We start from the raw sequence: 57,671 nt of genomic DNA on the forward strand, positions 1-57,671 counted from the left end.
CATAATTATGATATTTAAATAATTTAATATTAGAAATCCCATTCTAATAGGCTCTGTAAGTTTTGCGAATATTTATATAATGAAATAATAAATTGCTTTGATAACATACTATTTTTATGTTCAAAAACCATTGACTTTACAGTTTTTTCATCATAATATAGGAAAGTTGTTAAAACTAGTGATGTTTATGAAATAATATTATTCGAAACGAGGCTCCATTAATCGCTTCACCCCAACTGAAAAAGATGATGATCTTATTGATTACTTTATTTATTACAATAACAAGTTTCGGAATTACAGGACCGGTCATTCCTGCTTATCTGGAATCGATTAACCAAGGCCGCATGGCTTCTGGAATGATTATAGCCATCTTTGCCAGTGCACAGCTCTTATTCGCTCCCCTTGGCGGAAAATGGACCGATCAATTCGGCCGCCGAAAAATGATCATCATCGGGTTGATGCTCATTACTGCCGGCGGTTTTTTTATTTTATCTAACCGATACATTAGGGGTTCTCTACGTTTCACGGGTCATTAGCGGCATCGGCAATGTCATCGGTCCGATTTCTGCCGGTATGCTTTACGATATCAATTTAGTCGTCCCTTTCATCCTCGGACTGGTAATGCTTGGCATCACGATTTCCATTACGGCCATTTGGCATCTGTCCCGTCTTAAGAAAACGATTGAGCTTGAAGCTAATCTTCCTGTTTCAGCCCTGGCCGATAAATAAAAGAATTCATTTTATAGAAAAGAGGATTTACCTGTAATGTCACCTGAACAAAGAAAGAAAATCACCATCTTGATGGTGAATATGTTTATCGCAATTGCAAGCTTCGGAATTATTGTCCCTATCCTGCCGGCCTACCTGGTTTCTATCAATCAAGGAGGAACGGCGGCGGGATTAATGATCGCCATTTTCGCCGGCGCTCAATTATTGTTCTCACCGCTCGGCGGAAAATGGGCGGATGTCTACGGACCGCGTAAAGTCATCATCATCGGTTTATCGCTACTGACCATTTCTATGCTGATGTTCTATGCCACAGATTCCATCTGGATATTGTACGCTTCCCGCATCGTCGGCGGAATCGGCGACGCGTTCCTCGTCCCCGGAATCTTCACATATGTAGCAGGCATCACTACGCCCGCCCAGCGCGCTAAAGGAACCGGGCTTGTCACAGCTTCCATGTCGCTCGGCTTGGTCATCGGACCTGGAATCGGCGGATTTTTGGCTGAATTCGATTTGAAGCTGCCGTTTCTGGTTTCAGCATTCGTCACATTGACAGCCGTGCTGTTCTCATTTGTCATGCTGAAAGAAATTGCACCGACTGCAGACAGCCAAAAGCAGGCAGAGGAATTTGCAAAAGATGAATCCATGCTTGAGCAGATTGGGCGTTCGGTCAAAATGCCGTATTTCATCCCGCTCATCATCACCTTCGTCATGAGTTTTGGCTTGGTGGCCTATGAGTCGGTCATCGGTATGTACTTAACTACGGAATATGGCTCCACTTCAAAAGATATTGCCCTGATGATTACGGCAACCGGAACCGTTAGTGTCATTGTCCAAATGTTCATTGTTGACCGCCTGGTTCGCCGTTTCGGAGAAGTGCCCGTATTGATCGCATTTCTGGCTCTCGCGACAGTCGGCTTTATGCTGTCCATGGTTGCCGGAAGCTACGCCACGTTTTTCGGCGTTTCGCTCGTCATTTTCCTGGCGATGGCGATCCTGCGCCCCGTGCTCAATATCCTGATTTCGAAGATGGCGCAAGGCGAAGTCGGATTTGCGATGGGCATGAACACTTCGTATATGAGCCTTGGCAATGTCCTTGGACCGTTGTCTGCCGGTTTGCTATTCGATTTCAATATCAATCTTCCCTTTATCCTGGGGCTTGGGCTTTTGATTGTCACTTTATCAATCGCTGTGGCGTGGCGCAGTTCACGCGCTGCTAAGGCCTTGGCACTCATGCATAATGAAGAATTGAAAGCTGAACCTCTTGCTTAGAGGCTCAGCTTTTTCATTGTAAAAATTTCGGTAAAAAAATAATTTAACGCATGAGTTCATTCCGTTGACACGGCCTATGTACTCAAATAATATAGGGAAGCTGAGAAAAAATATTCACAACATTATATAGAAGAAATGAGGGTGTTTCGATGTCGCCAGACCAACGAAAAAAGATTTTTATTTTAATGATTAATATGTTTATTGCCATTGCGAGTTTCGGAATTGTCATTCCGATTCTGCCTTCGTATTTAGAATCGATCAATCAGGGCGGTATGGCTGCCGGTTTGATGATCGCCATTTTTGCTGCCGCGCAATTCCTGTTTTCTCCGATTGCCGGCAAATGGGCGGATCAGTACGGCCGCCGGAAAATGATTATCTACGGCTTGCTTGGTCTGACAATTTCTATGTTTGTCTTTTACGCGTCAGACCTTATTTGGGTTCTTTACATCTCCCGTGTAATCGGCGGCATCGGAGCTGCGATGTTAGTTCCAGCTATCTTCGCCTATATCGCTGATATCACAACTTTTGATCAGCGCGCAAAAGGCACCAGCCTTGTTTCGGCTGCTATGTCGCTTGGGATTGTAGTGGGACCGGGAATTGGCGGATTTTTAGCTGATTACAGCTTGAAGCTGCCATTCCTGATTTCGGCACTTGTTTCATTGGTTGCGGTGCTGTTTTCTGTGGCGCTTTTGAAAGACAGCGACGCTGTGGAAGAAAACCCAGTAGTGGCTGCAGCTGCCCCAGACGATGAATCCATGTTCAAGAAAATCGGCCGTTCAGTAAAAATGCCGTATTTCATTCCCCTCATCATTACATTGGTCATGAGTTTCGGATTGCTTGCTTACGAATCGGTGGTCGGCCTGTATTTAGACAACCAATTCAACTCGACGGCTAAAGACATCGCCTTCATGATTACCGCTACAGGCGTCGTCAGCGTTATCGTTCAATTATTTATCGTGGACCGCATTGTCCGGCGCTTCGGAGAAGTAGCGATATTAGTTTTCTTCCTTGGAGTTACAGCCGTCGGTTTCCTCTTTTCATTATTTGCCGGAAGCTACGCCATGTTCTTCGGCGTATCGCTCGTGATTTTCATGGCGACTTCCATTTTGCGCCCTGTTTTGAACACTTTGATTTCAAAAATGGCTGAAGGCGAAGTTGGATTCGCGATGGGCATGAACAACGCTTATATGAGCATCGGCAATGTCATCGGACCGCTTCTTGCCGGTGTCCTTTACGACGTCAACATCATCTATCCGTTCATTCTGGGCCTTGCGATGCTGTTAGTGACGATGTTCATCACAGTCATGTGGCAACGTTCAAGAACTGCTAAATCCACGGCAACTGTTTAATAAAGTCCAAAATGGAGGGCTCCTTTTATAGGAGCCTTCTTTTTATTGCTTTTTGCTTATACAATTTCGGCTAAACTTTGCGGTATTCCTTATATAGTTGTATAATTATTATACAAACAATCTAAAGAAATGTAGGTAATGCTATGTACAATATTAAAGCAGCTGCCAAAATTTTAGATATGCCGAAAGTGACGATCCGTTCGTGGGAAACCCGTTATAACGCCATTACACCTGCGCGTACGGAATCCGGACACCGGCTTTACTCGGATCAGAACCTCGAAGATTTAAAATGGCTTAAAATTCAAGTGCAAGATCGAGGCATCAAAATCAGTGAAGCCGTGAAGCAATTGCATGCTTCCAAAAGAAATCCTGTCGAAAAAGAGAAAACGCCTGAACCGATAAGTTCAGAGCCTTACCATAAACAAGTCCAGGAACTGTATTTGGCAGCTTCCGAAATGGACACCGAACGTTTCAACTATTTATTGGACCTCCATTTTTCTCTGTTCCATTACCGCACTGTATTCTTTTCCATCATTGTGCCGTTAATGGTGCGGATTGGCGAAGAGTGGGAAAACGGTTCGTTGACGGTAGCGCATGAACATTTGATCACCAATATTGTCCAGCAGCGCTTTAACCAATTTTTCCGCGTATTTCCGATTTCGCCCGAGCTGCCGAAAGTCATGGCACTGTGCCCAAGCGGTGAGCATCACCAATTAGGCTTATTGCTATTCAGTTTGTTCATGCGCGAAAATGGCTACCAAGTGATGTACTTTGGCGAAAATACGCCGCTTGACGGCATTGCCCAGCTGACAATCGAACACGATATTGAAATTACTTGTATGGCGGTTTCTTCCCGCGCATGCTGCCTGTGGTCAATCAATACATCGACAGCATCGCCGCAGAAAAGCCTGAAATGCAATTCTTGATAGGCGGTGCTGGCATCAGCGAACAGAAAGCCGAAAAAAACAGATGGTTCCTTGGCAATTCTTACGAATCATGGCAAGAATGGCTGGATCAACAAGCGAAAAACCCCTTAAGCAGAGCTTAAGGGGTTTTTTTGTATTTATTAGGAGGCTTGCTCTATTTTAAAATTGGGTTTAAGAATAATGGATAGAATATAAGAAATACAAAACAATGCCGCTCACCAAGAAATTCATCGTCCCCATCATCTTGTTTTTTTGGCGAAATTCAGTGATGCCTGAAGTGATAAGCATGAAGGCTAAAAATAATGGCAAATAAGAGATTATGGTCTTAGTTGATTCTTTTGCGGCCAAAACATAGACAGATAAAGCCAAAACTATGGCAGCTAAAAGAAAAGTAAGTTTTTTCAATGGCGGCGCCTCCAAAAATTTCATCAAAATAGCCTGATCAAAATGGCCATCCAGCTGATGGCCATTTTTGATTAGGTTTTTTATTTATTAAAGCAAATCCAGGTCTTGATAATCTTTTTGGTAAGGTCCGTTATCCGTCACTTCCGAATGATACAAGGCTTTCAACGCAAAGTTTTTTTCCAGTTCCATATCTTTCATCAAAACTTTCAAGCGCTTTTTCAGCTCCGGATGATCGTTCACGAGCTGCTCCATCTTTGATTTCGTGTATTTCATGTTTCGTGCCAACTCCTTTCAGATCTCTTGCCCCCATTATACCACCTAGCCGCGGCAAGCTTCAAAATAACGAAAAACGCACCTGCTGCTGCAGATGCGTTTTTCGTTTTATTGCGTTTAGCTGATGACGTGGAAGACGAAATTCATCAGGAACAAACCTGCAATGACGTAAAGCGTCAATGACACTTCCCGCCATTTTCCGATTGCGATTTTCAGCACGGGATACAAGATAAAGCCGATGGCAATACCGTCCGCGATGCTGTACGTAAACGGAATCAATGCAATGATAAATAGCGCCGGGAAACTTTCGCTCATGTCTTTCATGTCCAAGTTGCGGATATTCTGGAGCATCAGTCCGCCAACGATGATCAGGATTGGCGCAATTGCGCTATCCGGAATCAGTTTGATGACAGGGATGAAGAATACCGAAACGAGAAACAGCAATCCGGTTGTGACAGCCGTCAAACCTGTACGGCCCCCAGCAGCCATCGCCGACGCACTTTCAGCACTTGCCACAGTCGGGCTCGTCCCGAAAATGCCGGAAGCCATCGCTGATACGGAAGTTGCCTGGAACGCACGGCCGAATTTTTGCGGACGTTCGATGAAGGACACTTGCCCTTGCACAGTGCCGATGTTTTCAAAGACAATGACCATCGTCAATGAGAAAACAGCAATCCAGAATGTCATCGACAAGATGCCGTCAAAAGTCATCGCACCAAAAACAGCGAACGCTTCCGACAATTCGACGCCGGATCCGCTCATTCCACTCGGATCAATCAATCCGAAAAACGAAGCAATCACTGTACCCAGCACAATCGTAATCAGGAAATTCCCCGGCACATTGCGGATGAATAAGACAATCGCCACGACAAAAGTCAAAACGGTCGCCAATACATGCGCTTCGCCAAGAGAACCCAGCGCCAGAATTGAATTGGAGCCATTCACCACGATGCCGCCTTTTTCAAGACCGATCAGCATGAGGAACAAACCAAGTCCAACCGTAATCGCTTCTTTCAGCGAATATGGCACTGCAGCACTCAGCATTTTTGCCAAACGCGTAAACGCGATAATGACGAAAATGATGCCGGATACAAAAACCACAGTCAATGCTTCTGGCCAAGACAAGCCCATCGATTGCACCATTGTATAAGAGAATAACGCATTGATTCCCATGCCAGGTACAAGCAAAATCGGTGCATTGCCCCAGAAGCCCATGACGAGGCAGCCAAATACGGACGCTGCAATCGTCGCGATAATCGCGGCTTCAAGCGGCATTCCCGATTCGGACAAGATCAATGAGTTGACGGCGATGATGTACACCACTGTGAAAAAGCCGATAACACCTGCCGACATCTCCCGTTTAACTGTCGTTTCGTTCATTTGAAGACCAAAAAACCGGTCCATCCAATTACTCATTTATACGACCTTCTATTAAATTAGCCCTCTCCCAACCCGCTCTTCCCAATAAATAAAATAGGTGAGCCAATATAGGAGTTTAATCGAAAAAGCCAGGTGTGTCAAGGTATGGAGCTTGATACTAATGGGACAGAATTTGCGAACGCGCGCATTTCTGTTTGAACGCACGCATTTCTCTCTGAACGCACGCATCTTGTTTTGAACGAGCGTATTTTTTCCTGAGCGCGCGCAAATTCAAATAAACGCGCACATCGGCTCATCCGTCCTTTTTTCTTTCACTTTTCACAAGCGAAAAGTAAGCACTCAGTTCTTTTGTAAAAATTGCTGCCTCAATTTATTAAGAGAATGCTATACTTCATTTAATTCAATCGAAAGAGGTGTTTTATGGAAAAGAGACCAATCGGAATGATGCCCCGTGCTGAGGGATTAAAGCGGTTAATTAATCGGCTGCCAGCTGAGCATCAAAGTCAAAGTTATCTTCAGAAAGAGCTACACCGCACTACTTCCGGTGCAAGAGGTGAACAGCGAATCGAAACGCGGTTCAACGAGTTTTATTTAGATGAGGATTTTCGTGTGATGTGGAATGTCCAATTACAATTAGGGAATTGGCCGGTCCAAATAGATGGATTGCTTTTGACAAAACGCTGCGCAATCATCATCGAATCCAAAAATATTAGCGGCCAAATCCATTTCGACGAACAGACCGGTGAGTTTTACCGAATTGATGATGATGGCTTAAAGACTGTTATGGAAGATCCCCAGATTCAGCTTCGCAAAAATATCCGATTTTTGTCCGTCTGGTTCAAGAAACATAAGATCTTATTGCCAATTCAAGGCCTTATCGTATTCACAGCGAAAAAATGCGAGTTTATCACGAAACCCACCCGAACGCCTATTTGCAAAACTTATCAAATGCCTGAAATGCTTTTGAAAATTTACGAAGCCCTCCCCCCAACGGCTGCGAACCTTTCACTTCTCAAAATAAAAAATGTACTTCTATCAAGTCAAACCCCTTTTATAGAAATTCCATTGTGTCAACGATATTTTATTCATCCTGGTGAATTGAAGACAGGCGTATATTGCCGAAATTGTCAATTGCCAACAATGTTCCGGACGAAACGGAGCTGGCATTGTCAAACCTGTCATCATCATGACCTGCTGGCTCACGAATTTGCGCTGCAGGAATACTTTTCTTTAATCGATACAACCATCACGAATGAAAGATTCCGCGAGTTTTGCGGGCTCGATTCTCGCCATGTCGCTGGGCGGCTATTAAGCCATTTTGATTTGCAAACGATCGGCGAATCGAAAGCGCGGCGGTATCGGTTGAAAAATTAGAAGTGCACGTATTTTTTGTTGAACGCGCGCATTTCTCTCCAAACGAGCGCATTCCCATTTGAACGCGCGCAAACAAAATCACCTCGCTGAAAAATCAACCTATATGCCAAAACCAGGAGCGTTTCGCCCGCGAAACACCCCGACAAAACAAAAAAACCCCTCATCCGCAGGAAATTCTCTGCAGATAAGGGGTGGATTGAATCTTATTACATGAACATACCGGCGATCGCAGCACTTAGAAGTGAAGCGAGCATACCTGCCGCAACAGCACGAATACCTAGACGCGCGATATCGGGGCGGCGGGACGGTGCCATTGCACCAAGTCCGCCAAGAAGGATTGCAAGTGAACTCAAGTTAGCGAAACCACAGAGGGCAAAGCTGACTACGATTACTGTTTTTGGTGACAAGTCGGCAATTTCAGGGGCAAATGCAGTATAAGCAACGAATTCGTTGAGTACTAATTTTTGTCCGATGAAGCTACCTGCTTGGACGGCTTCCGCCCAAGGAACACCAATAGCCCAAGCAAGTGGTGCGAAGATGACGCCGAGGATGCTTTGGATAGTCAGGTTATCAGCGCCGAACCAGCCGCCGATTCCGCCAAGCACACCATTTAGCAAAGCGATCAATGCGATGAAGGCCAAAAGCATAGCACCGACATTTAATGCCAACTGCAAACCGTCAGATGCACCGCGTGCTGCAGCATCCACAACGTTTACAGATGTTTTGTCTTTTTCCATCACAATGTCTTCTCTTTCTGAAACATCTTCTGTTTCAGGAATCATCATTTTAGCCATGATCAAACCGGCTGGAGCTGCCATGAAACTTGCAGCTAATAAGTATTCAAGCGGTACGCCAAGAAGTGCGTATCCCGCAAGCGTTGAACCGGCTACGGACGCAAGGCCACCTGTCATGACGGCAAACAATTCGGATTTTGTCATGCCTGCGATAAACGGACGGACAACTAGCGGTGCTTCCGTTTGGCCGACGAAAATATTCGCTGCCGCTGAAATCGATTCCGCTTTACTTGTTCCAAGCAGCTTTGATAACGCGCCTCCAAGAAGTTTGATGATGACTTGCATAATGCCAAGATAGTAGAGAACAGAAATTAGAGAAGAGAAGAAGATGATGATTGTCAGTACCTGGAAAGCGAAAACAAAACCGAAATTTGTTGTATCAGCCGCTGGTCCAAATACGAAAGAAATCCCTTCTCCTGCGTAGTTAATTACGTTTTGTACAAGATTAGAAAGGCCGAGCAGGGCTTTTCTTCCTAGATCCCATTCAAGTACCATAAATGCAAAAAGGATTTGGATGGCCAAACCGCCAATAATTGTCCGTGGCTTGATCGATTTTTTACCGCTTGATAAGAGAAAGGCGATTCCCAGTACTACGAAAATCCCAAACATGCCCCATAATAAATTCACAACTTCACCTCATTATTTATTCCATCGTGAAACGCTTACATTTCATGATGGTCGTCTAGCAGATTAGTCCTCTGTCGTCAGACATCTTACCAAATTCTAAAAGAGATGTAAATGGCTATCGTGTGACAAAATGGCTGGCCATAAAAAGTTCCAATGCAATGAAAATTCACTCTTTCTTGATTTCTTTTCTATTTTTTTGCGATGTTTTTTTCCTTAAGAAGAACGCCAGGAAAATCCCGATGCCGCTAAGGACGCCTACAACAATAAAGGAGATATTGACACCGCGCACGAGACCTTCTGCTCCATACTGTTCCGGATCTAAAGCAGTACCGGTCATAATCGTCACCAGCAGCGCTGTGCCGATGGACCCCGATACTTGGCGCATGGTGTTGCTCATTGCCGTGCCGTGCGGAACAAGGCGTTCAGGCAGCTGATTTAAACCTGCAGTCGTGACCGGCATCATCACCATAGAAACGCCGAACATGCGAATGGCATGCATGACTGTTAGATAAGTGAACGAAGTAGCCGTCGTCAATACCGTAAATTGAAAAGTCGAGACGGTGACAATCGACAAACCGACGATGGCCAGCCACTTCCCCGCCAACCGCATCGAAAATCTTCCCCGTGATGGGATTCATGAATCCCATCACCAAAGCACCCGGCAGCAGCATCAAACCCGATTCAAGCGCGCTGAACCCATGCATATTCTGCATATAGATCGGCAATATCGTAGCGCTGCCGATCATCGAGATGAAGACGATGACACTTAAGATAGTAGATAAGGTAAAGATGCCATAAGAAAAAACCTTAAACTCCAAAAGCGGTTCTTTCAAAATCGATTGCCGGTGAATGAAGATGAGTAAAGAAACGATTCCGACCGCGATAGAAATCAGGACCGGCGCACTGCCCCAGCCCATATTGCCGGCACTGGAAAAGCCGTATAGAATTCCGCCGAACCCTAGCGTCGACAGCACCACCGATAAGATATCGAGAGCAGGAAACGTCTGTTTTGTCACATTGCGCAACACAAAATAAGCGAGAACCAAATCGATGATGGCAATCGGGATGACGATGTAAAACAGCGCCGCCATGGATATTGGCCTACTACCCAGCCGGACAAAGTCGGACCGAGGGCTGGCGCAAACGAAATGACAAGGCCGAACAGTCCCATTGCCTGCCGCGCTTTTCCACTGGGAAAACCAAAAAGAGAATTGTCTGGGTCAGCGGCATCATGATGCCGGCGCCAGAAGCTTGAATGATGCGGCCAAGCATCAATAAGTTAAATCCAGGCGCGACTGCACAAATAATCGTACCTAAAGCAAATAAACCAATTGCCGTAAGAAACAATTGCCGGGTTGAAAATTTTCCGATTAAAAATGCAGTTATTGGAATCATGACCCCATTGACTAGCATGAATACGGTTGTCAGCCACTGGGCAGTGTTCGCATTTATCTCCAAATCCTCCATAATATGCGGCAATGCCGTCGCGAGTAAAGTTTGGTTCAAAATCGCAACGAAAACGCCGCCATCAATACAGCTAAAAATGGGCCTCGCCGGAAGTCATTTTCTTTTACGGAAATACTCGCATTCTCCAATAGCTTCACCTGCCTTGTCCTGCTAAAAACAGCAGTTATCCTTAATACCCTGATTACCCTTTGCCAAAAGAAAAAAACGCATAGCTTTTCAGCTATGCGCAACATGTTTTAAGCCGCTTTCTTTTTGCGGTGGTTAATTCGGTAAAAGACAAGATATAACGATGGAATCATGACCAATGTGAACAAGCTCGAGAATGCCAAGCCTGCGATAATGGTAATGGCCAGCGCTTCAAACAGCGGATCTCCTGTCAACGCTACTGGAATCAGCGCCACAATCGAAGTGACCGACGTTAAGATGATCGGTTTAATGCGGGCATATCCAGATTCCATGATGGCTTCTTTGATTTCAAAGTCACCGGACAAGCGACGTGTTTCCACGAAATCGATCAAGACGACTGCGTTTCGCACAACAATCCCGGTCAGTGACACAATTCCCATGACACCTAGGAAACTAAGCGGCGTCTGTGTGATGAACAGGCCAAGAATCGCTCCTGAAATCCCAAGGTAAACGGCCAGCAAGACCAGGAATGGCAAGCTGAACGATTTGAATTGGAAAGCGATGACTAAATACACAAGGAGGATAACCACCAGGAATAAAACCCCGATTTCGGTAAAGAAGGCTTGCTGGTCCGAGTTCTCTCCGCCAGTTGAAATTTCGTAGCCTTCTGGCAATTCCTCTTTTTCTGCATCAACGGTTTCGAGCATCTTATCTTCAAAGCCTTCGATTTCGCCAAATGCTTTTAAGGTAATCGCCCGTTCTGCATTTTGGTGAGGAACTTGCGCAATAGAAGTGGTCTCTTCAGCCGTCAACAATTCATCCAGTCCGACGAATTGCGGCGGTCCTGGCGGTGCCCCTTCTTCAGCTGCTGCAGGCAATTGGAATTGGGCCAAATCAATCGGCTCTCCCGCTTCGATTCCTGCTTGTTTTAAGACGACATCATACGGTGTCTGCCCTTCGTAAATACTCGCTAAAGGAACACCTTGCGTCAGCAATTGCAGCTGTCCAGTTACCGTGCTTAACGGAATCTGGTTTTCTTCCAATGCTTCTGAATTCGGTACATATTCGATCGCTGGAACTTCGTCGCCCAAATCATCTGTTACGACATCTGCTCCATTTTCAAGCATCTTTTCTTTTAAGCTGTCGCGAATAGCTGTCAGCTCTTCCAGGTCCACTCCACTGATTGTTGCCGTTACCGGCGCACCTGTCGGCGGCCCCTGGACAATCGTGCTCAAGAAAATTTCTGCATCCGGGTAGCGTTCACGCAATTCCGGCTGCCATTTTTCAATGAAATCCGCAGCGGTAGTCTGCTCCCGGTCGATGCGGAAGGCGACTTGTCCCGTATTCGCTCCCGTATTGTCCATTGACGAAGCAAATAGATTCGGCAATCCTTCTCCGCTGAAAACAGAGATTTCATCGATATGTTCATCTTCATTTCTTAATTGCTCCGTTAATTCAGTCAAGAATTCATCTGTTTCTTCAATGCTTGTGCCTTCCGCCAAGCGGACGTCCATCGTCACTTCTTTGCGGTCAGCAGCCGGGAAGAACTCAAACGGCGTAAAGAAAGCAAGCGACAATAGTCCAGTAGCAACTAACAAGCCGCTAAGGCCGACCAAAAGCGGCCGTTTTAAAACACCGCGCAAGATTTTATCCGAATAGACTTTCGCAAGCCATTCAAGCGGTTTCCCTAAAAAACCGGGAGTATCGGAGATTTTCTTCACCTTACGCTTCGTTTTCAAATACTGCATCATCGGCACTAATGTAATGGAAAGAACCGTAGATGCAATAATGGTTGTAATCAAAATGCTTGGCAACGCCTTGATAAACGCCCCATTCCCTCCAGATAGGAGTAATAATGGAGAAAACGTCACAACGATCGCTAGACTGGAAGAAATAATGGAAGGATAAACTTCCCTGACGCCCGTAATCGCACCATTTAGCGGTGAATCGCCAAGCTTATAGCGCCGTTGAATATTGTCATTGACTACAATACTGTCGTCGACCAGTATCCCGATGGCAATAATCAACCCAATGACTGAAATTTGATTTAAGTCAACGCCGAGCAGCGGGATCGGAATTAGTCCGATTAATACAGAAGCCAGAACCGTCAAGGCTACTGTAAATGCGCCATAAATCGTCAAGCCGGCTGTCGTAACGACCAAAACAGCAAGTACGGCGATCAATAAAGAAACATATAATCCTTCAAAAATCGTATTGACGTTTTCCGCTTGCGACTCATAACGTTCTGCCTCTACCCCTGCAGGCAATTCGTCCGTAAATGCTTCAATAATTTCTGAAACATTTTTATCAACAGAAGGAACATCTTGGGCCGTCTTCAAGAATACGGTATAAGAAATGGCAGACTCGCCTTCGAAAGTCACAATATCTTCCGTTTCCTGGTCGACAAGTTCAATCGTTGCAACTTCTTCCAATGGAACAGCCGCAGATCCGACTTGCAAAGCTTTCAACTTCTCGATGCCGTTTTCTTGCTGCACCGTCAATACGAGCTGTTCGTTGCCATTGTCATGGGTTCCAAGAGAAATCGGCTGATTTGCCTGCTGCAAAGATTCAATGACTTCAAACGGCTGGAGCTGATTGGCCGCCAACTGTTCCGTGTCCAGTTCAATCAATACTTGCTGGCTGTTCAAGCCTTTAACCGTCGTACCGGCAACTCCGTCCACGGATTCCACTTCATCGGATAACTCAGCAAGCGCTTCTTCCATATTCGCTAGCTCTGCCTCGTCTCCGTAAAACATATAAGAAACCAATGGGAATGTCAGATCCAGCTTTTCAACGGTTGGTGTTTGAGCCTGATCCGGGAATTGGCCTGTTGCCCGCTGCACTTGCTGCTGAATTTCATTTACCCGCTCATCGGGATCGAAGCCATCTTCAATTTCCAGCGTAATGATGGAAGCTGAATTCGAAGAAATGGATTGCACAGAAGCCACACCATCTGCTTTCTGAATTTCTCTTTCAATCGGATTGGTGATGGAATTCTCGATTTCTTCCGGGCCGGCCCCTGGCAAAATGGTCGAAATCAACACCAGGCTAGGCGGAGTTTCTGGAATTTCGCGCTGCGGCAATGTAGTGAATACATATACACCAATCAACATTAATATGAATATCAGGAATAAAAAAAGTTTTCCCCGCTCTAATATGTATTTCATTTTCAAACCCCTTTCATGTTTTGTATAAGTATTGTATAACTAACTACTGACTATTTCCACAATTCAGCTCTAAATCCCCGTAAAAAGATGAATTGAGGAGAATTCCCTCAATTCATCTTTAAAGAGGCTGTATCGTTTTTTGCTTGAGATAATATGCAATTGCAAAAATAGCAAGCGGCGGAACGATACATAAACGGAACCAGATCCCTTGGCCGCCAAGAAAAATCGAGAGCATGGGGACCAAAAGTGCTGCTCCACTCCAAACCAAAGTTTTCCATGAATGTTTCCATAGACCGTAAATGAACAAAGCAATTGAGACAATGACCAGCGCCCATAAGAGAATACCAACAAGGAAGAATCCCATTTTTTGCTCCTCCCGACCTGCTAACGGATGATTTTCTACCCTATACCCTTTTCCTTACTTTTTTATACAACGAAATGTAAGAAAGCCGAACAGCAAGGATCTCCGTTCGGCTTTCGCATGCTATAGATTTTTGATGAACAGGCGGATGACATCAGCGCCGCCAATGATATTCCCTGCTGCTGTCCCTAAATTGGTAAGGACCACAACCAGCAGAACGCGCGTGACTTTATTGTCCCAGAAGCCTTTAATCGTAAATACGTCTTTTGAAAGAGTTTCAAAATCTCCGACATTCGGCCGGCGCACATACGCTTGGGCAAGGCCCGAGAACCAGCCTGCGGCCAGCAAAGGATGCAGCGCACCAATCGGTCCTCCGACAAATGCGGTCAAGATGGCAAATGGGTGGCCAAATGCGACCGCTGCCCCGATGGCACCGAGCGATGCGGTCCACAGCACCCAGCTGATCGTTTGGTCGATTCCGGCTGCCGGATTGTTGTAAAACGTAATCGCAATTAATGCGACCAATACGAGCGGAATCATCCAGCCAATAATTTTCGGCCACTTCGACTTCTCCGGCACTTTTGACAGTTTCGCTAAATCATGTTCGTTATGGATTTCTTTAGTGATTCCCGGTACATGGGCCGCCCCAAGAACCGCCACGATTTTTTCGCCGGGAGCCTCTTTGATCTTCTGGGCCAAATACTGGTCCCGCTCATCAATAAGCGGCGTTTTCAACTTAGGAAAAGATTGTGTGAAATCGTCCAGCACAGCATTTAACGTATCTTGCGATTTCATCTTTTCTAGGTCTTCTTCTGAAATGGTTTCTTTGCTGAAGATGCTGAAAAACACCGAAGTCAGAAGCTGCGCTTTGCCCATAACGCCAAGATTTCCCCAAATCCGTGAGAAAGTCACTTGAATGTTCCGGTCAGCCAGCACCAGTTCAGCGCCTGTCGCTTTTGCCGATTCAATGCCTTGAATCATTTCCTGCCCCGGTTTGATGTCGAACTGATCAGCCAACCGGTTCTGGAAAGAAGAAATGGCCAAGTTCATCAATAACAGACTGGCTTTCTTTTCTTTTAGGACTTTGAAGATGTCCGTTTCTTTCCATTTGCTATTTTCAGTAACGGACTGGTAACGCTGTGCATCCAATTCGATGCACACCGAATCCGGGCGTTCCTGTTCAATGACGGTTTTTACTTGTTCCGCACTTTGCCGGGAAACGTGGGCCGTACCGATTAAAACAATCTCGCGGCCGTCCAGCTGAATGCGTGTAATATTTTCTTCCTGCATGAATTTACTTCCTTTATAGAACCTAATTTCCCCTCGCGCACTGCGTGAAAAGACTGTCTATTTCAATAATGAATCACATTGCCAAAAATATCAATGCCCGACTCTTCAGTTCTTCAACTTTCAAGGGTTCCCCGTCACAAATCATTTGCGTTGAAGGTATCCCCGGCTTGAAGGTTACCGGCTTCAAAGCCTTTGTAGAACCAGTTCTTACGCTGTTCAGAAGTGCCGTGCGTGAAACTTTCAGGCACGACGTAGCCGCGCGAGCGCTGCTGGATCGTATCATCTCCGACTGCACTTGCAGCAGTCAGCGCTTCATCCAAATCCCCTTCTTCGAGAAGGTCCATCCCTTGTGCATGGTGGGCCCAGACGCCGGCATAATAATCCGCTTGAAGCTCGAGCTTCACTTGCAGCTTATTGTATTCCTCTTCACTCAATTGATTTCTGAGCGGCTGGACTTCTTTCATGACCCCGAGCAAGTTCTGCACGTGGTGCCCGACCTCATGGGCGATTACGTAAGCCATCGCGAAATCACCGGGTGCTTGGAACTGATTCTGAAGCTCTTCATAAAAACTGAGGTCGATGTATAATTTCTGGTCTCCCGGACAATAAAACGGTCCGACTGCAGCCCCTGCTGTTCCGCAAGCAGAATTTACACTGCCATCGAAAAGCACTAAGGTCGGCTCCACGTACTCCAGGCCTTCCTCTTCAAAAACCTGCGCCCATACCGTTTCCGTATCCGCCAAGACAACTGCCACAAAATCGGATAGCTCTGCTTCCTGCTCGGTTTCCACGTAAGGTTCGTTTGTCTGCGTTCCGCCTGAATCTAAGCCATTCAATATCGCTCCTGGATCTCCGCCAAGAAATGCAACAAGCAGAACAATCAGCAATCCGCCAATTCCGCCGCCGGCAACTAGCTTACCGCCGCCTCCCGACCCACGCCTGTCTTCTACATTTCCACTCGCTTTTCTGCCTCGCCACTTCATCAAACCACTCCTTCAACAACCTCTTTCTCCCGTTATACCCCTATTTACAAGTTTTCAAATCAATACACGGAAAGCCGATATATCAAGAACCGTTCCCGAAGATTCTTTCCGGAAGAAGGCAATTCAATTTCTTCAGCCACTTCGAACGGAGTCCGCTGCGCCAAATAACCGATAAAGTCATCAGAAGGAAAAAATAAGATCAAGTCTATTTCCCTTGCTCTTTGTTCATATGATTTCATGATGTTATTGACAACCGCGATGAAAATCTGAACAGAAAAGGGATTGAAGAAATAGAATTTATTATCTGTTTCTTCCACCTTGTATTCTTCAGCCAAACACTAGATAAATCGGATGCTTCCTCCTGTCTTCCGTTTCTTTTCATAAGCCTGTAAATTTTCTTGCGCCTGCTGATGAAAATCAGGATCCATTTCTATTCCGGCAGTTTGGGCTCCAAAGCGGTGATGAACGTAAAAGTTCAACCGCCCTTTCCGCTGCCAAAATCGACGAGCCGATCCGAAGAAGATAAGGAGTACCGGTCGAACAATTTATCAAGAAGCGAATAAGGCGTCGGTTCATAGCGATTGTGATGAACCGATTCGGGAAACCCTTGCTGGATTTCCGACGTTTGGATAGTTAATTCCTTGTCTCTCCGCTGTTCTTCCATAACACAGCTCCTTTCTTTTTAACTAAATCAAGTCAGCATGGCTTGCAATATTCCATTATTTTTGATATGGTCTAGCTAATTCAATATTTTCTTGCCCGGATATTCCGGGTGAGGATAGAGGTGCAAAGACCATCAGTACGCTTACCGAGGAGTATGGGATCCGTTGACGTTTGCTGAAAGGGGAATTTGCCGAAGCGATGAAAGGCTCATACTGGCTATCGCTGGTTCTGCATTGAATAAATGCTGAACTGTCATATAGGAAACTATATGGAGGGCTATCTGACACAAAGAAACAAGCGCATGACATTGTTTCTATGGCAGCAACGAGACCCTCGTTGCTGCTTTTTGTTTGTTAAAGACCGACCCGTTTACCTCTAAAAGCAAACCAAAAAAATGAGAAAAGGGTGGTACGATGAATTTCGGACAAGTAGTGACAGCAATGGTGACGCCATTCGACGCACAAGGTGATATAGATTTTCAGGCAACCAAAAAACTAGTGGAGCATTTGATCGCGAACGGCACGGACGCGCTAGTCGTAGCCGGTACAACCGGTGAATCTCCTACGCTGTCAACGGATGAAAAAATTGAGCTATTTAAGTTTGTGGTTAAAATAACCGACGGACGCATCCCGGTCATTGCAGGCACAGGCTCTAACGATACGCGTTCTTCGCTTTCGCTCACGCGCGCAGCAGAAGAAATCGGCGTGGACGGCGTCATGCTCGTGACCCCATATTACAATAAACCTTCCCAGGAAGGCATGTTCCAGCATTTCCAAGCAATCGCCGCTTCAACGTTCCTGCCTGTGATGCTTTATAATATTCCAGGGCGCAGTGTCGTGAACCTGTCTCCTGAAACCACCATTCGCCTGTCTGCCATCAAAAACATCGTGGCGATAAAAGAAGCCAGCGGCGATCTGGATGCAGCAGCGGCAATTATTGAAAATACACCAGCTGACTTTGCGGTTTACAGCGGAGATGACGGCTTGACCTTGCCAATGCTTTCAATCGGCGGACAAGGCATCGTTTCGGTTGCAGCCCATATTATCGGGAACGATATGCAAGAAATGATTACCCTGTTCAAAGGCGGCAATGTCCAAGAAGCGGCAGCTCTTCACCGTAAACTCTTGCCGGTGATGCATGCGTTATTTGCGGCGCCAAACCCGGTGCCTGTAAAAACAGCCTTGAACTTAAGCGGCATAGAAGTTGGCGGTGTGCGTTTGCCAATGATCCCATTGAATGAGCAGGAACAGCAAGCTCTTCAGCACGTGCTTTCGGAAAGTCCAGCTAATCTTTCTAAACTTTAAATCCATTTCATTCAACGAAAAAACTGCTGAAGCAGCTTGATGCTTCAGCAGTTTTTTATGGATTGGCAGTAAGTTTTTTAAACGTTTGTTTCAAGCTGCCGCCAAGCGAAAGCTGGCTGACATCGATTCCCAGGCTGATCATCGTCTGTGCCATTTCCGGACGGATGCCGGTCAGCATGCTGTGCACGCCAACCAGCCTTAATGACTGGGTCACTCGGATAATCTGCTCCGCTACTACCGCATCGACTTTAATGACCCCGGACAAATCAATAATCAAGGTTGAGATTTTTAAACGGCTGGCTTCCAGTAAGGTCTTTTCCAATATGTACTGAGCCCGATCGATATCAATTTCTCCAATCAATGGCAAAATAGCGATTTGATCGTTGACAGGCACCACCGGGGCAGACAATTTCATGAATTCATCCCGCGCATCGCTCAAGCTCTTCTGGTATGAATTGATATAGGCAAAGCTATAGGAATACGCCGCGTGATCCAAAAGTGTATGGAAATACTCCATAATTTCAAAAAGGTGCTCGAGCTTGATTTGATTGCGCAGCGCTTCGGTCTTAATGATCTTGCCGATATGCTTTCGGTAAAGAGATGTTTCTGCCAAAGCAGCATCAAGCGCCATATTTTGATCGAGAAAATAATTCCCGGTTTTTTCTCCCCAAACAGAAATTTCATCGTAAGCTGTTTGCGGATCCAAAAAATGTTCAAATGACTGGGCAAGCAAACCGATAAAGCCTGCGCGGAATTCAGTGACTGCATCGATAAAACCAGCGTATTCTTTCGCTTCTTCAAAACTGATGTCTTTAGAAACTTCTTCCTGTATCAATTCAGCGATGACATAGCGTTCTTCTTCCACCCGTTTGCCTAGCATTTTAATTTCTTTATCCATCCTGATCCCCCATGGTTTGAATTCAGTAGTGTTTTGAATCCATTATAACCGCCTTTCAGGTTCACGGCATACTTTTATTTAAAAGAAATTAAACCGTCTGCAAGCAAGCTTGACCAGCCACCCACACCTTCTATTTTTAAAATGCCGTCACCCGATTGCGGCCGCCCTTTTTCGAAGCATACAAGGCTTTATCTGCCCGGCTGTATAATGTGATGCCGTTATCTTTTTCCGAAAAAGATGCAAGGCCGATACTGACAGTGATTGCTGCATGGGCCCATTCATCCTGCTCCACACGCATTCGGATCTCTTCCGCTAAGCTTTTTGCCTGCAAGTGGTCAAACCCGGGCAATACGATGATAAACTCTTCTCCGCCAAGTCTTGCTACAATGCCAAAGGCTTCTGCTTCGCTCCGCAATTTATCAGCCAGTTCACGGAGCACCAAATCCCCTATATGATGGCCATATGTATCATTGACGTTCTTGAAAAAATCGATATCGATCACCAATGCAGCGAGCGGCAATCCTTCTCGTGCCCGCCCAATTAAATTATCCATTTCCTTTTCCAAATAGCGCCGATTTTTCAAGCCGGTTAAAGGATCCGTGTTTGCGAGATGCTTCAAGCCGCTATTAAGCTTTTCGAGTTCCAGCTGCTTCATTTCCACTTCCGAAAGAAGAGTCTGAAGCTTTGCATAAGCTTCCGCCGATTCCTGATTGATTCTTTCGGCCTTTTGCTTTGCCAAAAGCAGCTCCTTCTCGTATTCACCCCGGATGCTCATTTCGATCAACGCACATTCAAAAAAGCCATTCCGCTCAACGCTATTCATCAAAACCGGGATAGGCCCTTTCTGGCTTTTGATGGTGAGGGACATTTCAGTGACTTTTTTATGTAAAGTGATGGCCGGCAAAAAATAAGTTTGGAAATAAACCATCGAAGCAACCGTCAATAGTTGATGTACATGCTCCGGAACTGCATCTTTTCCGATTATCTTTTTCATCTCTTCGTTCACTTCGATAATCCGGCATTCGTGGTCCATTACCAGGTAACCGAAGGGTGCCTGATTTAACCGTTCCTCCATCTCGCTCGCCTCTATTCCTTCAAATACGCCTGGATGTGAGCGATGGTCTCTTCTGCATCACTTAAATGCGGATTATGTCCCTTGGCTTCCATGAGAACCAGTCGGCTGTTTTCAATTTTAGCATTTACGTAGCGCCCGACTTCAACCGGTGCAATCGCATCAAATTGAGTCTGCAGGATCAAGGTCGGAACTTTCACTTTCCCCAGCTCTTCCCGCATATCGGACTTGAATGTAACTTCTGCAAATTGGCGCGCAATGACAGGATCATTCGAGCAAAGAATACTTTCGAAATCGTCTGTTAAAGTGGGCCGGTCGCTATTTTGCATGATGACAGGCGCCAAATACTTCGCCCATTCCTTATAATTCACTTCCATCATATCAAGCAATTCATCGATATCAGTTGGTTCAAACCCGCCTCGATAACCTTCCTCGTTCATATAATAAGGCGAAGGCGCAATCATTATCAGTTTCGTGATCAATTCCGGACGTTCGTTCGATGCCAGCATGCCGATCATGCTGCTGACGGAATGGCCGACAAAGACTACATTCCGAAGATCCAAGGCGTCGCATAAATCGAATAGGTCCTGTTTATAGCCGTGCAGCGTACTGTAGCGTTCCGTCGAGTATTTCGATTTATCGCTTTTTCCCGATCCTACATAATCGAAAAGCACCACTCGGTATCGGCCTTCAAATGCTGGCGCAATACGATTCCATACATATTGATCACATCCAAATCCATGGGCAAATACCAGTGTCTGCTTTCCTTCCCCTATAATCCGTACATTATTTCTTTTGATAATCGCTTCTTTCACCCATTACCACTCCCATTGCGTCATTGCCGATTACGTAAAAATAACCGCTACCGTTCATACTACCATCTCTCGCTAAAAGTAACAGCCGTTCAATCTGGCTGTTCGAATGTATAGCCAATTCCCGCCATTAGTCCGTTAAATAACTAGTTGCCTCCTGGATGACTGAGTCTAAATGCTAAGGATTCCCAACTGCCATTAAGGCCTTTATAACCAGCCATTATTTTTTCATCCCAAATAAAAAACGAACCCGTTCGGCTCGTTTTTTATTTGGTCAATCTTCCAGCTTCATGCGTTTTCGGATTCCCCCGAGACTTCAGTGCCGATTTCAAGCGGTTCGTGCAGACTGCCGGATGTCGGCGGCGCTGGCGGCGCATCTTCTATCACTTTCTTTACTTGCACCGAATTCATCTTTTCGGTCAGTTTCGGCATGAGGCTCCGCGACAACGCGGTTCCTTTCACTTTCGTTCCTACTCCAATGGATTCCTGCGGGTCATCGATCAGGCTGATGATCGCCTCAATGACCGGTTCCGGTTCGTCCATCGGCTTCATTTCCGCTTCGTGCCCTGTGTAGTTGGCCGTATGCAGAAACCACGGCGTGTCGGTCGCCCATGGATGGACCATGCAGACATGAATATTCTGATGGCCTTCCAATTCGATTTCCTGATAAAGGGAAGCCGTTAACCCGATCACTGCAAATTTCGTCGTACTATAGGGAGTATAGTACGGGAAAGGCACTTTTCCTGCGACCGAACCGATATTGATCAAGGTGCCATGTCCTTGCTGCTTAAACTGGCGCAGTGCATAATGGCTGCCAATCAGCGTACCGATGACATTGATTTCAACTGCGCGTGCCATGTCCTTCCCTGGCACTTCCGTATAAGGGCCGATCGCCCCCACCGCTGCGTTATTAATCCAGACATCGATTTTCCCGAAAGTGGATAGCGCCGTCTCAAAAAGATGCTTCATATCTTTTTCCTTGCTGACGTCTGTGGTAACGGCAATGGCATTCGAACCCAGTTCATTGGCCAATTCCTCTAACAATGCAGTTCGGCGGGCAGCGAGAACCACATTCGCTCCGTCAGCCGCCAATTGCCTCGCTGCCCCTTTTCCAAAACCGCTTGAAGCACCGGTAATAACAACCGTCAAACCCTGCCTTTTTTCATTTTCAGCCATGCGATTTCCTCCTTGCCGCTTATTTATTGCGGAAACGTTCACGCATCTTGCCAGAGACTTCGGTTCCTTCCATACGCGGTTCGAACAAACTGCCGGATGTCGGTTCAGCAGGCGGTGAACTTTTCAGCATCCGGTCCAGAAAATGGCCATCCAATTTCTCGACAGTGTCCGGCATCAATTTGTGTATGATCGCTGTGCCTTTTACTTTAAAGCCGATTTCCAGACTTTCTTGCGGATTATCGATCAGCCCGAGAATCTCTTCGATGACTTCTTCCGGGTCGTCAGCTGGACCAATTTCAATGGCATGTCCGCTGTAATTTCCGGCATGTTCGGTCCAAGGCGTATCCGTCACCCACGGATGAACCACGCAAACTTGGATGTCCTTCCAGTCATCCAGCCGCATTTCCTGATACAAGCCTTTGCTGAGCCCCGAAATTCCGTATTTGGTCGCCGTATAGGCGGCTCCGAATGGAAGCGGAACACTTGTGACAAAAGAAGAGAGATTGATCAATGTTCCGTAGCTTTGCTGCTTAAATTGCTTTAAAGCAAAGCGGCTGCCGTACATCGTTCCCATGAGATTCACCTGGACGAGCCGCATCTGATCCGCTAGTGGAATTTCCGTGAATGAACCGATAATTCCGAGCCCTGCATTATTAATCCAGACATCCACTTTTCCAAAATCCGCAAGCGCTGTATCCATCAGCCGTTCCATATCGCCTTCGATACTGATATCCGTCGTAACAGCAACTGCATTCTGCCCCAACTCTTCCGCCAGCTGCTCGATCAGCTCCGTCCGCCGGGCCGCCAAGACGACATTCGCGCCTTCTGCTGCAAGCCGCTTCGCCATCCCTTTGCCAAAGCCGCTTGAAGCACCGGTGATGACAACGGTGAGGCCTTGCCTGGATTTTTTGTCTGCCATTTAAACTCCTCCTCAGGTAGAGAATGTTTTGTTGCTTTTGCCATACCCCTTTCTCTGCAATGAAAACGCAAGCGTCTTGTAGATCTGCCAAGGAATTAAATCCAAAAAACGGACACCCCATGAATGGAGTGTCCGTTTCTTCCTTCTATTCTTAAATCTCGGAGCTCAAGACGATTTCTCCCTGCGGCGAGGCATTGCCAGCCTGAGGTTCGAGCGTAATTGCGATCGTATCCCAGTCTTCGGTATTGTCTTCCAGACTGTAATACGCATTCCCTTCTCCATTGGCACTCGGAGTAAAGGCTCCTGCCGGAATCGGTTTGCCTTCTTTCAAGAGCCAAATCTGATAGACTTGTTCACCTTCAAGGGCTTCCAATTGTTCGGCTTGCACGACCAATTCAAGCGACTCCTCTTCCCGGATGATTGCGGCTTTCGCCGTTCCGCCAAATACTTCATTCGGCTGAAGATCGATGGATTGGAAGGCCATCTCCCCGCCGGTTTCCGGCTGTTCCGACAGCTTCAGCAAGGCATAGCCATTGCCGAGCAGCGATACGAACAAGGCAGCCGCAATCAGCACCGGCCATCTATTCTTCTTTTTCACCGCTTTTTGTGTGATAAGCGGAGCGGGTTCCCCGCTTCACTTCTTCGGATTTCTTCTGCTCTTCTTCGAAGACAGTAGACAAGATTCTGGCTTTCATCCCGGCAGGTGGATCGACAGGATCTGCAAGGTAAGGGAGATCGCCCGTCATTTCAATGATTTCCTGACAATCCGTACAGGTTTTCAAATGCTGTTCAAATTCAAGCTGTTCTTCTTTACTGAGCGTTCCGTTCAAATAATCGATGACGTGGTCACAATTCAGTTTCGCCATGGTGAGTCCCCCCTTTCCTGCATATCATGCAAAGTCCCTTTCAGTTTTTTCAAAGCGAGCCGTATCCTGCTTTTGACGGTCCCAAGCGGAACCTCGCATAGCTCAGAGATTTTTTCATGTGTGTATCCTTTAAAATAAAACAACTGGACCATTTTTTGCTGCTCGGCAGATAAATCTTTTACAGCCAATTGAATCTGTTCTTTCTTTTCCTGCCATTCTGCCGTTTCTTCCACACTCGATGCTGGACTAACCAATTCTCCAGCCTCTTCAAGCGCCACTGACGGCTTTTTCTTCTTGCGGATCAAATCGATGGCGGCATTCCGTGACATCGTGAATAGCCAGGAAGTGAATTTCCCTTTGCTTTCATCGTACTCTCCAACACCCCGCCAGACTTTCATAAAAACTTCCTGCAGCGCTTCTTCTGCCAAATCCCGGTCTTCGGTCATTTTCACAAGAAACGAGAAAAGAATTTTTTCATAGCGGTCGTATAATTGTTCAAGCGCTTCTTTGTCTTTGTTCCGTACACGTTCATATAGAACAAAGTCTGAACTTTTCTCCATAACTGGTCCCCTTTATTCAGATTTCATTCCTCAAGCTTACTATAACTCAGCGTTAGCCAACACAATAAAGTTAAGGAATCGAGAATTCGAAGATAAGAAGAGTGAAAATGAACGATGCATTTTCATTCTTTTATTCGCAGCTACTTCTTTTTGCTTTCTTACTCCTCTAACGGATCGATTCGTTTTTTAGTTCACTTTTAAAAGTTTTTTTAAAAAGAGTGATCTATTTTCCAACAGGTTCCGTTAGGTAAGCAAGAAATGAAAAAAGAGGAGTGTTGACGATGAAATGGAGAAAAATTTTAGCGCCGGTATTAGGGGCAGCGCTGCTGCTGCCAGGAATGGGAGCAACGGCATTTGCACACGATGGCCCGCACGTGGATACAACAGGAGATGAATTGCGGGCGACGCTTGATGGTTTGCTGTCTGAGCACTACGCTCTGGCTGTCGACTCGATGATGAAAATCTACGACGGCGATAAAGCAGCCGAAGCGGCCATGGCTGCATTGGATGAAAACGCAGCCGATATGGAGCCGGTCATCGCATCCGTTTATGGTGAAGAAGGCGGAGCGGCATTCGAAGAAATTTTCGCAAAGCATAATGTTGGAACAGATGACTATGCAATGGCCGTAAAAGACGGAAACGAAGAAATGAAGCAAGAATCCCTTGATCAGATCCAGTCATTTGTTGACGAGATGGGCACGTTCCTCGCAACAGCAACGGAAGGCAACCTTCCAGAAGAAGGAGCCAAACAGGCGTTGCGCCAGCATGAAGATTTCGTACAAGATACATTCGACTTATATGTAGCTGGTGAATACGAAGCGGCTTATACTTCTTATCTTGAAGGCTTTAAGCAGATTTTCGGAGCTGGCAGTGCCATCAGCGGTGCAATTGCCACTCAATTCCCTGACCAGTTCACGGACCCGAATACACCGGCCGGCGATTTCCGTTCAACAGTGAACCGAATTGCGGCAGAACATTTTGCACTCGCACAATTGAGCATGGCAAAAGGCTATAACGGTTCAGCAGACTTTGACTTTGCTGATTGGGCACAAGACCAGAATACAGAAGAGTTCCGCGGCGCTTTAGCTTCTGTCTATGGGGAAGAAGCAAGCAACCAATTCACCGCTCTTTGGAACAACGAACACATTTCAATCCAAGGCAATTTAGCCGCTGCTTCCGCTTCTGAAGATCAGGAAGCTGTAGACGGTGCCGTCATGACATTAACAGATACATTTGCAAACGAATTAGGTACTTTCCTAAACACAGCGACTGAAGACCGCATGCCGCTTGAAGAAACGATTGCTGCTGTTGCGGCACACGAGAAATCAGTAGTAGATACATTCCAGCAATATGTTTCTGGTGATTATGCAGCTTCCTACGAGACTTACCGCACTGGCTATGCCATCATGTTCGATATCGGCAAAGGCTTAAGTGGTGCAGTTGTAGATCAATTCCCTGAGAACTTTGTCAATGCAGCCCCTGAAAAAATGCCCGCTACCGGATTTGGCGGCAGTGAAAGCCAATCCAGCACGATGATGCTTTGGGTAGCTTTAAGCGCATTGATCTTAGTTGGCGCAGGAACTATCACGTATCGTCAAAGTAAACAACAATCATAAATGACAGGAAATAAGAGAGGGCTTTTTAGCCCTCTCTATTCCTACTTTAATGGGAGGGATGGAAAATGAAGCAGATTGTGACAATGGGCATCGCCGTTTTTTTGGTCGCTGCCTTATTTTTCATTTTAAAGCCGTTGGCGAATGGCCCGGCGGATAAAGAAGAAAGCGTACAACTTGAAGAAAACAGTGAAAAAGAAGTGACGGCGGGAAATGTTGTCGACAAAATCGCCGAATTCCCCATCTTTCCTGAACAGCGCGAAAAACTGGAAATGGTCCAAAAACAACGGCAAGAAAGCATTAAAGGCATGGAGCCGACGCGCATCGAAATCGAGTCCATCGGAGTTGAGGCAGCAATCGAACCGACCGGGATCCTTGAAAATGGCGAAATGGGCGTCCCAGAAGATGTCGATCAAGTAGGCTGGTTTGAACCCGGTTTCAAAGCTGGCGCTAAAGGACATGCTGTCCTTGCTGGCCATGTCGACAGCTTGACCGGCCCAGCCGTATTCTACGAGCTGAAAGACGTTAAGCCTGGTGATCAAGTGAAACTATTTGATGCAACAGGCCGGGAAATGGTATTTGAAGTTCAAAAACTGGCAAGCTATGAAACCGATGCAGCACCGATTGAAGAAATCTTCGGAAATGCAGACGGACGGTTCATCAACCTCATTACTTGTACTGGCGACTTTAACCGTGATATCGGTTCGCACGAAGAACGATTGGTGGTAACAGCTGAACTCATCTCCGACTCGGCAGTTGAAATTGCAGCTCCCAAAGCACCGGAGAACGTCACTGCAACTGATTTCAATGTTTCGTGGCATGCTGTACGGGACGATGCCATTATCGGCTACCGCGTCTATGAAGAAGACATTGCATCCGGTGAGATGAAGAAAATTGAAACCGTCTCCCTGTTCGACCGCAAGAATATTACGATCGAGCCAAGCGAAGGCAAGCGCTACTACGTTTCCTCCGTAGATGTGGATCTGAAAGAATCACAGAAAACAGAAGCGTTAAAATAAAAACTGTGGAAGCATATCTAAAGGGCTTCCACAGTTTTTATTTGCTTTTAAAAGTTTTTCTGGTTATCAGGTTTCTCTTGGACTTTAGCCAAGAAAGTGGATTATGGTTTTACTGATTCTTTTTGTTAATGCCTGACGCACTTCGTTTTTATAACTTGAAGATAAGTTAAAAGATTTTCAGGCGGTATTTTTCTTCGAGTCTATGCGGTGAAAAAAGTGTGGAATATTTTCTATACGACGGATGCTGAAGCAGCCTCTCGGGCGTCCACCCTTGCAATGATGCGGGTTCGTTACATTCGCTCTTTCTTAAACGATTCGATGCAGGGATTGTCGCAGGGCTCCCCTTTGCGACTCATGCTGATTTTTACTTTCTTCGCTTTTAATAAAGTTATGTCCTCATTCGAACAGTAATGAGAGCCTCGACTGAAGCAGCGAATCGACTTCTTCGAGCGGAAACTCTTTTCTAAGACTATTTTCACTCTCGGTTTTATCCGGGCTTATTTTTGCCTTAACTGGGCGTATTCTTTCGACTACTGGGCGTATTTCTTCCTTAACTGAGCGTATTTTAAATTCGCAGGAACAACCGCTTCTTTAATTTTACGGTCAATAACAAGCAAGAAAAAAAGCAAATCCGGTAAATCCGGATTTGCTTTTAAGATTTTCTGCTCTTTATTGCTTGCGGTAACGGACCGCCACTGTTGTAGCAAGAGCCGCTAACATTAAGCCGGCCATGATCCATAGGAACGGCGTTGTGGATGAAGCGGCTGTTCCGCCCATACCTGTTGCCGGCATTTCAGATGGCATTTCCGCAGCCCCGAACTGATCCGGGAACTGGTCAACGATGGCTGCCGATAATCCGGCTGCTGGCATTGACATATGCGCATATGCTTCACGAATCGAGTTATAAGCGGCATCGAAGTCTCCTGCAACGTAAGAGTCAAAAGCTGCTAACAATTGGCCCGTGTGTGCTTTCAAGCCTTCTTCTAACGCATCTGCCGGTACACGGCCTTCAGTGGCTGCATCAAGAAGTGCCGCTTGTTCGATGATGTATTGATCCAAATCAGCTTTCGCTTTTTCCTGGCCTTCCATATTGCCTTCGCCTGTCGCTACTACGTAATCAACAAAGTAGCCAATATGTGATTTCCAGATTTCTTCAAACTGAGCTCCAGCTTCATCGCCGTAGACCGACGCAACAGCTGCAGTTAAATCGTCAGCGTTCGCAAGCAGCGCGGCAGATGCCTGGTCGAAACTTTCAGCTCCGTCTGCTCCGTCCTGCATCGCCATTGCCGCTAAGCCGGCATGCTCTGTAAAGGTCATGTTCAATTGAGCACGTAAGTCAACAGCCGGTGTATCCGGATTCGTATTATCGAATTTCTCCGGGAACTGGTCTGCGATCGCTACAGACAAAGTTTCTGCGAACATGCTCATGTGATGGATCGATTCGCGTTCAAGTGCGTACGCTGTTTCAAAATCACCAGCTACATAAGCATCAAAAGCTTCTACTAATTGATCCACGTGCATATCCAATCCTTCTTGAACAGCTGCTGCCGGTAAACGACCTTCAGTCGCTGCGTCGAAAAAGTCCGATTGTGTTTTCTTGTATTCTTCCAAATCTGCCAAGGCTTTGTCTTTTCCAGCCTGGTCCTCTTTCGCAGTCGCTGTTACATAATCAACAAAATAGCCGATATGCGATTTCCAGATTTCATCGAATTGCGCTGCACCTTCGTCACCGTAAACAGAAGCGACTGCCGCTTTTAAATCATCGGCGTTTGCAAGAAGCGCTCCAGAAGCCTGATCAAAATCTTCAGCGCCATCTACGCCTTTTCTCATCGCCTCAACTGCCAGGAAAGCATGCTCCGTCAATACCGTATCCAATGCGATCCGAAGTTCTGCCGCTGGTGTTGCCGTACCCGCTTCCATTGCTGAAGCTGAAGCCGGTGCTGAATGTGATTCATGTCCGTCTGCCAATGCCGCTGTCGGCACCAATAATGAAAGGGTTAATGGAAGAGCTACTAATAGTTTGTTCATTTTCATCTAAAACATCTCCTTTTTTCCTGTTTAATTTTTTGTACTGCCAACAAAACGCAGGAAGAAATGGTTTAGATCACTTTTTTTAAAAATAAAATATTTTTTTGGGGAATTCCGTATGTTAATGAGGAATACGACCTTCAAAAAAAAGGGATTGGCCATGGTTTTCAAGAAAGCTAGTAACATCGAAATTATTTTATTTCCATATAAGTGAGGAGCAATGAAATGGCAAACGATAAAATCACACGAAAAAATCCAGCCGGCGTCTCTGAGCCTGTCGGCAACTACACACATATTACGAAAATCCCTAGAAACGCTGAACTGTACGTGACTTCCGGGCAAATCGGTGTGGATCAAAACGGAAAGCTGCCAGAAAGCCTGGAAACGCAAATCACTAATACATTCCACAATATTCGAGCTGTCTTGGAATCAGAGGAACTTTCAGCAGATAACATCATCAAAGTGAATATTTGGGCAACTGAAAAAATCGATTGGGATTTCATGTACGGCGAATGGTCTGCACTATTCGGAAATAATTACCCTGCGATGACTGTCGGCTACATTACGGAACTGGGATGGCCGGAAATAAAAATAGAAATCGAAATCTGGGCAGCGAAAGTGTGAAATTCTGCTGCCCGGAGTTTTTTCTTAGCTTTGCAAAAAAATGTCGAAACAATGTCGGCTTGTAAAGAAAAAGGAATCATTTTTTCGATAAACCGGAACGTGTCACTGTATGGTTTTTAGGCTCTCGTGCTAAACTATTTTTAATTTCAAAAAAAGGAGGCGTTTGCATTGGGAAGGGATTAATGAAGATTGGCGAAATTGCACAATTAAGCGGAGTATCGACCAGAACAATCGATTATTATACGAATCGCGGGTTATTGTCAGTTGAGCGCTCGGAAAAGAATTACCGGCTTTATCCCGATTCAGCCCTTCAAACGCTCGAACGGATTCACCAGTTGAAAAAACAGCGGCTGTCGATTGCCGAGATTAAAGAACTGCTCGATTCGAGCAGGCTGCCGGAAACTGAAGTGCTCGCTGAAGACGTATATGAAGAATTCGATTGTCTGCAGAAAAAAATCATCCGCTTAGAGGAACAAATGAAAGATGCACCGGCTCATGTCAAAGTGCAAATCAGCAAAGCACTTGAGAGCAAATTGGTGGCCATTGCCTCCCTGCTCGCTCTGCTGTAACTAATTTCGGAGGTGAATCCCTTTTAAAAGGGAACATAAGTGGACATAATTACGATACTGAATTTAGGGTTATTGGTACTATTACTTGCGCTGACGGCATTTTTTGTCGGCTCGGAATTTGCGGTTGTTAAGATTCGCATCTCACGCCTGGATCAGCTAATTGCAGAAGGCAATAAAAAAGCGATTACTGCAAAGAAAGTCGCCAGCGACTTGGATTACTACCTTTCAGCTTGCCAGCTCGGAATCACCGTGACGGCACTTGGACTCGGTGCCCTTGGTAAGCCGACAGTTGAACGTTTGATGTATCCAATATTTGAATTTCTTTCCGTTTCAGATGCGGTTGCATCTGCCTCTTCCTACGCGATTGCGTTTTTGCTTGTCACATACTTGCACGTGGTGCTTGGTGAAATGGCACCGAAAACATTAGCGATCGAATATGCAGAGAAAATGTCGTTATTGCTTGCCCCTCCTCTTTTCTGGTTTGGTAAAGCATTGAAGCCTTTTATCTGGCTATTAAACGGTGCTGCCCGGATTCTTTTAAGAGCATTCGGCGTTCAGCCTGCCGGACACGACCAAGCCTACTCGGAAGATGAGTTAAAGATTGTCATGGCGCAGAGCTATGAAGGAGGCGAATTGAACGAAACTGAGTTGTCTTATATGGAAAACGTCTTCACATTCGATGAACGTGCTGCGAAAGACATTATGGTCCCTCGTACTGAACTTATTACGTTGGATAAAGATATGCCGCTTGAAGAAATTGTCCAAATACTGGATGAAAACAATTACACACGCTACCCAGTGACCGAAGACGGAGACAAAGACAGCATCATCGGTTTCGTCAGCGCAAAGAAAATGCTTCCGCATATCGTAGCGGGCCGCCCGTGGCAATTGCAGGATTTTGTCCTTGAAGTTCCGACCATTTTTGAAATGACCGGATTGCAGAACGCATTGCTGCGAATGCAGCACGCGCGTGTCCACATCGCCATTGTCGCAGATGAATACGGCGGAACTGCCGGAATGCTGACATTGGAAGATATTCTGGAAGAAATCGTCGGGGAAATCCGCGATGAATTCGATGAAGATGAACAGCCTGAAATTGACCAGATCGGTGAACATCAGTATTTGATTAACGGACGGGTTCTACTGAGAGATCTTGAAGAGCGTTTCGGCCTGACTTTTGAGGAAAGCGCAGATATTGATACGATTGGCGGCTGGGTCCATTACAAGAGTGTCGGGGAAGTTCAAACCGGCGATACGCTGAGGAAAGAAAACTCATTGTGGACCGTCACCGAAATGGACAATCAACAAATTAAACAAGTTATGTTCCATCGAGAACCTGAATAAATCTGAATGCCTATCCTGCTTTTGACTATTTAATGGAGGTGAATCCCCTGTTACAGGGGAGCCATATTGGAAGGACAAATAATCATTAATCTGCTGCTCGTCGCGCTGATGATTCTCGCGACTGCATTTTTCGTCGGTGCTGAATTCGCTATTTTAAAAGTGCGGATGTCAAGAATCGACCAACTTATTTCAGAAGGCCATAAAAAGGCCATACGCGCAAAAGAAGTAGCCAACAATCTCGATTACTACCTGTCGGCTTGCCAACTCGGAATCACCGTGACCGCTTTGATTCTTGGGGCATTGGGGGAACCGACAGTTGAAAAAATGCTGCATCCGGCATTCGACTATTTTGACGTACCGGAAGCTTTAGCGACAGCTCTTTCGTATGCAATTGCGCTTGGAATTGTCACGTTTTTGCACGTTGTCATCGGCGAACTCGCGCCCAAAACCTTAGCGATTCAATTTGCGGAAAGAATGACCTTGCTTCTTGCACCGCCTCTTTACTGGTTCGGGAAGATCATGAATCCATTTATTTGGCTCATGAACGGCTCAGCGCGCCTTTTCCTTAAACTCTTCAAAGTAGAGCCTGCCGGACACGAAGAAGCGCATTCTGAAGAAGAACTTAAATTGATTATGGCTGAAAGCTATAAAAGCGGTGAAATTAACCAAACCGAATTAACGTATCTAAAGAATATTTTCGAATTTGATGAGCGCATTGTGAAGCACATCATGATTCCCCGCGAGAACATCGTCACGGTCGATCGAGGACTATCACGCGAAGAGTTTTTCAGCGTACTGGATCAGCACGAATACACCCGCTATCCGGTGACTGAATCTGACGACAAAGATCAAATGCTTGGATTTATCAATACGAAAGAATTGTTGACCGGAATGGCCGCTGGACGCGTTCAAGAACCGGATGAACTGCTGCACAAAATGCCAAGCTTTCCGGAAAACACGCCAATTCAAAAAGTGTTGAACAAAATGCAGCAAAGCCGCACCCATATGGCGATCGTTACAGCAACAAACGGGCAGACGGCAGGCATTGTAACGATGGAAGATATTCTAGAGGAAATTGTTGGAGAGATCAGCGAAGAATCTCTCGAGATCAATCCCATTTAGCAAATGAACCGACTATCCTAAAAACAAATTTCCACATTTAAAAGTTCGGCATTCTGCTGGACTTTTTTATTTTCCCCCTCCCTTTTACTAGATATTTTGATTTGAGTGGGTATTCTATATTACAATAAGCCTCAAAGCCATTTTTTCAGAATGCAATTCAACTGCATCCTGTAAGAGTGCAGAGAAATGAAGCGAAAAGAAATGACGGAGGCGGAATAAGAAATGATGAGAGACGAAAAACTGCACGAGTTCCTGTGCAGCAAAACGGATTTCCTGACAGAACAATGGTATGAATCTCTAGATAAATCAAAAGACGGTGTTTACGGGGCAACAGATCCGGAAACCATTAAACGTGTAAAAGCACAAAATCATGCATTTCATGTAAAGTTTTGCGGCATGTTTGAAAAAGAAGACACGGAATGCATAGAGGATTTCCAGGACTGGATTAAAACCATCGCCAAAGATGAAGCCCACTTAACGACTCCGCTTGAAGAAATCATCGAGGAGTTTTTCAGAACCCAGCAGCAATACCTGGATGTAATTGAGGAATACACCGAGGCGAATTTAGATGTGCTTTCGATCAGACAAGTCGCGGCATGGAATCGCGGGGTTGTTGAAACGATCAACCGGATTATTCTGGAGTTTACTCTCCAGCATTCACTTGCGACGAAAACTCGGTTAAATGCGCAACGGGAAATGATCGTCGAGATGAGTGCCCCTGTCATTTCACTGGCACATGACATCGGGTTTCTTCCGCTAGTCGGTGAAATCGATACGTATCGCGCGTATATCATTTTTGAAAAGGCACTGGCGCAATGTGCTGAACAACGCTTAAACAAGCTCTTCATTGATTTATCCGGCGTTCCGATCATCGACACGATGGTTGCTCACCAGATTTTCCAGTTGATTGACGGACTGAATTTGATTGGCGTACGGACCGCTTTATCAGGAATCAGCCCGGATATTGCTCAAACAGCCGTTCAATTAGGCCTCAAGTTTACCAACATCGAAATTCATAACACGTTAGCCCAGGCTATGCGCTTGAATAAATTGAACTTCGCCTAACCTTATTGCCGTTATAAAACTACACATAGAAAGGGCCGCTGAATCCCCAGCGGCCCTTTCTTTAAATCGATTTATTTAGTAGCTCAACGCTTTTTCATACATCCATCGCTTCAATGTTCCCATGGAGTTGAAAGACACAGCTTCACCGGTAGCCTTGTGCTCTGCTTTAATAATGACATCGAATTCATCCACTATGAATGACCAGCCTTCCTCAACCAGGCTGCGTGCCGTTTTGACAATCATGCTTGACCCTCGAACTGTTCCCAATTTCATCACCTTCAACTCCCTTAACTAAAATGATGGCTGAACCGTTGCAGCCTCTTAATCATAATTGTACTTTTCCATTCCTTATTTTTCTAGTATTCAAACCTGAAAAACACATAAGTCACAAAAAATACATAAGCTTACTCCCCCAAGGGCTCAGCTGCCATTTAAACCTCCCGTAAATTGGGCTGATTCCCTATTCCTTAGCCCCTATTTACACCCTGAAATGTTTAGGGTTTGAAAGAACGGGGGTACACTAGCAGTACCTTACTTTACAGGAATCCAATTTTGCACAGGAGGAATTTAATAATGGCTAAACGTGAAAATACATTTATCGGAACTTTTGATGTACAGGCAGAAGTATTAAGCAAAATCACAGAACTGAAATCTCAAGGTTATCGAGAAGAAGATATGTACGTGATTGCTCAAGATGAAGATCAGCTATCCATGATTAAAGGGCAAACAGATGTGAAACTGGATACGCAGGAAGATCAAGGCTTCATGGGAAGATTCATTTCCACATTAGCAGGGGAATCTTCATCATATGAAGCGTTCGATACGATGGGAATTGATTCGGATGAGTCCGATGTTTATAAACGCGAAGTTGAAAATGGAAAAATTCTGCTATATGTAGACAGCGAATATGGGCCGTCTTATGACCGCTACAGCGAATCACGCGCAAATACCGGCGGCGCGAGCTCTACTTTCACAAATGGAACAGATGCTTCAACAACAGACGAAGAGCGCCTTCGCTTGCATGAAGAGCATTTGAAAGTGGATAAAGAACGCGTTCAAACCGGTGAAGTCAATGTCGGAAAGCATGTCGTTGAAGACACGCAAACGATTGAAGTACCAGTAGAACGCGAAGAAGTATACATTGAACGCCGCCCTGTAAATGAAGCGACAGATTCAACCACTACTGGCGGATTGACAGGGAAAGACGCTTACCAGGACGGAGACAACATCCACATTCCAGTTTCTGAAGAGCGTGTGGAAGTTTCGAAAACGGATGTCGTTTCTGAAGAAATCGTCGTTGGGAAGCGCAAAGTCCAAGATACGGAACAAGTCACAGAAACGACTCGCCGTGAAGTAGCGGATATTGATGAGGATAATGATTCAACTACAAACGGGCGCAAGCCTTTATAATTACCGAAAGCAGCATGGGTGGCGAGAGCCGTTCCATGCTGCTTTTTTTAGGATTTCCCCTCGTTATACTGCGCCTTCACTTAGCCTTGCAACAATCGCATAATATTCTCCAGGCTCTGTCGAGTAATGCACCGGTTCAAATGTTGCGATAAATCCTGCCTCTTTTAAAAGGCTTTTCCATTCCGGCATGGAAAATAAACCGGATTGCGAGCTATCCGATTCAGTAAAAACCTTTCCGTCCTCATTTCTCATCATATAAAGGTAATGCGTTTCCGTCCTATGATCGTCGGGATCGCTGTCATAGGTCCATTCCAAATATCGCATACCGCGGCCATCCTTATCGATTCCTCCATGATGGGTGCCGCCTGAAAAAGTTTCCGTGAACTGGTCGGTCGTGATGAGCAACAGACCATCCGGATTCAAATGTCGTCCTGCATTCCGAAAAACGGCCAGCAAATCATCCGGTTCCTTAAAATACGTGATGGCGTCATGGACGAAAACCAAATCATAATCTGCTCCTGCATCCAAAGTGCGCATATCGCCTTGCAGATGTTCGCATTCCGGGTTCAACTGCTGGCTGACAGCGAGCATATTGGGCGAAAGATCCGCCAAGACGATTGGAAAATGCTGTTTCAGATAAAATGCGTTGCTGCCCCCGCCTGATCCAAACTCCACAGCTTTTTTCACACCCGGGTGATGGCGTTGAATGATCTCCGCATAAATTGCAGCTTCTTCTTCATATTCCGTATGCGGCGACATGAGTGGCCACCATTCCGCCAATTCCTTGTACAATTTCATGATTTTCTGCACCGCCCTTCTTATTTTCCTTCATTATAATCAGCTGACAATTGGAGAAATAGTTTTACGGCTTGAAGAACCCGCAAAAAAACGGCCACGGAAATTTTCCGGAGCCGTTTCGCTTTTTCATTGTTCTTTTACGAACGTATTCGCATAAGCATCGTGAGGGAATTTCTCGCCTTGGGAATCTGCGTATTTTTGGCGGTCGCGCAAATAAGCAAGCGGACCGATCGTATCTCGGTGCACAACACGTTTCAAAATCTGGGCATCTGTCAAGTCGCCACCGTCTTCGCTTTCCACTTTAATGCCGAATGCTTTTTGGCCAAGCGTCTGCCCTTTCAGGCGAAGCTGCGCATATTCAAGCCCCCAGAAAACGGCTGTGGGCAGCACCACTTGAAGGAACGTCTCATTCTTGATCTTTTTACGCAAAACCGGTTCCAAAGCTGCCGTCACCACTGTCGAAACGACCGAATCAACCATAACTGCTTTCGTGCGTTTTTTCGTCAATTCGTACATTAAATCCCCCCACTTTCCAATAGATTACTTCCATGATAGAAGACTCACAGATAGAAGGCAAAGATTCCGTAAAAATGATACAAAAAAACTCCGCCCTTTTTCAAGGCGCGGAGTTTTCATCACTCAGGGTTTGGAAATGCATTCAGTGGATCTCTTTCTTTTTCAGTTTCAATATATACTGGAGCAGCTGCAGCTTTTGCCTGCTCTGCTTTTTCTTTCACATCTGCAATAGAAGTTTGGATTTCAGCCATTTTCTTACTGTCCAAGTGGTAGAACTTCATTGCAACCAACGAAGCGATCCAGCCAAGGACTGGAATTCCGAACGCCAGGAAAATGGTCATTCCGAATAAAGAAGTTGTCAATTCATCTTCGATTGTAGGAAATTCATCTTTAAAGCCGATTATCGCTACCGCTACTCCAACCAGTGCAGGAGCCAGCGAAGAAATTAATTTATCAACGAAGGAAAACAAGGTACCAATCATTCCCGGGACATAACGGCCGGACTTAAACGTTTCATAGTCGGATACATCGGCAATCATCGGATTGACGAGTGCAGTCGGCAAGCTTCCGAAGGCCATACCGAGTGTATATAAAATGATAAAACCGATAGTGGCAAGTCCCATATTGCTAAGTGAAATCGCAGTCGTATCAATGGTGAAGAGGAAAACCACCAGTGCAGCAAACGAGATAAGGCCGATCCAAGTTGAAATGACAAACGCTTTTTTCAAATCCGTCTTCCGGGCATACGCTACACCTACGAATGTAATAATCAGCGTTGGTATGATAATGATCATGGAAATCGTACCACTTAATTCATAATCTCCAAGGAGAATTCCGAATAGCATGACGACGACTACTGCGTGGCGCAGAACGCTCAATGTCAATTTATCGCTGGATGCGGCAATGATCAGCATCTGCAGCGGCCGATTCCCTTTTAAAATAGGCCAGTAATCGCGAAACTTGGTCTGTACTGTTAAATCTGCGAGACCATAGAATTCTTTCTGGTCTTTACCTGCGATCCCTAGGACAGCTAATGCTGTGAATACGAAGCCGAAGATGATGGCATAGGTATTCAATTCAGTGAAGAGAGACATGGTGAAACCGCCGTGCTTAGCTACCAGGTAGGAAGCGACAAATATTTGCCCACCGGTCAATAATAAGGTGTTATTGACACCGTCAAATACTGCAAAAAGCGGGCGCTGTTTCGGATCATTTGTCAAAACCGTCTGCGCTGCTTTTGTACATGCAGTCTGCATCGTATAACCAACGATGTAAATCGCGTAGATTAAAATGAAGAATAACATTTGCAGCGATTCTGGCAGCAGGTGGGTGAAATTGTACATGATCAGGATGGAACCGGCTAAAATGATATTCCCAATAATCATCATCGGACGGAACTTGCCGAATTTCGATTCGGTTTTATCGATGATAAAGCCGATAATCGGATCTGTTATTCCATCGAATACACGCATGAACGTTAAAATCGTACTGATTGCCACTACTGTTAAACCGGCAATGCCAGTAGCGTAATAGCTGACAAATGCCAAAATGAACATATACATATTGGTCGCCGTATTGTTTAAAGTGAAAAAGCCGATCTGCCAAAGTTTCGCATTATGATATTGTCCTTTCACAGTGCTTGCTGCAGTTGTCATCGAATCTCCTCTTTTCTTCCCTAGAATGATGTTTATTGCCAGTAAATTTTCAAGCTTTTAAATGAAGACGCTTTCAAATTGATCCTTTTAAAAATCTGTTTTATTTCCAGAAGGCTATAAAAAATATATTATTTGTTTAGCCAACAAACTATATAACTAACAATATATATGAAAGCGCTTAATCAAGCAAGCGTTTTTTACAATCTTCCGAAAATAAACCTTTTTGACTAGACCATTTAAACGCCAACTGCATAGTGCAGCTGGCTTAAACGGTTTTTATTTTGTGGGGTCAACTGCTTGCTGCTGTGCAAGCAGGCATAGTTCTGCCGCTTTAAATGCATGCGCTTGAGTCATCGCATTTTCTGTACGGTTTATGCAGTCTTTGATGAATTCACCGAAAAACGGGAATCCGACGGTTCCAGACAGGCTAAAATGCTTCTCGCCTTCCTTATTGACCAAATACAGATGGTCGCCGGTTTCTTCCCGGGCAACGTCTACGTATTTACGGATTTCAATCGTGCCTTCCGTGCCGGTGATGAATGTACGGCCATCTCCCCATGTCGTGAGTCCGTCCGGTGTAAACCAGTCGACTTTGAAAATTTGTGTGGCTCCGTTATCGCCGATCAATGTCGCATCGCCGTAATCTTCCAATTCCGGATGTTCCGGGTTATTGTAATTGCCGACTTTGCTGTGAAGGACTTTCGCATCTTTGCAATCTGCGTAATACAGAAATTGTTCAATCTGGTGGCTGCCGATATCGCAAAGGATTCCACCGTATTGCTCTTTATCGAAGAACCAGTCCGGACGGCTGTCTGCATTTAAGCGGTGCGGACCGAAGCCAGTTACTTGAATGACTTTGCCGATCGCTCCGTCTTTGATTAGCTGACCAGCAAACACTGCTCCTTCCACATGGAGGCGTTCGCTGAAGTAAACCATATACTTCTGGCCTGTCTTTTGGACCACTCGCTTCGTTTCTTCCAATTGCGCCAACGTCGTAAAAGGTGTCTTGTCGGTAAAATAATCTTTGCCCGCTTCCATTACCTGATTTCCGAGAGCGCTGCGCTTTGAAGGAATCGCGGCGGCAGCGACCAGCTTCACTTCAGGGTCTTTTAAAATCTGTTCAAGCGATTCGGCGGCAGCTGTTTGCGGGAATTTCCCGATGAATTCTTCCACTTTTTTTGGATCCGGATCATACACCCATTTCAAGGTGGCGCCTGCTTCCAACAATCCATTGACCATGCCGTAAATATGGCCGTGGTCAAGTGCTGCTGCTGCTATCGGAAATTCTCCTTCAGCTACAACGGGATTCGGCTTGCCTTTTGGCGCATATGTCATTCCATCTTTACTCATTTGCTTCATCCTCCTGTCAGTTCACCGCTGCTGCCTCGAACCAATCTGCATACCCAAGTTTGCGTAAGTTTTGAGCTGAAATTTCCAGGCAATCGAACGGATCGCGTCCATACGTATCATCCTGTTCCACTAAGAAATACTTCGCTCCGCTTGCGAGCCCGGCATCGATGACCGCTGGAATATTCATATTGCCTTCGCCCACTTCTGCAAATTCAATCAAATTGAAGAATTTGTGGAAGAACTTTGACATGTCTTTGAAGTCCTCTTCATTTACATCCAATTGGCCGATACGGTAATCCTTCAGATGCAATAAAGAAATGCGGTCTTTGTATTGCGTAATGATATCGACAGGGTTTTCGCCTGCACGCTGGATCCAATGAACGTCCAGTTCAAAGCCTAATTTGGTCGTGTTGTTCTTAATGAGGTCCAATAAATAGACGCCATCGAATTTCTGGAATTCTACATGATGCGTATGGTAGTAGAGCTCGATCCCCTGATCTGCCAAACGGTGCGCCATTTCTTCAGCCTTTGCGATGAACTCCATGATTTTGTCTTTATCGCCCATAATATTCAATGGCAGCATGCCAATGCGAAGGAAGCTGCAGTCCAAAATTTTGCAGTCTTGGACAATTTTATCGAAATCATTGGCCAAGGTTTCGCCCGGCATTCCTGGCATCATCGGTTCCAGCGGAGCGGACAAGGCCGCAATTTCGATATCAAAATCCTGGCTCGCTTTCTTCAAATCTGCCACATTTTCACTTGTCATTGGAATTTGTGATACTTCTACTGCCCGGTAGCCAAGCTCATAGATCTTTCTCATCGTTTCATATACACCGATTTCCATGACTTTGTCTTTCAGCATCATCATTTGCACACCGATTTTCCCGTTTTTCATTGGTAGACCTCCATTGTGATTTCTTTTCTGCTTTCGCTTGACTCACGGATGGCTTCAATCATTTCCATTGAGACTTGTGCCTCTTTTGCATGGATATAGCGATCCGTATTTTGCCGAATGCATTCATAGAACTCGTTGATCAACTTCAAATGGCTTGCGCCGTAATAAAATTTGGTTCCAGGCAATTTCTGATCTTCTTCTACGATTCGCTGCGTTCCATCCGAAAGAGTTTCCAATAGAATACTGTCTTTGATGGTGAATTTGCCCTTTTCAAACAGCACTTCCAGCTCGATCGATGAATTTTCCGAATTGGCATTCGTTGCAAACAGCAGCCCTTTCGCACCGTTAACAAATTCGATGCGGGCAGAAGCGGTATCTTCAATATCCAGGCCATAGTCCAGAAGATTGTCGATTGACCCTTTTATCTTTTTGATATCTCCACCGACCAATTGCATCAAGTCCATCGTATGCAGCGCCTGATTGATCATCACGCCGCCTCCCGCGTACTTCATCTGTCCACGCCACGGTTTAATGCCGTAATATTCTTTTGGACGGAACCAAGCGACGATTCCTTTAATGCCCATCACTTGCCCATACTCGCCGCCTTCTGCCAATTCCAACAGCTTTTCCACCGTTTCATTTCTCCGGTTCTGCAGTGAGATTCCAATTTTGATCTCCGGATGCTGTGCTTCCAGCTCTACTAATAGCCGGCCTTCTTCTGCATTTAATGCCAACGGCTTTTCTTGAAAAACATGGACGCCTTTTTCGACGCATACTTTAGTGGCAGTGTAATGAAGGTGGTGCGGCAAGCAGATATGCACACAATCAAGTGCTTCTTGTTCCAGCATCTCACGATATTCGGTATAGAAAGAAGGCCCCTCGACCATTCCTTCCATTGTCGGATCAATATCGCAGACCGCCACAAGTTCAGCATTGGGGTTGCTTTGAATGGCCGGAATATGGATTTTTGAAATATCGCCGAGGCCAATGACGCCTATTTTCAGCATATGAATTCCCCTCTTTGAAAAACAACTCAACACCGGCAAAGGCGCTGAGTTTATTTTTTCCTGATTATTTTTGGACTAACGCACTTTTTTCTTCTTCGATTTTTTTCTGAAGTTCGGCGAAGTAAAGATCTTCATCTACCGGCAATTCGACTTCTTTCCCGAGCCAGCTGGATAAGTGAATCGCGTTCGCAAGAGCTACGCCGCGAATGCCGTCGCTTCCCGGTGCAAGAAGTGGAGTGCCATCCAATACGTTCGCTGCAAAGTTTTCCAGCACACTGGTATGCTGCACTCCCCATACGTCGTTGAACTCAAGCACTTCTTCGTCGTAGATGTCTTCTGCACCGCCGCCCATGAAAATTTTCATGACGTCCTGCATATCCATGCTCGCACTCATTTCCGCTTCCGGGCGTCTCAAGCGCTTGATCGTCACTTTTTTGCTGTCATCAACCACGATTTTCCCTTTGTCGCCGTGGATTTCAAAACGGTCAGTCCCCATAATATCGTGTGTAGCTGTGATGAAGACGCCCGTCGCGCCGTTGCCGTAGTCGAATAAAGCCGTCACTTCGTCTTCTACTGCAATATTGCGCTGATAGCCGTATTTCACATTGGAGTAGACTTTCTTCGGCATGCCGGCAATCCACTGCATCAAATCCAGCTGGTGCGGTGCTTGGTTGACAAGCACGCCGCCGCCTTCGCCTTCCCAAGTGGCTCTCCAAGCGCTTTGGTCGTAATAGCCTTGTGGACGCCACCATGTTGTGATGATCCAGTTCGTGCGGCGGATGCTGCCAATTTCGTCGTTGTCGATGATTTCTTTTACTTTCTGATACAATTCGTTCGCACGTTGATTGAACATGATGCCGAAGGTCAGCTCCGGTTTTGTCGCAGCAAAATCATTCAATACTTTTACTTGCTTCGTGTAGACGCCTGCCGGTTTTTCCAGCAATGCATGGATGTCTCTTTCCAATGCCTGGATGCCCATTTCCGGATGCAGGTAATGCGGAACACAGGTGATGATCGCATCCACGTTTCCGCTTTCCATCATCGCAATATGGTCAGTGTAAAATGGAACATTCGGATACTTTTCAGCAGCCACCTCTTTTTTTGCCGGATCGATGTCGCAAATGGCTCCAATTTCCATGTTCGGTACGCGGCCTTCCGAGATAAAACCTGCATATGCCCCACCTTGAGCGCCCAAACCAATAATTCCTAATCTCACTTTTTTCATATTTTCTTCTCCTCACTGTATTGTAGTTGACGGTGATTCCGGTAAACTTTCGCAGTCATTCCGACCTTTTCACGGAAGTAGCGGCTGAAATGGGAAACGCTTTCAAAACCGCTTTCACTTGCGACGTCTTTTAATGCCTTATCCGGTTCTGTCACCAGCAATTGTTTGACCCGATTTAATCGGCAGCCCATCACATATTCCATAATGGTGAAACCTGTCATTTCTTTAAAGACATGCGATGCGTACGATTTACTTAAATTCAAGGCTTCAGCAATGGAAACAATCGATAGTTTCTGCTGGAAATTTGCTTGAATATAAGAAGCGATGTTTTCTGCATGCGTTTCTTTTTCCGGTTTCTTTCTTGGCTTTTTCAGTGAATCTAACTCTCCGAGTTTATTGACCGCTACTAAGATCTGCATCAGCAGGATTTTCGCCTCGGCTTCTTTTTCGCCATGCCCAATTTCCGTTTTCCGATAGACTTCTTCTAAGCGCTGAATGAGCCTTTCCAATTCCTTGGAATCTTCGCTTTGCCGGGTGCGGATCAGGCAATGATGCAGTTTCTGGAAAACCTCCAGCAAATAGCCCCCGCCCACTCCGTCCAGAGATTTTTCAATCCATTGCGGCGAAAAATGAATCGTGCTGCGGATGTATTCACTGTTTGGCGGGGTATTCGGCTTATGCAGCGCCATGCCGTCCATCAGCAAAATATCGCCCGGCTCCAAATCGTAAATCTGGTCGTGGATTAAATAGCGGCAGGAACCTGCATGGAAAAAGTAAATTTCATATTCCTGATGGGAGTGGTAATCGATATGCCCCCAATATTTATCCATCCGGTAATGCACCATAAGCGGCTGCTCCATAACAACTTTGCCTTTCAAAATGAATCTACCTCCATTTTATAGCCTTTTCAGACAATTTCATTAGCTGAAAATGCTTACATTGCCTACTATATTATCTGAGAGTGCTTTATTAATAAACTTTTTAGTCAATAAATCTTCGAAACTATTTTCTAGTGCTTTGAAAAAGCCTTGACCTTTGAGATGACGGATTCTTAAAAACCGCCTTTATGTTATCCTTAAACTAAAGATAAAGCCGAATGGCTACTGCAAATGTGAAACAATGGAGGAAAATAATATGGTGACTGGCGACGGATCTTATATTAAACAAATAAATAGAGGTTTGATTCTCCAACAAATCATCGAACACGGCATGATTTCCAGAGCCGATTTATCAAAAAAAGTGGGTTTGAACAAAGCGACCATCTCTGTACAGGCCGCGGACCTTCTCGATGAAGAGCTGATTTACGAAACCCAGCAAGAACACCGTAACTTAGGCAGGCGCCCGATCATGCTATCGCTAAACCGCCAAAGCGGCTTTGCGCTCGGCATCGATTTGGACGCCAAGGACATTACCTATATCCTTTCCGATCTCCTGGGCTATCCCGTCCATACGGAAACGGTTCCCCTTGAGACTTCGGATTACGACAGCATTCTTGCTTTGCTTTCGGCACAGATCAAAAAGTTTCAGGCACAATGCGCTGACAGCCATTACGGACTGATCGGCGTCGTCATCGGCGTCCACGGGACGGTCGGGAAAAACGAGAAAGTCTTTTTTGTCCCTCAGCACCAATGGGTGGATAAAGAGTTAAAAGCGGATCTTGAAAAAGAGGTCGATGTAGCTATACAGATCCAAAACAACGCCAATGCTTCGGCTTTTGCCGAAAAAGTCTTTACTTCACAGGACAGTGAAAATCTGCTTTCCATTTCGATGTATTCCGGCATGGGTCTCGGCATCATCATGGACGGGGAATTGTTGAAAGGCTATAACGGCTTTGCCGGTGAGATGGGCCATATGATTGTGGTGCCAGGCGGCAAGCAATGCACATGCGGCAATAAAGGCTGTTGGGAAATGTATGCCTCAGAGGCAAGGCTTTTGCAAAATCTGGCTGACATCAAAAAGAAAAACAAGCTCAGCTATGACGATGTGGAAAGCTGGATTGCTGCGGAAGACAAGGAAGTTATCCAGCAAATCGATGAATTTTTTGAGTTTTTGGCAATCGGATTGAACAATATCATCAACCTTTACAATCCGGAGACAATTGTGCTCAACAGCCAAGTGCTGAAGATGGATCCCCACGCCATCGAACGCATTGAAAGCCTGCTGACTTCGTCGGTGAGCCAGTACCGTGAATTGAAAATTTCCGAACTCGGCAAGGAAGCGTGCGCGATGGGTGCATGTGCGCTTGCCATCAAGAGTTTCCTGAAAGTTCCTGAGCTGCGCTTGGACTTATCAACTGAACATCTTCCAGCTGATGACTACACAGAAACGGTCAGCTAAAAAAATCCCCCTTCCGAACTGCGGAGGGGGATTTTTTGTTTAACGTGTTTTATTAAGCAGTGGGAATTTGTGCTTTTACGTGGAAGAATTGTTCAGCGTTGTAATAGCAAATATTCTTCACGTATTTCTCCAAGAGTTCCGGATCATTCGGCATTTTGCCTTCCTCTACCCACGTACCCAGTAGATTGCAAAGAATTCTTCTGAAGTATTCATGCCGTGAGAAGGACAGGAAGCTTCGTGAATCCGTCAGCATGCCGACGAAGTTGCTGATAAGCCCAATATTGGCCAAAGTTTTCATATGCGCTTCCATGCCATCGATATGGTCATTAAACCACCACGCCGTGCCTGCCTGGACTTTCCCAGGAACTTCATCGTTCTGATAATTGCCCGCCATTGCAGCTAAGATATTATTATCTCGTGAGTTCAAGCTATAGAGCACCGTTCTTGGCAATTGGTCTTTGACGTCCATTGCATCAAGCAAACCGACCAATTTATCCGCAAGCAACAAATCTCCAATCGAATCAAAACCGGCATCCGCACCGATGCGTCTGAACATTTTCGTATTCGTGTTGCGAAGGGCATTGATATGAAGCTGCATCACCCAGCCTTTTTCTGTGTAGAGCTTCGCTAGTTCCAGCAGCGTATAGGTCTTGAATTGATCGATTTCTGCCGCCGACAATTCTTCTCCATCCAACCGTTTACGGAAAACGGCTCCAGCCTGCTGTTTATCTGTTTCTTCGTAAAACAGCACGGAAATTCCGTGGTCAGAACTCCGGCAGCCGTGCGCTTCGAAATAATCCACACGGTCGGATAACGCTTTCAAAAAGGCTGCATAATCTTCGATGGCGAAGCCTGCTGCCGCTTCTAATTTTTCTACCCATGATAAAAACTCGTCTTTTTCGATTCCAAGTCCTTTATCGGGACGGAATGATGGAGAAACAGTGCTTTCATAGCCTTCTTCCGCGAGCTTTTTGTGTGCTGCCAAATCATCAGTCGGATCGTCTGTCGTGCCAACGAACGTCACTTGTTCTTTTTTCAAAATCGAACGGACGGAAAGTTCCGGTGTCGCAAGTTTGCGGTTCGCTTCTTCCCAAATGGCTGGCGCTGTTTTTTCGTTCAATACTTCATCGATGCCGAAATAATTCAGCAATTCCAGATGCGTCCAGTGATAAAGAGGGTTGCCGATCAAATTCGGAATGGTCTTCGCCCACGCCATAAATTTTTCGTAATCGCTCTTATCGCCCGTAATGTAATCCTCGCTGATTCCATTCGCCCGCATCGCCCGCCATTTGTAATGGTCTCCCGCAAGCCAGATTTCCGTTAAATTCCGGTAGTTCTTGTCTTCTAAAATCTCTTGTGGATCTAAATGATTATGGTAATCGATGATCGGCAAATGCTTTGCTGTCCCATGATAAATCGCCTTAGCGGTGTCATTGTACAATAAGAAATCTTCTGTTATGAATGTTTTCATCCTCTAACCCCTTTTCAATTTCTTTAATTTGTTTGATCGCCAAACAAATTAAAAGATTTGGATTTATCATAGCCTGTCTTTTTGAAAAATTCAAGTTGCACCATGAGATTGAGTATTTTCACATAAAAGAATGGACAGCCCTTGCGGAGCTGTCCCTTCTTTTCAAACCGGTACGATAATGCGGACAGAAGTGCCTTTTTCAAGTGTGCTCGCTACTTGGATAGAACCGCCGTGCAGCTGGACAAGCTGTTTCGTAATCGCAAGCCCAAGTCCGGTGCCTGTGCTGGAATCATGGGTATTCGTCCCGCGGTAATAGCGGTCAAACAATTTATCCAGGACTTCCGTTTCCATGCCAACACCGTCGTCTTCAATGACAATCACCGCTAGATGCTGTTCAATCGCTGAAATGGAAAGTTTGATTTCCGTTCCCGCTGGATTGTATTTCATCGCATTGACAATCAGGTTCTCAATAATGCGCTGGAACCACTTCGGGTCGATCGCAGCGTCGACACTGTCAGAAGCGGCATAAAAGGAAAACTTCCAATTTCCGTTCGCCGGATCGTTGATGAACTGGATGACGATCCGGCGGATGAATTCATTAAGGTTTACTGTCTCTTTCGAAAGCGGCAAGGCTTGGTTTTTCAAACGGAATGTCAAGGTCAATTCTTCCAATAAATCCATCATGTAAGTGGATTTATCATTCATAATGGCCGCAAATTCCCGGATCTCTTGTGCAGACCATTCATAATCCGGTGATTCCAGCATTTGCGCGTAGCCTGAAATCGACGATAAAGGCGTTTTCAAATCATGCGACAACCCACTGATCCAGTCTTCCCGCGTCCTCTCCAACTGCTTTTGCTGATGCTGGTGCAATTCCAGCTTAGCCGTCAATTGCTCAAGCGTGGCGACAAGGTCTTTATAGAGCCGGTATTTCTTTTTGGTTTTGCCATTTCGTTTAGTAATCAACGACTCGTTTTTTTGGTTCACGGGTTGTTCGTAGCGTCCGTCCCCGAGATTTTTAATCCATTGCATCATGACAAGAAGCGGCATGCCGAATTTCCGCGCATACCAAAGCGTGCCGCCGATTAACAAAATCAACAGGACGACCAGCACGATATAGAAATTCCGTGTTTTCAATATGGTTTCCAGCGCATCGGATGGTGGTGCCGCAGCTCCTGCAATCACCGCTTTCCCGGTTTCAGGATCTGTCTTTATCGCCGTAGAACGGTGGTCCGCAGTCAACTCGCCAACTTTTCGGATAGTATAGTTTTCCTGTTCTTTTACATCCCCGTAACTATCAAGGACTTTGCCATCCGGACCAATCAATTGCATCCAAGCCGCTTCTTCCTCCAGTTCTGCTTTCAACTCCGCCGCTAAATTCAAGTCCTCTTTTTCCCAGTCAATTGCCGGTTCAGCCAAAGCGAGCCATTGGGCAGCAAGGTTCTCCTTGCCGTAAAGTAAAAACAAGGTTCCCCGCCCCGTATTTTCCAATTCCCAATAATGATGCTGCCCGTCAGCCGAATCGCTCCAAATTCGCGCTGCTATTTCTTCGACTGCAAACTGTTCAGGCAGTTTTCCATCGGTATTGAAAGAATCCAGGACCCGCCCATTGGAATCCAATAAGATCAGCCAGCCGTCTTGAGCTTCCGCCAATTTTCTCAAATCGCTTTTAATCGAAGCGCCATTTTTATCGAAATCGAATTGATTCACAAAATAACTGCTTTCTGCATCCGCTAAATCCCGGGCTGCTTCATCTTCAGTGATGAAATAGCCGATTGCTCCCCAAAGCGTCAGCATGAATACCAGAAAAACGAATGACAACAGGAAGAGCTGGATAAAGAACTGCACCATAAACCGCTTATGCAGATTCATGGCTGCCTCCTCCTGGAACAAATTTATAGCCAAGTCCTCTAACGGTTACGATCAACGCCGGACTGCTGGGATCGGCTTCGATTTTTTCCCGTAATTTCCGGATATGGACCATGACGGTATTGTCTTCGCCGAAAAATTCTTCGCCCCATACATTTTCATAAAGCTGGCTTTTGCTGAATAATTGATTAGGATGCTTACAGAAAAACAGCAGCAATTGATATACTTGAGCTGGCAATTCAACGGGATTCCCGTGAACTTTCACTTCACCTGCGTTCGGATTGACAGAAAGTGCACCGTATTCAAAAAGCGCCGGTTCAAGCTTTGGCACATTGCCAAGCCGCCTTCTGAGATGCGCTTTAATGCGGGCTGCCACTTCCAGCGGATTAAAGGGCTTCGTGATGTAATCGTCCGCCCCCATCGCAAATCCGGTCAATTTATCGAGATCGGTTGAGCGGGCGGTCAAAAAGAAAATCGACGCGTCCGAGATCTCCCGGATGAGCGGACAGATTTCGAGGCCGCTCCGCCCCGGCAGCATGACATCCAGCAAAATCAGATCATAAGATTTCGATTTGCATAATTCCAGCGCCTCTTCCGCAGTGCCGGCCGTATCGATATGCCGAAAATCTTCCCTTTTTAAAATGGTTAACAGCATATGTAAAATCGCTTGTTCATCTTCTACGATCAATAATTGAGGGTCTTTCATCGAGACATTCCCTTCCATCTTGTTTCCTTTATTTATCATATCATTCCCGTGATTTAATTAAGGAGAATTAAGGAAAAATTAAGGCAACGGTTCTTTCAGCTTAAGGAACCGGTTTTATAATGAAGACAGATACAAGCAAACGGGCTTTGCGCCCAAAAGAACTTTGGAGGGAAATCATCATGATTGCCATTGGAAAAAGAGAATTCATCAGCATGTTCAAAAGCGTTAAATCCATTATCATCATCGCCATACTGCTCCTCACATCCTATTATTCAGCGAAATTCTCCGGACTATTAGCGTCCGGCATCGCGCTTACTGAAAAGGAAATGGCCGATATCCATACCGTCGGGCTGCTGATCCTGCTGTTCATCTTCGGCCAATTATTCGTGATGGGTTTGTCGCATGACAGCATCAACAAAGAAAGCCATGAACGCACGATGCGGTTTCTCGTCACCCGGACTTCCCGGCTGCAAATCCTGCTCGGCAAATTTGCCGGTGCTTGGCTGTTCTGGTTTACATGCCTTGTGATTTCATTTTTAGTAATCGCCATTTTTGCTTTGAAGTTCGATTTCTTCATCTTCTCTCAAGTGATGGCTTTGCTCACATTCCAGATCGCCTTGACGATTTTGCTGTCTGTCGCCATCCCGAAACCGTCCGCGACCATGTTTCTCGGAATCGTCATCGGCCTATTGTTTCCGGCGCTTGGCGCTTGGTTGGTCTTTACAGACAATCCGTGGTTTTCATGGCTCAAATTCGCGAGCCCGTATTATTATTTGATGGAAGACACGTATCAGTTTTTGATTATTTTTGGGCTCGCCGGGCTGCTGCTGGCAGCGGCTGCACTGATTTTTAACAGGAGGGATTTTTGATGAAAGCGATTGAAACGAAGTTACTGAACAAAACATATGGCTCCACCTCCGTCGTGAGCGGCATTAACCTTGTTGTTGAAGAAGGGGAAATCTTCGGCTTCCTCGGGCGCAACGGGGCAGGAAAATCCACGTTCATCAATATGCTGACCGGCATCACCCGTCCGACAAGCGGCAGCTTTACGATTCTAGGCGTGGAAGGTCCGGACGAACGGATGAAAAAGCATATCGGCGTCATGCCGGATTACTCCACACTGTTCAATTCGATGAATGCCATGAAGCATCTGAAATTCTTGTCCTCCCTATCCGGGAAGCCGGTTTCCACTGCCGAATGCCGACAGGTCTTGAACCAAGTCGGCCTAGAAAATGCCGGCAATAAAAAAGTCGGCAAATTCTCTTTCGGGATGAAGAAAAAACTCGGCATTGCCCAAGCCATCATTCACGACCCGAACCTGATTTTCCTCGATGAACCGACTTCCGGCCTCGATGCGGAATCGGCATTGCATATCCATAAATTGATCGGATCATTGAAAGAGCGCGGCAAGACCGTTTTCATGACTTCCCATAACCTAGACGAAGTCGAAAAGATCTGCACGACGATTGCCATTATGAAAGACGGCGGCATTGTCAAAAGCGGGACGATGGACGAGCTGCGATCTTATTACCGCTCCGCCATTACGGTTGAACTGAAGCACGGTCCAGTTCCAGCAGGCGAATCCCACAATCTTTACACTTGGCTTGAGACAGCGGGTTCTGAATTGCGGAAAGAAACGGGCTCTACTTCAATTACAGTCGGAAGCGAAAAAAGAATTGCGGAAATCATACGGGCCTTCACCCGCTGCCAAGTCGATATTTTCCGGGTGGAAGTAAATGAGCCTTCCTTAGAGGAAATGTTCTTAGCGGAGTAGAATATAAACAAAAGATAAACAAAAGATAAGCAAAAACCGCAGTGAAAGGCATCGGCCATTTCACTGCGGTTCATTGTTTACGGGTATTTTCTAATTCTTGGTTTCACTATGTCTTTTCAAATTCGAAGACTGTTTCATCAATTCATTAAGTAGGTCATCCAGCTCTTGTGAAATGCGGATGGTTTCAGGATGCGTCAAACCTTTTGTTAATCCGGAATGGATCATCAATGCTTGCTTTTCTTCAAAGTCCGTCATCACCGAACCTCCTCCTTCTTTGGCGGGGCCTAGTGCCCATGCGGAAATCCAAGCTTTTCTGCTTGGTTAAGACATCGTACATCCAATAGAATCTATTCTATTATAGACTTTCTACACGAGACTATCAATTCCCTCCTAAAAAAGGAAAAGATTTCCCCTTAATGCAATCATTACATAAATAATGAAATGGTTCAATCGTCTTATTTACTCTACTTAGAATATTAAATAAAAAATCAAAAGTCCTGTTTCGCTTAATCTTGAGTTACATATTTCAATAATTCCACCAATAGTTTATTCATCTCTTCGGCGTTTTGTTTGAAATCCTGGCGATGCCATTCTATAACTAACCCAAGGATCGCATTGGCCTGATATGCACTCAGCATGCCCGTATCGATTTTGTCGTTGCCATGAAGGCGCATATCTTCGTCCAGCAATTGCTGGAGATGGTCGAACAGCAAATAATAATAGTTCAAAGGAGCTGTTTTGGAAAATACAATCCGGTAGAATTCTTCGTATTTTTCGATATGATGGAAAATCCGGATCGTCGCCGGATTCAATTCTTTCGTATGGATGGTCCAAGCATATTTGTAGGGTTCCAGATAAGAATCCTTTAAATTCTGCATGATTTCCTTGAAATATTCTTCAAAAAGATTTTCCACTTGGCCGTAATGCGTATAAAAAGTGCCGCGGTTCACTTTCGCCAATCGGCAAATTTCCGTCACAGAAATGGAGTTCAAGGTCTTTTCTTTCAAGAGGAGCATCAATGCTTCTTTTAAAGACTCTTTCGTTTTGATGATGCGCAAATCCAATTGCTTCATTATTTCCACCTCTTATTAGACAGTTTTTTAATTTGTGTTCTTTAATAGACAGTTATTCATTTTTTGCTTATTGTAAGCGATTGCTCAAAAGGATTATAATTTTATTATACAGTTGTTCATTAAAAAACAGGAGGTTTTATTGATGAAATTAGAAGGCAAAGTAGCAGTAGTAACAGGCGCAGCATCCGGTATGGGAAAAGCGATTGCGGAATTATACGCAGCTGAAGGCGCGAAAGTCATCGTAGCGGACTTGAACTTGGAAGGTGCAGAAGCAGTCGCTGCAGGCATCACAACAAACGGCGGTACTGCAAAAGCGGTTAAAGCGAACGTAGCAAAGCAAGAAGACGTGGAAAGCATGATCGATGCAGCAGTCAACGATTACGGCACGCTTGATATCTTAGTCAATAATGCCGGCATCATGGACGGATTTGAGCCGGTCGGCGACATTACAGATGAACGCTGGGACCTGATTTTCGACATCAACACGAAAGGCGTAATGCGCGCTATGCGTAAAGCCATTCCGATCTTCTTGGAGAAAAAGAAAGGCAATATCATCAACATCGCGTCAACTGGCGGCATGAACGGTGCACATGCTGGCGCTACTTACGGCGCATCAAAACACGCAGTAGTCGGCATGACGAAAAACACTGGCTTTATGTACGCAAAAGAAGGCATCCGCTGCAACGCGATTGCCCCAGGAGCAGTTGAAACCAACATCAGCGCTTCTATGAAGAACATCAACGAATTTGGCATGGGCCGCTCACGCTTAGCTCAAGCGGTTATCCCGAGCGTTGGCCAGCCACAAGATATTGCACAAGTTGCTTTGTTCTTGGCATCTGACGAATCAAACTTCGTCAATGGCACAGTTGTAACAGCAGATGGCGGCTGGACAGCAGCGTTCTAAAAAAACCTTGTCCGCTAAACAATAAAACAGCAAAAGCCCCAGTTCACTTCGAACCGGGGCTTTTTGCTGTTACCTGCTTACTGCATTCGCTTGCCGTTCTCTCACCGCCCGCTCGTGCCCAAGCAGCCATTCTTTCCGTTCGAGGGTGCCGGCATAGCCCGTCAGCGTACCGTTCGAACCGATGACGCGGTGGCACGGGACAACGATGGTCAGCTTGTTCTTGCTGTTGGCGCTCCCCACTGCACGCACTGCTTTGTCGCGGCCAATCGCAACGGCAATCTCCTTATAGGAGGCGGTTTTCGCGTATTCGACTTCCATCAACGCCTGCCAAACTTCCTGCTGAAAAGGCGTCCCGATGGAATAGAGCGGCAAATCGAAATCCATGCGTTCACCTTTGAAATACTCTTCAAGCTGCTGCGCGCATTGTTTGAGTGGCTTTGGTGTCTCGGCGGTCAGAAGATGCTGCGGCTCCGTTCGGTCTGTAAATAGGATCGAATGGATGCTTTCTGCATTTCCGGCAATTTCAATAATGCCGACCGGTGACGGCAGATCGAGCAGATGCATTTCATTCATGATAAGGCCCTCCTTGTCCCGGCTTGTACACCGTTTTTGCGGTAGTCGCCGGGAGATAATTGTTTGATCGTTTTAAACGCTTTATAGAAATTGGACGGACTTTGGAATCCCGCCTCGTAGCAGATATCAAGATTGGATAAGGCACTGTGTTCAATAAGATGCGCCGCTTTGTCGACGCGGATCCGTTTCAAATAAGCGAGCGGTGTTTCCCCGGTCTCTTGTTTGAAAATCCGGTCCAGATAAGACGGCGTGAGGCCTGCATGATCCGCAATTTCCTGCAACAGCAAAGGCTTTCTGTAATTGGCCGCGAGAAATAAGGCCACTTCCCGCACCACTTCCGTATTCGGCGACAGTCCGGCGTTCGGCTGGCATCTTTTGCAGGCGCGATAGCCGTGCGCTTCCGCTTCGTGCTGCGAGAAATAAAACTCAACATTGATTTTTTTCGGTTTCCGGGAACGGCAGGATGGACGGCAGTAAATGCCAGTCGTCTTTACCGCCGTATAGAACAAGCCGTCATAGCCCGGGTCGCAGGCCATGATTTTCTCCCACATTTCTTCAAATGAAAAATGCGTGTTTTTCATTTTCGGAACCCCTTCCTTTTACCTGGCATATAAACGGGATGTCTCGCCGGAATTTACCATTTGCTTAGCTTCTTCTCTCATTATAGCGAAAATTTTATCCGAAAGCGCATTGCCGATACTGAAGCGGCGAACTCCCCAACTCTTCAATTTTTCCACATTCGTCAAACCCGGCAGCGACAATAAATTCAGGGGCACTTCGAGTGCATCCACCAGCTCGCGGACGGCATTTTCTTCCTTTAATCCCGGCAGAAAAATCCCGCTTGCCCCTGCTTGTTCATAGGCTTTTGCACGTTTCACCGCCTCTTCCTGCGACGGAGTTTCCTGAAGATAGATATCGCTCCGCGCATTGATGAAGAAACGTTCATAACCGGCAGCATCCAGCGCAGAACGAATGGCGCTCAAGCATTCTGCATGTTCCGCTCTATCCCGAAGACCATCTCCATTTTTCATCGAATCTTCAATATTGATGCCTGCCGCTCCGGTTTTTGCGACTTGCAATACATGCCGGACGATGGTCTCGTTATCTTCCGCATATCCAGATTCAATGTCTGCAGACACAGGAATCTCCACACTCCCGACAATTTCCTGAATGATCTTCAAATGCATATTAAATGCCATTTTTTCACCATCCGGCAATCCAAAAGAATCGGCAATTCCCCAACTGGTGGTGCCAATCGCTTGAAATCCAGCTGCTGCGAGCATTCTCGCCGAGGCACCGTCCCAGGCATTTCCCAGAAATAATACCTTGTCCCCTTGATGCATTTCCCAAAAAGCGTTGATGTTATCCATGATTGCTTCCCCCTTTGTCTTCCTGGTTTCATTCTACCAAGCGGTTTAGACGGGTTCGTCCTCATTCTTGCACTTATGGTCTGCAAGTTTACAAATCTTAACATGGGCTTAAAGTGGACTTAGCATTCGTCTGCGATACTTAAAGGGAATGATAGAGAGGAGACGATGAAGACGATGAAAATTGCAGTAATCGGCGACTTGCACTATCCAGCACTTGCAGAGGAATACGCGTTCATAAAGGAGGACCGAAAAAAGTTCTATGTAAATTTTATGGAACGTTTTTTCTCGATTCCGGCAGACCTGTACGTATCCATCGGCGATTTGACGAATTACGGTTTGAAAGAGGAGCTCGAAGAAATCTATGCGATCATCGATCAGCACCAAAAGCCGTTTGTTCAAGTCCTTGGCAATCACGATCTCTACGGGCAAACCCGCCATGAAGTGCTGACCATCACGCAGCAGAAACGCTACCGCGACATTTCAACCGACCAAGCAGTGCTCGCTTTTCTCGATACGGCAAAAGAGCAGGATTATCGCGACTGCGGCGGTGCACTTGATCCCGCTCAGCTATATTGGCTAGAAGGCGTCGTCGAACAAAGCGGCAATCGCCCACTCATCGTCTTCGGGCACCATCCCGTCTATGACACCACCATCCAATCAGATAAAGAATCTCGCAGCATCCATCCCGGCATTCCGGTATGGGAAGTGTTGAATAAAAAACAAGGCGCCGGCCTCTATATGAACGGCCATAACCATTGCAACTCCATCGCCGTTCGCGAACAGTGGAATTTTGTGCAGCTGGCAGCCGTGCTTGATGAACAGACGGCGCGCGTCATTGATGTATCCGATACAGAAATCAGTATCGAGACGATTGACCTTTACGACCCTGAACTGCAGAAATGCGCACAAGTAATTGGCCACGCCATTCCGCATTTTTCCCTGAACCGCCAGCTGCTCGGACCTGACAGCGACGTGAAGCATGTGGTTCCGCTGCGAAAAACCGAGAAAGTCTAACTTAATCTATTCAAACAGGCAGGCCTTTTCCAGGTCTGCCTGTTTTTCCGCCTTCTTTATGGTAAAATCTTCTAAACAGTGAAATGCTAGGCGGTGGGGAATAATGGGAAAAAGAATTCTGGTACCTATAGTTATTGTTGTTGTAATTGTTTTGGCTATTGTCTTTTGGCGGATGAGCCAAAATGTTGATGTCGGCTATGTGATGGAGATTAGGAAAACGACAGATGGTGAACAGCGTCTCCACGTTGTTGAATTGCCGAAAGATGAAACAAAAGGCAAGACGCGGAAGAAATTCTCGAGTTGATTGACGAAAAAAGCAGCGAAGATCCGACCTTAGGAGCCACGTACTCGATTCCGTGGATCAATCGTAACCTGAAATCGAAATACGAGCCGGGCGACCGGGTGCGCATCTACTGGCATGGATGGGTGAACCAGTCCGATCCTCCCCAAATTCCTGGAACTTCTCTCATCCTAAAATCTGAATACAACTAAAAAAGCCTTCCTTAGCGGAAGGCTTTTGCTAACTAAGCAGATAAATAGCGATGAGCAGGAACCCAATAACGAAAGGGATTTGCAGCAGCGATACAAGATACGACTTGGAATCCGGAAAGTATCTCCATTCCAAGAACGCTTCGAGTATACCCAAAGCCAGAAAGTAGTAAATCCAGAACCATAAAATCGCATCATCAAAATCGTCCAGAAATAAGAAGATGGCTATAAGAGCAACCCCTAAAATAATTCCCCTTCCCCAGTTGCTGATCTTTCCGCCAGGCGTTTCCGACAGATCGACTTTCTCGACTTTCAAGAGTTTCCGCATTAAATACTCGGCTCCGAAAAATACCACCATCAAACCAAGAAACAAGAAAATCGTTTCCATGAATGCCGCCCCCTTTCTCCCAATTTCTTTTTCTTCTACCTTCTTTACGCAACAGTTGGAGAAAAGTTCCAAATTAAGGGCAAGAATAAAAATTTTAAAAACCGCTTGTGTTTTATTTTCATCTTCTCTATACTTTAAAACGTAATGATTACTATTTAGTTTTTGAAGGAGGAATTTCCGCATGCCATCCCAAATACCAATTACAGTGCTCAGCGGCTACCTCGGCTCCGGCAAGACCACTTTGCTGAATCATATCCTTCAAAACCGTGAAGGATTGAAAGTTGCAGTAGTAGTCAACGATATGAGTGAAGTGAACATCGATGCGTCCCTTATAAAAAAAGGCGGCTTTGTCAAAACCGTGGAAAAACTGGTCGAACTGCAGAATGGCTGCATTTGCTGCACGCTCCGCGAAGACCTTGTCCTGGAAGTCGAAAAACTGGTGGAGTCAGGCGATATCGATTACATTGTCATCGAATCTTCCGGCATCAGCGAACCCATCCCCGTTGCCCAGACCTTTACATACTTGGATGAAAGCCTGAATTCACGCCTCCTGGAACTTTGCCGCCTTGATACAATGGTGACCGTGGTGGACGGCAATGCTTTCTGGAAAGATTTCGCTTCCGGCGACACTTTGCTTGACCGCAAACAGCAGACGACAGACGAAGATGAGCGG

57 protein-coding genes, 2 pseudogenes and 1 riboswitch (1 of these 60 only partly in view) are annotated in these 57,671 nt (G+C 45.8%); of the genes and pseudogenes, 22 read left to right on the forward strand and 37 right to left on the reverse strand.

Annotated elements, in window-relative coordinates:
* Positions 1–248: 248 nt before the first annotated feature.
* From L0M13_RS15780 to L0M13_RS15800, 5 genes are all read left to right on the forward strand, one after another.
* Entirely contained in the window at positions 249–536 is a 288-nt protein-coding gene (locus L0M13_RS15780; protein WP_260107666.1) for an MFS transporter, read from the forward strand.
* 37 nt (positions 537–573) lie between these two features.
* Entirely contained in the window at positions 574–729 is a 156-nt protein-coding gene (locus L0M13_RS15785) for a hypothetical protein (protein WP_235197389.1), read from the forward strand.
* A gap of 36 nt (positions 730–765) precedes the next feature.
* Positions 766–1,998: an MFS transporter gene (locus L0M13_RS15790; RefSeq protein ID WP_235197390.1), complete on the forward strand. Its 1,233-nt coding sequence runs from the start codon at positions 766–768 to the stop codon at positions 1,996–1,998.
* Between the two features lie 149 nt (positions 1,999–2,147).
* Entirely contained in the window at positions 2,148–3,347 is a 1,200-nt protein-coding gene (locus tag L0M13_RS15795; RefSeq protein WP_235197391.1) for an MFS transporter, read from the forward strand.
* Positions 3,348–3,490: 143 nt separating this feature from the next.
* Positions 3,491–4,273, forward strand: coding sequence for a MerR family transcriptional regulator (locus L0M13_RS15800; RefSeq protein WP_235197392.1), 783 nt, complete (start codon positions 3,491–3,493; stop codon positions 4,271–4,273).
* Positions 4,274–4,444: 171 nt separating this feature from the next.
* Here the strand turns inward: L0M13_RS15800 and L0M13_RS15805 are convergent, their stop codons facing one another.
* The 3 genes from L0M13_RS15805 to L0M13_RS15815 form a co-directional block, all read right to left on the reverse strand.
* Entirely contained in the window at positions 4,445–4,678 is a 234-nt protein-coding gene (locus tag L0M13_RS15805; protein WP_235197393.1) for a DUF3953 domain-containing protein, read from the reverse strand.
* 87 nt (positions 4,679–4,765) lie between these two features.
* The gene (locus L0M13_RS15810) at positions 4,766–4,951 is read right to left on the reverse strand and encodes a hypothetical protein (RefSeq protein WP_235197394.1); all 186 of its coding nucleotides are present in this window, start codon (positions 4,949–4,951) and stop codon (positions 4,766–4,768) included.
* Positions 4,952–5,068: 117 nt separating this feature from the next.
* Complete coding sequence (locus L0M13_RS15815; protein WP_235197395.1) at positions 5,069–6,367, reverse strand: NCS2 family permease; 1,299 nt, start codon at positions 6,365–6,367, stop codon at positions 5,069–5,071.
* Positions 6,368–6,751: 384 nt separating this feature from the next.
* On the opposite strand from L0M13_RS15815, the gene L0M13_RS15820 reads away from it, so the two are divergent.
* A complete protein-coding gene (locus L0M13_RS15820) occupies positions 6,752–7,705 on the forward strand; it encodes a nuclease-related domain-containing protein (RefSeq protein WP_235197396.1) in 954 nt (317 codons plus the stop codon).
* Positions 7,706–7,911: 206 nt separating this feature from the next.
* Here the strand turns inward: L0M13_RS15820 and L0M13_RS15825 are convergent, their stop codons facing one another.
* The 7 genes and pseudogenes from L0M13_RS15825 to L0M13_RS15855 form a co-directional block, all read right to left on the reverse strand.
* Positions 7,912–9,126 carry a NupC/NupG family nucleoside CNT transporter gene (locus L0M13_RS15825; protein WP_235197397.1) on the reverse strand — a complete coding sequence of 405 codons (1,215 nt, stop codon included), beginning with the start codon at positions 9,124–9,126 and terminating at the stop codon, positions 7,912–7,914.
* Between the two features lie 166 nt (positions 9,127–9,292).
* Positions 9,293–10,671 (reverse strand): annotated as a pseudogene (locus L0M13_RS15830) (MDR family MFS transporter).
* A 158-nt stretch (positions 10,672–10,829) separates the two neighbouring features.
* Positions 10,830–13,886 (reverse strand): efflux RND transporter permease subunit, encoded by a 3,057-nt coding sequence (locus tag L0M13_RS15835; RefSeq protein ID WP_235197398.1) that lies wholly within the window; start codon positions 13,884–13,886, stop codon positions 10,830–10,832.
* Positions 13,887–14,004: 118 nt separating this feature from the next.
* On the reverse strand, positions 14,005–14,250 hold the full coding sequence (locus L0M13_RS15840) for a hypothetical protein (protein WP_235197399.1): 246 nt from the start codon (positions 14,248–14,250) through the stop codon (positions 14,005–14,007).
* A gap of 120 nt (positions 14,251–14,370) precedes the next feature.
* Entirely contained in the window at positions 14,371–15,537 is a 1,167-nt protein-coding gene (locus L0M13_RS15845) for a TraB/GumN family protein (RefSeq protein WP_235197400.1), read from the reverse strand.
* A 134-nt stretch (positions 15,538–15,671) separates the two neighbouring features.
* Complete coding sequence (locus L0M13_RS15850) at positions 15,672–16,520, reverse strand: KPN_02809 family neutral zinc metallopeptidase (protein ID WP_235197401.1); 849 nt, start codon at positions 16,518–16,520, stop codon at positions 15,672–15,674.
* A gap of 59 nt (positions 16,521–16,579) precedes the next feature.
* Positions 16,580–17,184 (reverse strand): annotated as a pseudogene (locus L0M13_RS15855) (SAM-dependent methyltransferase).
* 107 nt (positions 17,185–17,291) lie between these two features.
* Positions 17,292–17,470: riboswitch (Lysine riboswitch) on the forward strand.
* Positions 17,471–17,596: 126 nt separating this feature from the next.
* Here L0M13_RS15855 and dapA point away from each other — a divergent pair.
* The gene (gene dapA, locus L0M13_RS15860) at positions 17,597–18,487 is read left to right on the forward strand and encodes a 4-hydroxy-tetrahydrodipicolinate synthase (protein WP_235197402.1); all 891 of its coding nucleotides are present in this window, start codon (positions 17,597–17,599) and stop codon (positions 18,485–18,487) included.
* A gap of 55 nt (positions 18,488–18,542) precedes the next feature.
* Here dapA and L0M13_RS15865 read toward each other — a convergent pair whose 3' ends face one another.
* From L0M13_RS15865 to L0M13_RS15900, 8 genes are all read right to left on the reverse strand, one after another.
* On the reverse strand, positions 18,543–19,385 hold the full coding sequence (locus L0M13_RS15865; RefSeq protein ID WP_235197403.1) for an STAS domain-containing protein: 843 nt from the start codon (positions 19,383–19,385) through the stop codon (positions 18,543–18,545).
* Positions 19,386–19,521: 136 nt separating this feature from the next.
* Positions 19,522–20,460, reverse strand: coding sequence for a GGDEF domain-containing protein (locus L0M13_RS15870; RefSeq protein ID WP_235197404.1), 939 nt, complete (start codon positions 20,458–20,460; stop codon positions 19,522–19,524).
* Positions 20,461–20,471: 11 nt separating this feature from the next.
* Positions 20,472–21,272: an alpha/beta fold hydrolase gene (locus L0M13_RS15875; protein WP_235197405.1), complete on the reverse strand. Its 801-nt coding sequence runs from the start codon at positions 21,270–21,272 to the stop codon at positions 20,472–20,474.
* A 285-nt stretch (positions 21,273–21,557) separates the two neighbouring features.
* Entirely contained in the window at positions 21,558–22,445 is an 888-nt protein-coding gene (locus L0M13_RS15880; RefSeq protein WP_235197406.1) for an SDR family NAD(P)-dependent oxidoreductase, read from the reverse strand.
* Between the two features lie 19 nt (positions 22,446–22,464).
* Positions 22,465–23,364: an SDR family NAD(P)-dependent oxidoreductase gene (locus tag L0M13_RS15885; RefSeq protein WP_235197407.1), complete on the reverse strand. Its 900-nt coding sequence runs from the start codon at positions 23,362–23,364 to the stop codon at positions 22,465–22,467.
* A 151-nt stretch (positions 23,365–23,515) separates the two neighbouring features.
* Complete coding sequence (locus L0M13_RS15890) at positions 23,516–23,962, reverse strand: anti-sigma factor (RefSeq protein ID WP_235197408.1); 447 nt, start codon at positions 23,960–23,962, stop codon at positions 23,516–23,518.
* Entirely contained in the window at positions 23,946–24,230 is a 285-nt protein-coding gene (locus L0M13_RS15895; RefSeq protein ID WP_235197409.1) for a zf-HC2 domain-containing protein, read from the reverse strand. The genes L0M13_RS15890 and L0M13_RS15895 overlap by 17 nt, the downstream gene beginning before the upstream one ends.
* A complete protein-coding gene (locus L0M13_RS15900; RefSeq protein WP_235197410.1) occupies positions 24,218–24,790 on the reverse strand; it encodes an RNA polymerase sigma factor in 573 nt (190 codons plus the stop codon). The genes L0M13_RS15895 and L0M13_RS15900 overlap by 13 nt, the downstream gene beginning before the upstream one ends.
* A 281-nt stretch (positions 24,791–25,071) precedes the next feature.
* Here L0M13_RS15900 and L0M13_RS15905 point away from each other — a divergent pair, with 281 nt between their 5' ends.
* Together L0M13_RS15905 and L0M13_RS15910 are read left to right on the forward strand one after the other, a co-directional pair.
* Complete coding sequence (locus tag L0M13_RS15905) at positions 25,072–26,406, forward strand: hypothetical protein (RefSeq protein WP_235197411.1); 1,335 nt, start codon at positions 25,072–25,074, stop codon at positions 26,404–26,406.
* 65 nt (positions 26,407–26,471) lie between these two features.
* Positions 26,472–27,422, forward strand: a complete 951-nt coding sequence (locus L0M13_RS15910) for a class F sortase (RefSeq protein WP_235197412.1) — start codon at positions 26,472–26,474, stop codon at positions 27,420–27,422.
* Positions 27,423–28,091: 669 nt separating this feature from the next.
* Here the strand turns inward: L0M13_RS15910 and L0M13_RS15915 are convergent.
* Positions 28,092–29,456 (reverse strand): copper amine oxidase, encoded by a 1,365-nt coding sequence (locus L0M13_RS15915; protein WP_235197413.1) that lies wholly within the window; start codon positions 29,454–29,456, stop codon positions 28,092–28,094.
* Positions 29,457–29,675: 219 nt separating this feature from the next.
* Here L0M13_RS15915 and L0M13_RS15920 point away from each other — a divergent pair, with 219 nt between their 5' ends.
* From L0M13_RS15920 to L0M13_RS18635, 5 genes are all read left to right on the forward strand, one after another.
* The gene (locus L0M13_RS15920; RefSeq protein WP_235197414.1) at positions 29,676–30,074 is read left to right on the forward strand and encodes a RidA family protein; all 399 of its coding nucleotides are present in this window, start codon (positions 29,676–29,678) and stop codon (positions 30,072–30,074) included.
* Positions 30,075–30,256: 182 nt separating this feature from the next.
* Positions 30,257–30,643: a MerR family transcriptional regulator gene (locus L0M13_RS15925; protein ID WP_235197415.1), complete on the forward strand. Its 387-nt coding sequence runs from the start codon at positions 30,257–30,259 to the stop codon at positions 30,641–30,643.
* 39 nt (positions 30,644–30,682) lie between these two features.
* Positions 30,683–31,987 (forward strand): hemolysin family protein, encoded by a 1,305-nt coding sequence (locus L0M13_RS15930; RefSeq protein WP_235197416.1) that lies wholly within the window; start codon positions 30,683–30,685, stop codon positions 31,985–31,987.
* 66 nt (positions 31,988–32,053) lie between these two features.
* A complete protein-coding gene (locus tag L0M13_RS15935; RefSeq protein ID WP_235197417.1) occupies positions 32,054–33,109 on the forward strand; it encodes a hemolysin family protein in 1,056 nt (351 codons plus the stop codon).
* Between the two features lie 222 nt (positions 33,110–33,331).
* Positions 33,332–34,174 (forward strand): STAS domain-containing protein, encoded by an 843-nt coding sequence (locus L0M13_RS18635; protein WP_311195584.1) that lies wholly within the window; start codon positions 33,332–33,334, stop codon positions 34,172–34,174.
* A gap of 75 nt (positions 34,175–34,249) precedes the next feature.
* On the opposite strand, the gene L0M13_RS15945 is transcribed toward L0M13_RS18635, so the two are convergent.
* Positions 34,250–34,447, reverse strand: coding sequence for a hypothetical protein (locus L0M13_RS15945; RefSeq protein WP_235197418.1), 198 nt, complete (start codon positions 34,445–34,447; stop codon positions 34,250–34,252).
* Positions 34,448–34,747: 300 nt separating this feature from the next.
* Between L0M13_RS15945 and L0M13_RS15950 the strand changes: the two genes are divergently transcribed.
* On the forward strand, positions 34,748–35,584 hold the full coding sequence (locus L0M13_RS15950; protein ID WP_235197419.1) for a YsnF/AvaK domain-containing protein: 837 nt from the start codon (positions 34,748–34,750) through the stop codon (positions 35,582–35,584).
* A 63-nt stretch (positions 35,585–35,647) separates the two neighbouring features.
* On the opposite strand, the gene L0M13_RS15955 is transcribed toward L0M13_RS15950, so the two are convergent.
* The 8 genes from L0M13_RS15955 to L0M13_RS15990 all read right to left on the reverse strand — a co-directional run bounded on the left by L0M13_RS15955 (position 35,648) and on the right by L0M13_RS15990 (position 43,908).
* On the reverse strand, positions 35,648–36,382 hold the full coding sequence (locus L0M13_RS15955) for a class I SAM-dependent methyltransferase (protein ID WP_235197420.1): 735 nt from the start codon (positions 36,380–36,382) through the stop codon (positions 35,648–35,650).
* Between the two features lie 126 nt (positions 36,383–36,508).
* Positions 36,509–36,898 (reverse strand): RDD family protein, encoded by a 390-nt coding sequence (locus L0M13_RS15960; protein ID WP_235197421.1) that lies wholly within the window; start codon positions 36,896–36,898, stop codon positions 36,509–36,511.
* Positions 36,899–37,017: 119 nt separating this feature from the next.
* Positions 37,018–38,553 carry an MFS transporter gene (locus L0M13_RS15965; protein ID WP_235197422.1) on the reverse strand — a complete coding sequence of 512 codons (1,536 nt, stop codon included), beginning with the start codon at positions 38,551–38,553 and terminating at the stop codon, positions 37,018–37,020.
* Positions 38,554–38,829: 276 nt separating this feature from the next.
* A complete protein-coding gene (locus L0M13_RS15970) occupies positions 38,830–39,903 on the reverse strand; it encodes a Gfo/Idh/MocA family protein (RefSeq protein WP_235197423.1) in 1,074 nt (357 codons plus the stop codon).
* A gap of 16 nt (positions 39,904–39,919) precedes the next feature.
* Positions 39,920–40,798 carry a sugar phosphate isomerase/epimerase family protein gene (locus tag L0M13_RS15975; RefSeq protein WP_235197424.1) on the reverse strand — a complete coding sequence of 293 codons (879 nt, stop codon included), beginning with the start codon at positions 40,796–40,798 and terminating at the stop codon, positions 39,920–39,922.
* Positions 40,795–41,805 (reverse strand): Gfo/Idh/MocA family protein, encoded by a 1,011-nt coding sequence (locus L0M13_RS15980; protein ID WP_235197425.1) that lies wholly within the window; start codon positions 41,803–41,805, stop codon positions 40,795–40,797. The genes L0M13_RS15975 and L0M13_RS15980 overlap by 4 nt, the downstream gene beginning before the upstream one ends.
* A gap of 64 nt (positions 41,806–41,869) precedes the next feature.
* Positions 41,870–43,030 carry a Gfo/Idh/MocA family protein gene (locus L0M13_RS15985; protein ID WP_235197426.1) on the reverse strand — a complete coding sequence of 387 codons (1,161 nt, stop codon included), beginning with the start codon at positions 43,028–43,030 and terminating at the stop codon, positions 41,870–41,872.
* The gene (locus L0M13_RS15990; RefSeq protein ID WP_235197427.1) at positions 43,027–43,908 is read right to left on the reverse strand and encodes a helix-turn-helix transcriptional regulator; all 882 of its coding nucleotides are present in this window, start codon (positions 43,906–43,908) and stop codon (positions 43,027–43,029) included. The genes L0M13_RS15985 and L0M13_RS15990 overlap by 4 nt, the downstream gene beginning before the upstream one ends.
* A 256-nt stretch (positions 43,909–44,164) precedes the next feature.
* On the opposite strand from L0M13_RS15990, the gene L0M13_RS15995 reads away from it, so the two are divergent.
* Positions 44,165–45,367 carry an ROK family transcriptional regulator gene (locus tag L0M13_RS15995; RefSeq protein ID WP_235197428.1) on the forward strand — a complete coding sequence of 401 codons (1,203 nt, stop codon included), beginning with the start codon at positions 44,165–44,167 and terminating at the stop codon, positions 45,365–45,367.
* A gap of 52 nt (positions 45,368–45,419) precedes the next feature.
* On the opposite strand, the gene uxaC is transcribed toward L0M13_RS15995, so the two are convergent.
* From uxaC to L0M13_RS16010, 3 genes are all read right to left on the reverse strand, one after another.
* Complete coding sequence (uxaC, locus tag L0M13_RS16000) at positions 45,420–46,838, reverse strand: glucuronate isomerase (RefSeq protein WP_235197429.1); 1,419 nt, start codon at positions 46,836–46,838, stop codon at positions 45,420–45,422.
* 162 nt (positions 46,839–47,000) lie between these two features.
* Positions 47,001–48,710: a sensor histidine kinase gene (locus tag L0M13_RS16005; protein ID WP_235197430.1), complete on the reverse strand. Its 1,710-nt coding sequence runs from the start codon at positions 48,708–48,710 to the stop codon at positions 47,001–47,003.
* The gene (locus L0M13_RS16010) at positions 48,697–49,413 is read right to left on the reverse strand and encodes a response regulator transcription factor (protein WP_235197431.1); all 717 of its coding nucleotides are present in this window, start codon (positions 49,411–49,413) and stop codon (positions 48,697–48,699) included. The genes L0M13_RS16005 and L0M13_RS16010 overlap by 14 nt, the downstream gene beginning before the upstream one ends.
* Before the next feature lie 119 nt (positions 49,414–49,532).
* Between L0M13_RS16010 and L0M13_RS16015 the strand changes: the two genes are divergently transcribed.
* Positions 49,533–50,282 (forward strand): ABC transporter permease, encoded by a 750-nt coding sequence (locus L0M13_RS16015; RefSeq protein WP_235197432.1) that lies wholly within the window; start codon positions 49,533–49,535, stop codon positions 50,280–50,282.
* Positions 50,282–51,187 carry an ABC transporter ATP-binding protein gene (locus tag L0M13_RS16020; protein WP_235197433.1) on the forward strand — a complete coding sequence of 302 codons (906 nt, stop codon included), beginning with the start codon at positions 50,282–50,284 and terminating at the stop codon, positions 51,185–51,187. Before L0M13_RS16015 ends, L0M13_RS16020 begins: the two co-directional genes overlap by 1 nt.
* 90 nt (positions 51,188–51,277) lie before the next feature.
* On the opposite strand, the gene L0M13_RS16025 is transcribed toward L0M13_RS16020, so the two are convergent.
* Together L0M13_RS16025 and L0M13_RS16030 are read right to left on the reverse strand one after the other, a co-directional pair.
* Positions 51,278–51,442: an aspartyl-phosphate phosphatase Spo0E family protein gene (locus L0M13_RS16025; RefSeq protein WP_235197434.1), complete on the reverse strand. Its 165-nt coding sequence runs from the start codon at positions 51,440–51,442 to the stop codon at positions 51,278–51,280.
* 251 nt (positions 51,443–51,693) lie between these two features.
* Positions 51,694–52,260, reverse strand: a complete 567-nt coding sequence (locus L0M13_RS16030; RefSeq protein ID WP_235197435.1) for a TetR/AcrR family transcriptional regulator — start codon at positions 52,258–52,260, stop codon at positions 51,694–51,696.
* Between the two features lie 142 nt (positions 52,261–52,402).
* On the opposite strand from L0M13_RS16030, the gene L0M13_RS16035 reads away from it, so the two are divergent.
* The gene (locus tag L0M13_RS16035; RefSeq protein WP_235197436.1) at positions 52,403–53,164 is read left to right on the forward strand and encodes an SDR family oxidoreductase; all 762 of its coding nucleotides are present in this window, start codon (positions 52,403–52,405) and stop codon (positions 53,162–53,164) included.
* A gap of 69 nt (positions 53,165–53,233) precedes the next feature.
* On the opposite strand, the gene L0M13_RS16040 is transcribed toward L0M13_RS16035, so the two are convergent.
* The 3 genes from L0M13_RS16040 to L0M13_RS16050 are packed head-to-tail and all read right to left on the reverse strand — an operon-like array spanning position 53,234 to position 55,107.
* Positions 53,234–53,737, reverse strand: coding sequence for a methylated-DNA--[protein]-cysteine S-methyltransferase (locus L0M13_RS16040; RefSeq protein WP_235197437.1), 504 nt, complete (start codon positions 53,735–53,737; stop codon positions 53,234–53,236).
* Positions 53,734–54,318: a bifunctional transcriptional activator/DNA repair enzyme AdaA gene (locus L0M13_RS16045; RefSeq protein WP_235197438.1), complete on the reverse strand. Its 585-nt coding sequence runs from the start codon at positions 54,316–54,318 to the stop codon at positions 53,734–53,736. Before L0M13_RS16045 ends, L0M13_RS16040 begins: the two co-directional genes overlap by 4 nt.
* A gap of 18 nt (positions 54,319–54,336) precedes the next feature.
* On the reverse strand, positions 54,337–55,107 hold the full coding sequence (locus L0M13_RS16050; RefSeq protein WP_235197439.1) for an isocitrate lyase/PEP mutase family protein: 771 nt from the start codon (positions 55,105–55,107) through the stop codon (positions 54,337–54,339).
* A 165-nt stretch (positions 55,108–55,272) separates the two neighbouring features.
* On the opposite strand from L0M13_RS16050, the gene L0M13_RS16055 reads away from it, so the two are divergent.
* Positions 55,273–56,121, forward strand: coding sequence for a metallophosphoesterase family protein (locus tag L0M13_RS16055; protein WP_235197440.1), 849 nt, complete (start codon positions 55,273–55,275; stop codon positions 56,119–56,121).
* A 103-nt stretch (positions 56,122–56,224) separates the two neighbouring features.
* Positions 56,225–56,425 carry a hypothetical protein gene (locus L0M13_RS16060; protein WP_235197441.1) on the forward strand — a complete coding sequence of 67 codons (201 nt, stop codon included), beginning with the start codon at positions 56,225–56,227 and terminating at the stop codon, positions 56,423–56,425.
* Between the two features lie 216 nt (positions 56,426–56,641).
* Here L0M13_RS16060 and L0M13_RS16065 read toward each other — a convergent pair whose 3' ends face one another.
* Positions 56,642–56,998 (reverse strand): DUF4181 domain-containing protein, encoded by a 357-nt coding sequence (locus L0M13_RS16065; RefSeq protein ID WP_235197442.1) that lies wholly within the window; start codon positions 56,996–56,998, stop codon positions 56,642–56,644.
* A 181-nt stretch (positions 56,999–57,179) separates the two neighbouring features.
* On the opposite strand from L0M13_RS16065, the gene L0M13_RS16070 reads away from it, so the two are divergent.
* On the forward strand, positions 57,180–57,671 hold the 5' portion of the coding sequence (locus L0M13_RS16070) for a GTP-binding protein (protein ID WP_235197443.1). The gene runs 633 nt beyond the window's last position; only the first 492 of its 1,125 coding nucleotides appear in the window; its start codon is at positions 57,180–57,182; its stop codon lies beyond the right edge, outside the window.

Source organism: Planococcus sp. 107-1 (genome assembly GCF_021513255.1).
Taxonomy (GTDB): Bacteria; Bacillota; Bacilli; order Bacillales_A; family Planococcaceae; genus Planococcus.

Coding starts and splice junctions, on each gene's coding strand:
- L0M13_RS15780 (WP_260107666.1), top strand. CDS start 249: ATGATCTTATTGATTACTTTATTTATTACAATAACAAGTTTCGGAATT.
- L0M13_RS15785 (WP_235197389.1), top strand. CDS start 574: ATGCTTTACGATATCAATTTAGTCGTCCCTTTCATCCTCGGACTGGTA.
- L0M13_RS15790 (WP_235197390.1), top strand. CDS start 766: ATGTCACCTGAACAAAGAAAGAAAATCACCATCTTGATGGTGAATATG.
- L0M13_RS15795 (WP_235197391.1), top strand. CDS start 2,148: ATGTCGCCAGACCAACGAAAAAAGATTTTTATTTTAATGATTAATATG.
- L0M13_RS15800 (WP_235197392.1), top strand. CDS start 3,491: ATGTACAATATTAAAGCAGCTGCCAAAATTTTAGATATGCCGAAAGTG.
- L0M13_RS15810 (WP_235197394.1), bottom strand. CDS start 4,951: ATGAAATACACGAAATCAAAGATGGAGCAGCTCGTGAACGATCATCCG.
- L0M13_RS15815 (WP_235197395.1), bottom strand. CDS start 6,367: ATGAGTAATTGGATGGACCGGTTTTTTGGTCTTCAAATGAACGAAACG.
- L0M13_RS15820 (WP_235197396.1), top strand. CDS start 6,752: ATGGAAAAGAGACCAATCGGAATGATGCCCCGTGCTGAGGGATTAAAG.
- L0M13_RS15835 (WP_235197398.1), bottom strand. CDS start 13,886: ATGAAATACATATTAGAGCGGGGAAAACTTTTTTTATTCCTGATATTC.
- L0M13_RS15840 (WP_235197399.1), bottom strand. CDS start 14,250: ATGGGATTCTTCCTTGTTGGTATTCTCTTATGGGCGCTGGTCATTGTC.
- L0M13_RS15845 (WP_235197400.1), bottom strand. CDS start 15,537: ATGCAGGAAGAAAATATTACACGCATTCAGCTGGACGGCCGCGAGATT.
- L0M13_RS15850 (WP_235197401.1), bottom strand. CDS start 16,520: ATGAAGTGGCGAGGCAGAAAAGCGAGTGGAAATGTAGAAGACAGGCGT.
- dapA (WP_235197402.1), top strand. CDS start 17,597: ATGAATTTCGGACAAGTAGTGACAGCAATGGTGACGCCATTCGACGCA.
- L0M13_RS15865 (WP_235197403.1), bottom strand. CDS start 19,385: ATGGATAAAGAAATTAAAATGCTAGGCAAACGGGTGGAAGAAGAACGC.
- L0M13_RS15870 (WP_235197404.1), bottom strand. CDS start 20,460: ATGGAGGAACGGTTAAATCAGGCACCCTTCGGTTACCTGGTAATGGAC.
- L0M13_RS15880 (WP_235197406.1), bottom strand. CDS start 22,445: ATGGCTGAAAATGAAAAAAGGCAGGGTTTGACGGTTGTTATTACCGGT.
- L0M13_RS15885 (WP_235197407.1), bottom strand. CDS start 23,364: ATGGCAGACAAAAAATCCAGGCAAGGCCTCACCGTTGTCATCACCGGT.
- L0M13_RS15895 (WP_235197409.1), bottom strand. CDS start 24,230: ATGGCGAAACTGAATTGTGACCACGTCATCGATTATTTGAACGGAACG.
- L0M13_RS15900 (WP_235197410.1), bottom strand. CDS start 24,790: ATGGAGAAAAGTTCAGACTTTGTTCTATATGAACGTGTACGGAACAAA.
- L0M13_RS15905 (WP_235197411.1), top strand. CDS start 25,072: ATGAAATGGAGAAAAATTTTAGCGCCGGTATTAGGGGCAGCGCTGCTG.
- L0M13_RS15910 (WP_235197412.1), top strand. CDS start 26,472: ATGAAGCAGATTGTGACAATGGGCATCGCCGTTTTTTTGGTCGCTGCC.
- L0M13_RS15915 (WP_235197413.1), bottom strand. CDS start 29,456: ATGAAAATGAACAAACTATTAGTAGCTCTTCCATTAACCCTTTCATTA.
- L0M13_RS15920 (WP_235197414.1), top strand. CDS start 29,676: ATGGCAAACGATAAAATCACACGAAAAAATCCAGCCGGCGTCTCTGAG.
- L0M13_RS15925 (WP_235197415.1), top strand. CDS start 30,257: ATGAAGATTGGCGAAATTGCACAATTAAGCGGAGTATCGACCAGAACA.
- L0M13_RS18635 (WP_311195584.1), top strand. CDS start 33,332: ATGATGAGAGACGAAAAACTGCACGAGTTCCTGTGCAGCAAAACGGAT.
- L0M13_RS15945 (WP_235197418.1), bottom strand. CDS start 34,447: ATGAAATTGGGAACAGTTCGAGGGTCAAGCATGATTGTCAAAACGGCA.
- L0M13_RS15950 (WP_235197419.1), top strand. CDS start 34,748: ATGGCTAAACGTGAAAATACATTTATCGGAACTTTTGATGTACAGGCA.
- L0M13_RS15955 (WP_235197420.1), bottom strand. CDS start 36,382: ATGAAATTGTACAAGGAATTGGCGGAATGGTGGCCACTCATGTCGCCG.
- L0M13_RS15960 (WP_235197421.1), bottom strand. CDS start 36,898: ATGTACGAATTGACGAAAAAACGCACGAAAGCAGTTATGGTTGATTCG.
- L0M13_RS15965 (WP_235197422.1), bottom strand. CDS start 38,553: ATGACAACTGCAGCAAGCACTGTGAAAGGACAATATCATAATGCGAAA.
- L0M13_RS15970 (WP_235197423.1), bottom strand. CDS start 39,903: ATGAGTAAAGATGGAATGACATATGCGCCAAAAGGCAAGCCGAATCCC.
- L0M13_RS15975 (WP_235197424.1), bottom strand. CDS start 40,798: ATGAAAAACGGGAAAATCGGTGTGCAAATGATGATGCTGAAAGACAAA.
- L0M13_RS15980 (WP_235197425.1), bottom strand. CDS start 41,805: ATGCTGAAAATAGGCGTCATTGGCCTCGGCGATATTTCAAAAATCCAT.
- L0M13_RS15985 (WP_235197426.1), bottom strand. CDS start 43,030: ATGAAAAAAGTGAGATTAGGAATTATTGGTTTGGGCGCTCAAGGTGGG.
- L0M13_RS15995 (WP_235197428.1), top strand. CDS start 44,165: ATGGTGACTGGCGACGGATCTTATATTAAACAAATAAATAGAGGTTTG.
- uxaC (WP_235197429.1), bottom strand. CDS start 46,838: ATGAAAACATTCATAACAGAAGATTTCTTATTGTACAATGACACCGCT.
- L0M13_RS16005 (WP_235197430.1), bottom strand. CDS start 48,710: ATGAATCTGCATAAGCGGTTTATGGTGCAGTTCTTTATCCAGCTCTTC.
- L0M13_RS16010 (WP_235197431.1), bottom strand. CDS start 49,413: ATGAAAGACCCTCAATTATTGATCGTAGAAGATGAACAAGCGATTTTA.
- L0M13_RS16015 (WP_235197432.1), top strand. CDS start 49,533: ATGAAGACAGATACAAGCAAACGGGCTTTGCGCCCAAAAGAACTTTGG.
- L0M13_RS16020 (WP_235197433.1), top strand. CDS start 50,282: ATGAAAGCGATTGAAACGAAGTTACTGAACAAAACATATGGCTCCACC.
- L0M13_RS16025 (WP_235197434.1), bottom strand. CDS start 51,442: ATGACGGACTTTGAAGAAAAGCAAGCATTGATGATCCATTCCGGATTA.
- L0M13_RS16030 (WP_235197435.1), bottom strand. CDS start 52,260: ATGAAGCAATTGGATTTGCGCATCATCAAAACGAAAGAGTCTTTAAAA.
- L0M13_RS16035 (WP_235197436.1), top strand. CDS start 52,403: ATGAAATTAGAAGGCAAAGTAGCAGTAGTAACAGGCGCAGCATCCGGT.
- L0M13_RS16040 (WP_235197437.1), bottom strand. CDS start 53,737: ATGAATGAAATGCATCTGCTCGATCTGCCGTCACCGGTCGGCATTATT.
- L0M13_RS16045 (WP_235197438.1), bottom strand. CDS start 54,318: ATGAAAAACACGCATTTTTCATTTGAAGAAATGTGGGAGAAAATCATG.
- L0M13_RS16050 (WP_235197439.1), bottom strand. CDS start 55,107: ATGGATAACATCAACGCTTTTTGGGAAATGCATCAAGGGGACAAGGTA.
- L0M13_RS16055 (WP_235197440.1), top strand. CDS start 55,273: ATGAAGACGATGAAAATTGCAGTAATCGGCGACTTGCACTATCCAGCA.
- L0M13_RS16060 (WP_235197441.1), top strand. CDS start 56,225: ATGGGAAAAAGAATTCTGGTACCTATAGTTATTGTTGTTGTAATTGTT.
- L0M13_RS16065 (WP_235197442.1), bottom strand. CDS start 56,998: ATGGAAACGATTTTCTTGTTTCTTGGTTTGATGGTGGTATTTTTCGGA.